A 57,671-nucleotide genomic window follows, 5' to 3' on the forward strand; every position below is an offset into this window, starting at 1 on the left:
TCGATGAAGTTGGAGTCGATGATGGAGCCGGCAATACCCATGCAGATAGAACCAATCTGCAGGTAGCTCTTGCCGCGCATCTGAGCGGCAGCAATGGCGGCGCGGCCAAAGCGCAGAATCTTTTCCTGTACATCCTCAGGAATGGAGGTGTCATCAGCGTCCTGAACTTCGTGACCGTAGATACCAAAAGCAGGCAGACCCTTCTGGGCGTGACCGGCCAGAACAGCGGCAAGGTAAACAGCACCTGGACGCTCAGTACCGTTAAAGCCCCAGACACCCTTGATGGTGTGCTTATCCATGTCCATGGTCTCGGAGCCGTAGCACCAGCATGGGGTAACAGTCAGGGTTACATCAACACCCTCACGGCGGAACTTCTCGGCGCAGGCAGCAGCCTCAGGAACACGGCCGATAGTGGTATCAGCGATAATCACCTCAACTGGAGTACCGTCAGCATACTTGAGGTTGGAACGCAGCAGGTCGGCAGCGCTCTTTGCCATGTTCATGGTCTGCTCTTCGAGAGACTCACGAACCTTCAGTGGGCCACGACGGCCATCGATAGTAGGACGAATACCAATCTTAGGATGTGACATGATGATTACCTTACATTGCATACTGCATCAGGGCAGTGTTTGAATACATTCCCGGGCAGTGACAGGCTGTGCTGTAAATGCCTGATATCAGGTCGGGCAGCCGGTATCATTGCTCTGTTGTGACAGCTCAGTGCTCTGCGCCCCAGGGCGCATTGCATCTTCAGAAGCAGTGCTCCTGCGTATTGCATCTTCAGAACCTGTGGTCCCGTTGCTTTACATCTTCAGAACCTGTGGTCCTGGCGCTTTGCGCTGTGCTGTCAGTACCGCAGCGGCTGCTGATACAGCCCTGGCCGTTGCGGTAGCAGTGCAGACCTGTGGTCTTTACTGCTATTGCTGTCTGTTATGGCAGCTCAAGGCCTCAAATCAGGCCTGTGGGTGATAAATCTTGAACTCGGAGGACTCAAGAATGACACGGCGGCCTTCCTCAAGATCCTTAAATTCGCCAAGTCCCAGCTTCTGAGCCAGGAGGTTGCCATAAGCTGTGGCTTCCATTGGACCTGCAACTACCTCAAGGCCGGTTACAGTTGCTACCAGCTGGCACAGGAATGAAGACTGGGTGCCGCCGCCAATCATGTGCAGGCGGGTGAACTTTCTGCCCATGATGGACTCAATGTCCTGCAGGGTTGAGTGGTACTTGTGAGCCAGGGAGAGGTAAATCACTCTGAAGTAGTCAAATGGGTGCTCAAAGCCGCTGCCCAGCAGTGAGTTAATGGCTTCAATTACGTCAAATTCGTTCTGGGCAAAGACAGGGGCATCAACATCAACCCAGCTGTCAACCTTGCTTGAGCTTACCCATGCGGTGATTTCATCAAATGGAATCTTGCGGTTTTCACGTTCTTCAAGCTGGGTCTTTAACATTTCAAGAATGTACAGACCTGTGATGTTCTTGAAGAACATATTTGAGCCGCCAAAGCCGGTTTCATTGGTCAGGTTGCGCTCAAAAGCAGCTTCACTGATAACAGGCTCGTCGGTAAGGCCGCCAATCAGGGACCAGGTGCCGCAGGAGAGGAAAGCGGTATTGCGATCGGTATAGGCTTCAGTAAGCAGTACGGCGCTGGCGGTGTCATGGGAGGCACAGGCTATAACCTTGATGTCTCTGTTGAGCTCACGCAGCTCAGGGATCAGGCTGTTTTTGATGGAGCCTACGGTTTCAGTAGGGTAGATGACAGGAGCAAAAATGCTCTCGTCGATATTCCAGGCATTGAGAATGGCTGGTGAGAAATTGCGGCTGCGCAGATCAAGAATCTGTGAGGTTGAAGCAATGGTCAGCTCGGCGCGCTTTTCACCTGTGAGCATGTAGTTGAGCAGATCTGGCAGGAAAAGCAGTTTGTCGATCTTCTGCCAGGTACCGGCAGCATCCTTGCCCTCATCTGCATCTTTCTTTAAGACCAGCAGCTGGAACAGGGAGTTTATGGACATGATCTGATTGCCGGTGGCCATGAAGATGTCCTTGAGGCTCATGCTCTGCTGGGCAAAATCATAGCCTTCATTATGGCGGGCATCACGGTAGGAAACAGGGTTTGCCAGCAGGCTGCCGTCCTTGCCGGTAAGACCGAAGTCAACACCCCAAGTGTTTACGGCAATGGAGGAGATTTCGTGGGCGTGAGCATTAATGGTCTCTACCACCTTGTTAACAATCTTGTCCCATTCCCAGCGGCTGCGGCCATCTTCCATAACGCGCTGATGAGACATACGCATCACCTCTTTAGTGGTGAAACGTCCGTCTTCAACAGCTCCAAGAATGGCACGGATTGAGGTTGCGCCGAAATCAAATGCTAAAGAATACTGAGCCATAATTCCAATCCTCCGGGGCTGCTGCAGTGCTGTAACAGCTTCTTGCTGCAGCATGATGCCTGGATTTAAAAGAAGTCTGTGTACCTGATCAGGGCGTTATTTTTGTGCTTACAGCTGCATTTTTTCAGATCTGAAGCTGCATCCCTGCCGGTATGAAACGGGTAACCATTGCCAGCACCTCTTCACATGGAGCCTGACTGAGCCTGCAGGGCTCAAACATGCCCCTGCAGAGCTGGTCTGCAGGAACATGGGCTTGTGTGTGTGTTTGAGTGTGTTGGAGGGTGACTTTCCTTAAGCTTTAGATGTTTAAGGCCTGTGGATGGCATCCACCTGTGCGCAGCTGGGCAGGCTGTAAGGCTTGCTCATACTGCCGGCTGGTCACTTTGCCTGGTACTCTGCAACCTCTTGAGGCTGTCATGTGGGACTGCCCGGATAAGCAGCTGCAGAGCTGGTGTTGGTTAATCGTAAAGAGTTCTGCGCACTCTCAGGAAAAAACCGCATTTGTTCCGGCTTTTTCCTGAGAGGCCTCGATTTTTATACCATCAAGGCCCCGCAGATGACCAGGACTTATTCCCGGCCTGTGATCTGTGTCTTAATTAGCTCTTTTTGGAGTTAAACAGGGCGTAAACGAAGATTACAGCCATGCAGACAAAGGCGGTGAAGTAAGAGGAGCGTACTGCTGCTTCCTCACCGGAGAAACCTGGAACCATGAAAGCCAGAGTTGAGTTGTCGATGAATGAACCCATGATTGGGGTGATGACAGCGCCACCGATGATGGCCATGATTAAGCCGGCTGCGCCTAACTTTACGTCATCACCAAGACCGCGCAGAGCGATACCGTAGATGGTTGGGAACATTAAGGACATGCAGGCTGAGATTAACATCAGGCAGATAATTGAGACGCCGGATGGAAGATATATAGTACCAAGGGTTACAGCCATACCAGCGGCGGCTACAGCAGCCATGAGGCGTGGAGCGTGGATGTACTTCATAAGCCAGGTGCATACCCAGCGGGCGCCTACGAACATGAATACAGCGTAGATGTAGAAGTCAACGGCTTCGTGCTCAACCATGTCGGTCAGGGCCATGATGTACTTGATCATCCAGGTCCAGACGGCAATCTGCATACCTACGTAGAAGAACTGGCTGATTACGCCGAATACGTAACGCTTGTTGGACATCAGGTTGGACAGTGAGCCCATGAAGTTGATGTCATTGCCGCTATCCTTGAGATCAGACTTCTGACGGAAGAAGAAGGCCCAGATAACGAGAGCAATGGCAATCAGACCAACGTATGGAACACATACCCAGAACAGCTCGCCTACGCGTATGGAGCTTAACTCTGATGCGCTCATCTCAAGACGCTCTTCATAAGTAGCAGGGTTGAGGTGGGCAAGAATTACAAACTTGGCAAGGAACAGGCCCATGATGGAGCCTACTGGATTGAAAGCCTGAGCGAAGTTAATGCGGCGGATGGCAGTCTCTTCAGAGCCAAGGGCAATGACATATGGGTTACAGGTAGTTTCCAGTACGGACAGACCGCCAGCCAGAATAAAGATGGATACGAGGAAGATGTCGTAAACCTGGAAAATGGCGGCTGGAATATAGCCCAGGGCACCGATAATGTAGAAGCCCAGACCAATTAACACACCGTGACGGAAAGAGTACTTCTTAATAATGAGTGCTGCAGGGATGGCCAGACAGGCATAGGCACCATAGAAGGCAATCTGAACAAGCGAGGAGTCAACAGCTGACATCATGAAGATTTTGCCAAAGGCAGGTACCAGGTTGTCAGTGATGTTGTTGAGCAGGCCCCACAGGACGAAGCAGGAGACCAGCATGAAGAAGATGACTTTCTTATCGGCTGGTACTACATCATCATTAGGCTTACTTGCCGGATTAAGATCCATTTTAGCGGCGCTTTCCATATCAAAACCTCTTGTGACAATTCCACTTTCTTAAGAGTTGCTGCAGGTGCTGTGACCTCTCTTAAGGCTTTACCCTTATATAAGTCATGGGCTGTGCCTATGACTTGAGGGCGGGCAGTTCGGAGGGCTCATCTGAGCGGTCCGGCAAAGTAACTGCCATATGACCAGGAAACCTTGCAGGGCGGCATTTCTTTTCTGTTATCAATGCAGCGTGGCTGCCTGCCTTTTACCTGCTGTCCGATATCTTGTATAAGACGTCTGAGCTTTATCTGCACCGGGGCTTTGTAAATCTTCGGTAAATTTATTAAATGCTCCAAGGCAGATGATAAAGTTCAAACTACTTTGAATCTTGCTTTTTGTCTGAACGATAAAGCTTAAAAATATCGGCTTCGTTCGGAGTGCTTCCATGTGAGGTCATGGTCATTATGGATTTTTCAAACCCGTGCAACTTGCACTTTTTTCATGGATATTGGTAATTTATTTAAATAATTTCACTTTTTTCTACCAATATGGCCTTTAAACCATAACTGCTTTATCCAGGGCAGAAAAAGCGTTTTCAGAACTTCCTGAGAATAGCTGACAGGGTCTGATAATCATTTACTACCAGAAATAAAAATAAAGGACCAAAAGAAAGTGCTTTATGACAAAGTGCGTGTTAATCGTATTTAGAGCTTCGATCTTTGTCCAACGTTAGCTTTGGCTTACTGAAGTTTGTCTGAACTTTTGCATGATCTGCGTCACATAAATGAGGATAGAAGAGATTCAAAAAAAGACTTTCATTTATTCCCAATACAATGTTAAAAAATTACCAAATTGCCTGATGATAATTTGAATCAATATGTATTTAATCAATTTCCAAAATAAAGACTAAATTGAGTCACAGATCACAATTTATTCTGTAAATTTCACCATGTTAAGGCAGGGAATTTCACTCAACTGTATTTTGTACATTTGGGCATGTTTTGAACGTGAACTGACACTCAGACCTGAGTTGCCATGTAAGCACTCTCCAGACCTTGTTTGTGCAGGCTATTCATACAGTGTGCACGGGCCCGCCGCAATGGTAAAAGCTGTGCTGTTGTATAAACAGGAAAAATAAGCCTGTTTACAACGTCCATTTTATGGGGCTGAAAACGACAATGTGCGTGAACACAGCACAGAGTACAGGTGGGCATATAACTGACAGAACCTGCTGAACTGGTATTTAACGCAGGTCCTTTTTCGTTTTACATTTGTTGATTGACTTTACATTGATATCATCTTGTATACAGGTAAAGCCCCATGGGCGGGCATATCCGGCATATGGCTGTTTGACCGCAAAGCACATAATTAGCAAATTAAGAGCTGACCCAAGGCAGGTTAAATTTTGTGCAAATACCAGTAAGGTAGTGACCGCCACTGCACATACTCTTAATATGGCTGCCAGTGCCCACAAACCATCCCATACACCAGGTCACACAAGGTCCCGGTACTGCTCTGCCATACAGGTGCGCTGCCCGAGCAGAAAGTCCCGCCAGCCCCGGCTGGCCGCCCCGGCATCATCCACAATAGACCTGCTCACATGCACCTGCCTCATAAGGCTTAAACCGTACTGACAGGGAGCATCTTCTTCCATCATGAGCCAGCATGACACGCAGGATCTCCGCTCTCCATGAGCCTGCCTGACACGCAGGATCTTCGCTCTCCATGAGCCTGCCTGACAGGCAGCAGCTTCGCTCTTCTTGAGCCGGCCGCACAGCCGTGAGCTCCGCCCATAACCGGACGGCTTACTCATGGGCTTAGCCAATAACATGACGACTGCCTCAGGGGCGGCGTATCCTGTTAGAGTCATGCATGAGGTTCTGCCAGTGTCTGGCTGGGGTCGGATCCATCGAGCACTGCCCTGGCGCTTGCATTAGGCTGCCATGACTTGTCCAGGCATTAATGAGTATGCTGTCAGTAATGAATTTCTACGCGTACTGGCAGCCACATTTATGTAAAGGATATGGCTTAAGAGCCTGAGGTGTTATTTGAACTCAGTAAGGCAATGCCGGCAGCATTCATATAATGGCAAATGACAATCTTTGACTGAATGTAGTCAGGGATCTCACTTTGGAGCTGTGCTCACTGGTCTGACACCGTAATCATTTGTTAGGATAAGCCGCAGACTGATTGACCTCAGAGCGCATGGTAGCCATGACACATGGTTCATTGTGCGTGGCAGCTGTCTCATATTGCATGGTGAACAGCACACGGCCATAGTGCATAGAGCCCGGTTCATTGTGAGCAGCACATAGCCATGGTGCATGGTGCCCGGTGTATTGAGAACTGCACTTGCTGTAAAGGCAGACTCGTGCTCCAATGAGGCTGGCCTGTCTGGTCATTATTAACTTGTACTTTTTCAGACGAAAGACGACGGCTGTGTATGATGCTGCGCTTTACTGATGAAGCTTATATGTCTGCAGACTTACTTGAGCGGGATCAGTCGGCCCTGTAATTTCATGATGCTATAAGCATCATGCAGGATGCATGGTATGCAGTCCATTTCTCACAGCAGCTTGCGGCAGGTGTTGGGCTGTGCCGGGCTTTGCATGGATGAGCATGGCAGGTGGCCGTTATTGAGCTGCTTTTGTTACTGTGAAAGTATGTTGTTGCCTCATAAAGTCATAACAACAGGCATCAGGCTTAACAGGGGCAGTCGAATTTGCCATAAGGTGGCCATAGTGTGGGGCACCTGAGCAGTGGCCATGGTGTTGACCACTGCTGAATCAATGGCATATGCCACTGAGGCTGTCACAATGTGTACCCAGGCAGCGGCCATGGTGTGCCCAGGCGGCCTCCATGGGGTGCCCAGGCGGCGGCTACGGACACAGTATGTGAAAGCAGGACAGTCTGGTTGTAATTTGGCGAGGCGGTTATTGAGTGTTCCGCCCTCAATGCATTGCAGGCTGCTCTGTGTTGCTTTCGGTGTGAGGTAAATTACAGACACACTCTGCAGGCATACACTGCCTGAGCAGATTAGCAACAGGGCTTAATTATCAGGAAGGTTGTGTGTTATTTGAGGAAAGGAGCTGAGGATGCAGGAGATATTTTTAAAAGAGCTCAAGGAACATGGTGACATCTCGTTCCCTTTTGCCTTTTATCATGTAAACAGTTCTCATCCGCGCTACGTGATGGAAACTCACTGGCATGATGAGTGTGAAATCTGCCGTGTCCTTGATGGCGAGCTGCATGTGACCATTGATGGCAAGAGCTACACCGGCCGTGGCAAAAACGGCAACGGTGATATTTTCATATTTAATCCGGGATCCGTACACTCAGCCGAGCCTGTCAACTGTGTCTATGAATGTATGGTATTTGATCTGAACTTCCTGCTGCGTGAGCGTTCGCTGTCCAATACCTTCCTTTATTCCATTCTTTACGATCAGCGCAAGTTCACTCCCTATATCCCATACAGCAATGATGATGCTGATGGTGAGGAGAGTATTTTCCAGTCGGTAAACAAGCTATTTGCTGTCATCAGGGAGCAGAAAAATGGCTATGAACTTAAGACCTTTGGTCTGATGTACTATCTGCTGGGCATTTTTGAGCACCGCAATCTCTTTTTCATGCCGGACAAGACTGGAGATGGCGTTTCCCGTGTGGTGAAAATGCGTCTTGCTCTTTCCTACATTCATCGCAATTACAAGAAGCACATCAGCCTTAAGGAGCTTTCTGATCTGCTGGAACTTACTCCTCCATCTGTGGTGCGCCTGTTCAGGGATATTATTAACCGCAAGCCTATGGAATACATCAATTCATACCGCATTCAGTGTGCCATGGAGCTGCTCAAGGATCCCAAGCAGAGCGTAACAGCGGTGGCTTTTGAGTGCGGATTTTCTGATGTTTCCTATTTCACCAAGGTATTTAAGAAGTTTGCCCGCCAGACTCCGCGCGATTTCATACGCGGTATTCCTGTTGATTACAGCGACCTTGCTGAGAGCCGTGCTGCCCGCACAGGCGATACAGCTGATGATGACTTTGGAGATGCTGTCACTGTTCGCTGATCTCAAATCCCTGGCTCAGCATCTTACGTCAACCTTGTGCATGACGCACCCGCATCCGCACACAGTTCGGCCTTCTCTTATACACGCCCGTTGAGCAGCCGCCCACGCATGTCGTTCTGCCATGTGCATGCATGCCCGGCCGGCTGCTCACTCGTACTGCTCAGCTGCGTGTATGCATGCCCGGCCTGCAGCTCACTCGTACTGCTCAGCTGCGTGTATGCATGCCCGGCCTGCAGCCCACGCATGCCGTTCTGCCATGTGCATGCATGCCCGGCCGGCTGCTCACTCGTACTGCTCAGCTATGTGCATGCATGCATGCATGTCAAGCTGCCCCACTCATACTTCCCATCCTTCTCTTACTCATAACCTCTGAGCAGCTTCCTTCGTATGCGGCCAAAGAATATGATGCCTGATATTTGCTTTACAAAACCTGGGTAATTACCGGTAAGGTAGCAGTCATCACTTACTGTCTCGCCTGAGTTAATTCTCAGCAGGGCATTCATAACTCAGTGCCCTGTCGCTGGCTGGGATGTAGCCTCATGTCTCCTCCATCAGATTTGAAGCGTCAGCAAATCCTGGCCTTTGAGGTCATGGTATTAATTTCTGTGCCATATCCTCATTAACCTGCCTTTACACTGCCCTTCCGTGCCCGCCTTCACTTTAGCTGGCTTTTACTGTTAATATGCATTGCCTTTACGTACTTGATTAGGAGGCATATGACAGGCAGCTTATACATTACATATTCTGAAACCTGTTATGGTGATGCTGGCTTTGAAGTTGCTATGCTTTACATAATATTATGAATAGAATAATGTTGGTTGCATTTCTGTGTATTTTGTAAAGTGCTTATTGTGAATTGTGAAAGGTGTGAGGGAAACAGGAAGTCTGGTAAAGACAGTCACTGGACTGGTACACAGTGCATGGTGATCGAGTACAGGTGTCGCCTCTGTATGGGGATTAGGATGGCGATGTGGGCAGGACTGGGGGTGTACTGGGCAGGGATGTGTAAATTGCAGGGAGGTGTACAGTGCAGGTCAGGGGCTGCTACAGCTGTAGCGGCAATATGAGATTGCGGCAGAATTTTGATGGCAGCTGTAGCAGTTGTCTGTTATGAGGGACGGAAGTCAGGGGCAGTGGCTTTACTTGAGTTTATACTCAAAGTGCTGATAGTCCTTGGCAGATCTCCAGTTGCCGCCCCAGACAAAGCCCTCTTCTGTAAAGAGCTTGTATGCCAGGTCGTGCTGGTCGATTTTATAAGGAATGTCAGTGCGGTCCTTACGGTCAAAAGCCCATTGCTGTGCCGTCTCAGGGGCAATAATCCATGAGTCTTCTTTTATCTTTTTGACATAAGGATTGTAAAGAGGGTTGATATCAATAGCCAGGCCCATACCATGCTTTGAAACTTTGTTTGGGGAATGGGTCATGAAGCGGAAGTTAAATGATGAGCTGTTGTTAGCCTGCATGGACAGCTCGTCATTGCCTCCAAAATCATCTATCAGCACCATGCGTTCAATGCGGTAGCCAGCCACATAAAGCTTTTTAAAGATGCGCAGCACCTTGTCTGCAATAGCTGCATTTACCACCATCTCTCCGCGCTGTGTTTGTCCCATGGCATTGCGGTGGATCATCTTGAGATAGCGCAGCTCACTGCGCTCAAGAGTGCAGTTTTCCTTCCATGACCTGGTCCACATGCGCACAAAGGTCTCATCTGAGACAGGCTCAGCGCGAAACCATGCATCAAGGCCAAGAAGCTCAATATCAGCATCACTGACAATGGTCTGAGCTTTCCATGGGGAAGTGGCCGGATCCATCAGAGGAGCTGCATACTGGGCTCCATTGCTCACAGCTGCGGGTGCAGCTGCAGCCTCAGCAGGCTGGCTCCACAGGGCAGCTACGCCTGCAGGCAGGGCAACCAGCGACATGCTGGCGGCATAAATAAAACCGGACAGTAAAAGTTTTGCTCTCACTTTTCTCTCATCTCCACGAAAATCTCACAGCAACATCAATATTACCTGCAACCTTGCAGGATCAGTCATTCTCTAATTGTATCAGCATATCAATTGCTGAACCTTAAATAACTCAATCTGCATGCCAATACAGACTGTCATCACATGGCAACAGCCCTTGCCATCGCTATGGCGCATGCCCTGTATGGTACTGGACCTGCCAGGAGGGTTCTGGACTTGCCCGGTCTGGCAAGTCAAGGCCAGTCAGGAACATGTTGTGTTTGACTGTTCCTTGCCAGCCTGTATTGGCCTCGTTGTCATGTTCACCGGCACGGGCTTAATGAAGTCGCGTGGTCATGACTCTTTTGTCATCGCATTATTCAAGGGGCCTGAGACTGCAGCTGCGGCATTTGCACTGAGGCTGTAGCTCAGGCAGTCATCCTGGGCCGTGGCTGCGGCATTTGCTCTGAGAATGAGGTTGTTGGCAGTCATCCTGGGGCGTCGTGGCTGCAGGCAGTAGCCCTGAGACTGCGGCTGCAGGCAGTAGCCCTGAGACTGCGGCTGCAGGCAGTAGCCCTGAGACTGCGGCTGCAGGCAGTAGCCCTGAGACTGCGGCTGCACGCTGTCGCCTTGTGATTGAGGGGGTGTGGCAGCAAGAGCAACATCTGGTGCAGCTATCTGGTAAAGCGGCAAGCGCCTGTTATGGCAATGTATCTTTACAGGATAAGGGGGAGGACTGGTTGAGGCATGTTGCAAAGACATGCAATGCAGGTGCAGGTCAGCCTTGGTGGCAGTCAATGGACTGGCACTTGTCGGAATATTATCGAGGGCAAAGAGGCAGTGCGGCAAATTAAAGTACCTCAGGTGGCGATTGCATGGGCCTTGTCTTGAGATAGGCATGGGCTGCAAAAATGAAATTTAACCTGTATTAATGCCCATGATACATGCATAATGACATGTTAATACTATCGCAGAAAATGACACTTCATCAGGTATGCCATTGGTTGGCTCTGCCTTACCATGTCTGTTTGTCTGTAAAGATGCATGGTGGCGCTGGTCCTGTGGCCCCTGTCATGATGATCTGCTATTGACTGCCCTGTACGCTGCTGCTGGTATGCATTGCCTGTACTGGGCTGCTCGATGCACGGCCTGAGTGGATAAGCTGCATGCAGTGCATGCATTGCACACAGATCAGGCCTGTCTGGATACCCCATGGATCCATGGGCGTGAACTGATTGCGATGGCCGATTGTTAATTGTAAACGTATGTCCTTAACAGACTTTCAGCAATGATCTGGTACTGTTTTCATCTGTTCTGGTCTGTTTTTATCTGATTTTTTAAGGGGTCTATTATGAGTGTCTGTCCTGGAAGTTATCCAGATGCCGGTATGCCGAAAGATGCGCTGTTCAAAAATGGCAGTGATGAAGTTCATATTCTGTATGAGCATGGTGACAGACGTACTCCTGTCTGTGTGGGCCATAAAAGTGCTAAGGGTCTGATAAGGCCTGAGCTTGCACTGCGCACACTGAGCCCATCGGTGTGGGTGAAATATTATGGCGATTATGGCGCATATTCCCGTGAGCAGGCTACTGGACCTCTGCTTTATACAGTCCGTCATGAGTTATTTGCCGATCTTTATGCTGATCTCTGTAAAAGTCTGGGGCAGGAGCAGGCTCACTGTCTTATGGATATATCACTGCGCCTGTTCGGCGATTACTTCGGTGCATCGGGCATTAATATCTTTGATGATGTCGATGCTCAGTCGCCAGCCATGTTGCTTTCGGTCATGAGACATGACAGCAGCTGGTATTTCAGGAACATGGCAGATTTTTCCATTGAGCAATTTAATGATCTGTCAGGTGCATGGTCCAGGCGTCTTTATGACTATGCCTGCTCTTTCTGCAGACAGGACATGGAGCTGGGCAAAATTGGCTGGCTTGATGTAAGTTCACCTGATAATGTCTGGTTGACGGTAAGAGCTGTACCTAATCAGGAAAGGCCAACCAGCTTTGAAGAGGAAATAATGTGCGATGAGTCTGACCTTGAGACTTACACAGTATCAGTTCAGGCTGTACATGCAGGAAGTGGTCTTGTTATCTGCTCGATGACCGATCAGGAGCAGCCAGCAAGGAGCACGATTATTGAGCGCATGGTGGAGACCCTGAAGGAACAGTCAATAACCGTACACGGAGCTGTCTGTATTAATGGTATGGCAGCCGATCTGGTGGATCATCTCATCAGTATTGACATCCCATGTATGGGCATTATGGAGAAGTACAAGGCATCATTTAATAACTTTATTGACTACATCTCCGATCTGGAGATGGCGCAGCCGGCTACTATATTTGACTATGATCATGAATGCGCTTTTGAAAAGCTCACAGGATACAGGGCTTCAAAGTACAGGGGGGCGTGCGGTGGCGCACTTGAATACCACGGTATGATTGACATGGATGTGTCAAACATCGAGCGCTCCATGAGTATGATCAAGAACAGGACCAATGTTACTGCAACTATCTACACTGAAAATCTGTCCCGTGATCCTTATGGCAAAAGGGAGTCACCTTATGATAACAATCTGACAGGTGATGAGTTCCCAATGCCTGTCCACGTAACCTGTGATCATGAGGTTATTGTCAGCTTTAAGGGCATGGAAAAGAGTTTTCTTAAGGAGGGTGCACAGGTAGCACGTAAGGTGCGTTTCCTTGATAACTCAATCTCCACCTTCATGGCCGGTCTTCATGGCAATATCACCTGCAAAAATCCCGAGTTTATCAACTCATTTGCAGGCCTGTCGCGCAGCGTGGTCAGCGCATCCCTGGCAGCAGCATGGATTTTCAATATCTTCTTTACCAGGGATTTTTCAACCAGAACCATAGCATGGAACTACGGAAGAATGGCTAATCTTATGGGCGTTCGCTGTGGACTTGATTGTGACTATGGCGACGGCTCATATGGACAATTAAAATACCGCCGCTTGTCATTGGATAAGACCCTTCCATGGTATCTGAGGATAACTGATCAGGACGGAGCAGCAATGGCTGACAGGTGCCTTATGATCAGTGCCTGCTTTGAGCCTGTGGTATCCCGTGTTCCACTCAAAGGATTATGCAATTTTGACGCACTGACTCCGGCATGGGTAGAGCTTGTCAGCATGAAAGCTGATGACCCTCAGGTGGACGACAGGGTGAGGTCATTTGTCGAGGATTTCATTGCTCTGATTTCCGGCTGCGAGGCCACAAAGCCATATGCAGGTGAAATTATTGATGAGATTCGAATCGCCTTTGCCACTTTTATGGAGCACAGGATATTTAACAGTGAGCCTGAACAGACTAAGGATATCTTTGCCCGCAAAACAGGTCAGGGTGTAGTCACAGACCCTGAAGACGTGGGAGAAATGGGCGGTCTTGATCTTATGTTCAGATCGCTTTTGGTAAAGGATGATACCAGGCAGGAGTTTATTGATGTCATTCCTGCAGGATTTAAAGCTGCAAGGACTGAGCTGTTCAGGCGTCCTGTTTTTAAAGACATGAACTTTAAGATGTCCGTGGACCCTGTTGATGAAAATATATCTGACAGAGTCGAGGTCTCGGATTTTGGAAAGGGTTTACTCAATTTGCTTAATGAGGCGTTCAAAGGTCCGGAATATTTCAAGAACATGTTTGGTGATGTCGACCCTGAGGCTTTAAAAGCCGCCAAATCAAAACAAAAGCAAATGTCAGAAATGATATCCAGATGGGGTGACGAAAAGAGCTTGCATGAGATTGAGATTCCAGCTCAGGCCTATGCAGATCCTGTATCAGGTCTGGTGTATTCAGGACAGCCTGTCACCATTACCATAGCCCCAAAGCGCGTGCCTAAGAGCAAGCGCAAAAAGCAGCAGGGACAGAAAAATGAGGCTCGTACCCAGACCCGCATGAGTGGCATTGTCATTGGCAAGGTCACAACTCAGGGCAGAATGATGCCTAATCTCGAAATGAAAAAGGCCATGCCTGAGGTATGGGATGAAATGGTTAAAAATGCTGACTCAAGCAAGGCCTGATGCGTCCTGAAATCAGTTGCAACTGCTGACAGTTTTGACCTGAGACGGCTGTCTTTATGGCCTTCATGTCTGAAGTGACCATCATATCGGACCTGCGTAATGGATGCTCGCTGTTACACAGTCAACGTGACTGAGGTTGCCGGTACCTGCAGACAGCCGTATTTGAGTATACTTACATCCCTCTTATGGACTGGCTGATACCACTGCCAGCAGCAGGGCTGATGACAGTAATGGTCGTGGCATTGTCAGTTATGGGGCCAGGCATCTGTGCTGCAGCCATTATGGCTGTCATGAAGCATGCAGCCGTGGTGCGGCCAGGATGCCCGCTGTGCAGTCATGAATCAGGGCAGAGGCTATGCAGCTGTGATGGCCTCCGTGGGCAGATATGATGCGGTTATGAGGTCAGGCATCTGTGCGGCAGTGATGCAGCTGTGATGGCCTCCGTGGGCAGATATGATGCGGTCAAGATGGCCCTCATGGTTCAGCCGGGAGGGCAACAAGGATGCAACAGTAATGACCTCCGTGAGCAGGTGGTCTTATTAAATGCCGCTGTTTTTAAAGTTTTTAATTTCAAAATGGAAGAGTTATGGGACAGAACAACCTCGTTTTTTATCCTTTTGCCAATGGGCCTGAAAGGTGTATACATGAGGCCGGCAGCACAACTATGTTTGTAATGAGCCGCACAGGAGAAAAAAACTCCTGGGGTAAGTACAAGCTCAAACGTACTGATGTGGGAAAAGTTAACAGGCATGGTGTTTTTCGGCCATTTTATGATGCCCGTATTATGTGCCCTGATATCTGGGTGCACAGCTATGGCGAGTACTCCTGTTTTGGACCGGAAAAGGCCATAGGCCCGCTGATGTTTATGACCGGGCATGAGCTTTTTGCCGATCTGCACAGTGATCTGGTAAAGGCCTTTGGTGTCTCCAGGGCTCTTGCCATGGAAAGCATGGCTCTGCGCGTTATTGGTGATATGCACGCCTGCAGGGAACTGCCACTGAAGCGTTTACATGGTACTGTTGCCGCCCCTCATGTAATGCTGATGAGCGCCTTTGTCAGCCAGCATAATATGGGCGTTGAGCATTTAAAAGCTGACGATATGGAAAGCCTTAACGCACTGTCATGCTCATGGACCTCAAAGATCTATGAGTGGGCCTGCAATCACAGTCGTGATGATAATACCGGCAAGCTGATGGACTGCCCTGATCCTGACAGTGTCTGGATCACTGTACGTCTTAAGCTCAACAGTGAATCAACAATTGACAATTCGCGTCTTAATTTCATGCCTGAGCAAATGATGCAGAGGCCAAGTCACATAGTTGAAGCTGTGCATGCCGGTACTGGTACTGTCATATGCGTTATGGGTGACAACAGTCAGCCTGCAAAGAGCCGGACTGTACACAGGATGGTCGAGCATCTTAAGGGTCTTGGTATCAGGGTTAAAGGTGCAATCCTGCTCAATGGTTCCATTGCAGGATGGATAAACAATTTCAGGGATGCCGGGCTCAGATGGGCAGGTCTTGGTGAAAGGAAGACGTCAGCATGGAGCGGCATGCTCAATGAGGCCATGTCTGTCATTAATGATCCGAAAAAGTGCCCTGATATCCCTCCTGCAGGATTGCTTGTGCGTATTGGTGAAAACCATCTGCCTGGAGGAGCCGGAACCACCGCATTACATGCCTTTTATGATGAGCACGCCTTTTCACGCGGTTTTGCTCTGGCACAGCGCAGAAACTCAATGATGGAGCGCTGCAGTTTTGTCAATGAGCATGACCTTGCTGATGATCTGAAGCGCTATGTCTGCAAATATACTGCCGTTGCAGTCAAATCTTCAGACAGTAAGGACAAAGTTCGGAAAAAGGCTATGAAAAAAGCAGGTATGAAGGAGACGTCTCAATCTGCCCCATCTGGTGATAATGTCGGATTCCCGATGGATCCATATTTGAACTTTGAACTTGCTGTCTGCAGCAAAGGAGAGGACCTGGAATTTCTCAGAGAGGCTGTTCATGTTGGTCGCAGGGTACGCTTTGATGAGGATGCTGTTTTTGAGCTTGCTGGTGCTGTTCATGGAGAGACTGCTGACAATGAGGAAGGTTTTGATCTGACTCAGCTGTTCTCTCCAGTGGAGCTGCAGTCTCTGATTCTGGTCAATCAGCTGATCAATGTCTTTTTCGCGACCTCTTTCCGTACAGAGTCACTGTCATGGAATTATGAGCGTATTGCTGCTCTCATGGGAGTAAGACTGGCAGAAAACAGGGATGAGGATGAGGGTATCTTTGAGCTGCGCTGCTTTGAGCCTGTGGACAAGTGGCCTGCATATCTTGGTTTTGACAGGGCAGATGCTGAGGCTTTACAGTCTCGCTGCAATGCTTTGCGCGCCTGCCTTGACCAGATTGTAAGTAATTGTCCTGTAAGAAGTATCAAGTGTGTTGACCAGATAGACAGATTATGGAGTGAACTTGTCTGCAAGCCTCTGAACAGCCCTGACAATGATGCTCTTACTTCGGCTTTTGTAGATGATCTTATTAAGATTGTCCAGGATGCAAAGGGCGGTATTATTGACAGGTCAAGAATCAACAGTGTTTCTGTCAAATTAATGCAGGACTTTACTGGTGAGAGCTATCAAAGGATGGCACGCAGCTCCTACAGCTGTAACCTGGTAAGGCAGAAAGAGGAGCTGACAGTTAAGCCGGCTGTAGTAGATCTTTCTCGTGGCGGCTACAGTTCAATGACTGTGGATCTGACTCCGGATGAAAATGGCAAGGACAGGCCGGGACAGGAAAATCTCGACCGCCGTGTATTTAACTGGGTACGAGATGAGTGCGCCATGCTCGATAAACATGGAAACTGGCTGCTCAACCCTGACAGGGATTACAAAGACTACAGGTTTGATGCTGTCGACGACGACGATGATGATGATGAAGACTACTGGTTCCGTGAAGTCCTGGAAGATGACGATGGAGAATTATGGTCTGACAGTGATGAAGACTATGAAGAGGATGACGGAATCTGGTCTTTTGACGATGACGATGACGATGACGACGATGATGCAGCTTTTTATAAAGAGTGTTTCGGTGAATACGGTCGTACGTTCATTGAACACAAAGTGAAGATGGCACGTCTGGCCTTAGCCTTGAGGCTGTATCGCAAAATGCTCAGACATGGCAGGATAAGTCAGGAGCAGTACGACGAGCATGTTAATTTTCTTATGTCACGGGTCGCCACAGACATAAAAGAAATCAGGGAAATCCATGATCTTTTCATGAGCCGTAAGGCGATCAGTTTTCAGAATTCTGTACGCAAGTATGGTGAAAAAGGCGACAAGGTGCCATATCTCAGGGATATTGCTGTTCCTGAGTCTGCATGGGTTAATAAAAAGACAGGTATTGTCTATGATCGCAAGCCTGACAATAATCCTGTTCAAAGCAGTCAGCGTATGCCACGCCATATGCGCAGGAATAAGGGCAGAAGCGAGGCAGCTGCAGCCGCTGCAGCCGCTGCCGCAGCAGCTGCAGTCAACGGCGCAAAGGCTGTAGCCATTGGCAGAATTACCTCTGATGGCATGATGAGGCCTTATCCTGAGCTTAAGAGCGCCATGCCTGACGTCTGGAGTGCAGCATGGGGGCCAAAGTTACCACAATGGAAATTTGATGAGCTCTACAACGTTGGTATGTTTTTGCATGCTATTGCCAACCCGGTTATAACAGATGTATTCCTGAACATGTTCAAGCGTGATTCGCCAGATGCAGCACTCAGTATTTTTGACATGGCTCTGGACATGTACACAAGAGGTATTATCTCCTCCTCGCCTGCAACTGTATCGTCTATGCAGCAGCAGATTATGTGCTTTAACATGGTTCCATGCGCTCAGGAGGACCTGGTCAGAAACCTTGGCAAGTTCGATCTTCCTTCCTGTATGTTTTTCCTGGAATGCAGTCTGCCTAATGCTCTTGCTTTAATTAATCATACAGCTGAGTTTGCTGATATTGAGGAGCCTGAGGTATGGATTACAGTGCATGCTCTTAAAATTCCTTCCTCATCAGGTAAATATGGGGCTGAACGCATCTGTCACTGCGTAATGGCATTTTATGGACCAACTGCTACTCCTTTAAACCTCATTATTCTCGATGACAGATTCACTGCTGAAGAGGCTGTTCAGCAGATGATCAGGTTTATGCATATCCACCATGTTAAGCTCAAGGGTATTATTATGGGCGCTGGAGTAAAGTTCGGCGCTGTTAAGATCGCATCCTGGTCAGCTGCAAATATACGCATGGTTCAGATGTGCAGTACTGATGATGAACTTCACTCCATGCTGTGCTTAAAGCTGGGCAAAAAGAGCTGGAAGGCATCACAGGAAAATGATGGTGACATGGGTGCTGTAAGCTGCATGAGTAACAATATCAGTAACTCCTTCAGCTTCTCGCGCGCTGCTCTGGCAGTAAGTGAGTATCAGGTAAACCGTGATCTGCCTCATCTGTCTGAAATCAGCCGCAGCTGTGCAATCAAAGGGGCTGGTCAGGAGAATATTTTTGAGGGCCATGACCTCAATGACCTCAATGATCGTATTGCGCTTTTTGGTGAAAGCTTCTTGTTTACCGGCAGGCCTGACCGCAAGATTCTCCAGGAGATCGGACGCTGTGCTGCAGTTGCTGCTGACATGCTTGGATCTACTGTCACCTTTGACCAGGGGTATGTACGCCATAAGGTGCCTGAGGTACTTAAGGGTGAGATGAGTTCTTTCAATCCTGACAACAATTTCAAGTCAGCAGCTGGTGTTCTTCTGGCTTCATACTGGAGCAGGTTAATAGCAGTTCGTGATTATCTGACAACAGACAGCTTTCCGGGAGGAAGAACCATAGAGGCTCTGAGGAATATTAATCTCAGGATAATCAGGGATGAAAATGGCAGGGTCAGTGAGATAGCTCCAGCAGGCACCCGTAGTGAGCTTGATCGTGACTATGGAGATTACTTCAGCCTTATTGCAGATGATCTTGATCTCATTTGCCATGCTCTGAGCAAGTTCTTTAGCGCTTTGGAAAGCTTCTGTGCAAACAGGCCATGCAGCAGCCTGATTGTCTCTGATGCTGTCAGCTATCTAATGCAATATCTTGGATATCATGAATTCAGCAGCTTTATCATGCCATCATGTGATTTTTTTGACAAAGACCTTGATGTGCTGGCTGAAAATGCAGTATTGGCAATGGATATGGCAAGAGCAATTGAAGAAGCCAGACTGTAAAGCCTGCTCACTGACAATGTCTTCATCAGGCTGCAGATAACAGCAGTGACAGCCTGCAGCCTGCAGGCAGTCGTCTGCTGCCACATGCAAAATGCCAGCATTTTTATCAGCAGCTGGCTCACAAGTGGCGTTGATCATCAGTTAACGCTGTTTGAAAAGATATGAGGTCCATGCCCAAAGGTATGGGCCTCTGTTTTTTTACATGCACTGCATACTGTGCCCGGCACGGATCCGAAGCGGCATATGCGCTGTTGATGTTACTGAGGCTGGAGCCAGCTGTCCCGGGCAGTGGAGTTTACCAGAGGGATACAGCTGCGCCGAAGGTGGAGCGGGACCTTTCCTGCCGCAATTGCAGGGTGAGGTATCTGAGCTGATGCCGGCGGCAGGACCTTCCCGGCAGCATTTGCAAGGTGATGTAGCTGATATGAATGTGGAGCTGACCTACCCAGCAGCCATTGCAGGGTGAGGTATCTGAGCTGATGCCATCGGCGGAAGCGTTCATTTAGGCGAGAGATGTTGCCATGGCAGGGCCGTTGATGCTGCAATGGCAGGGGCGGTGATGCTGCCATGGCATAAGCTTTAGTGGGGGCTGGTGCTATACCGGTACAGTTGCTTGATGAGCGCCGTCGCTATTAAGGCGGGCTCAGGCAGTGACTGAGCGCGCGCTGTCGTTATTACAGGGGATAAGGCCATGGCTGTGCAGTAGCGGGGGATGCAAGGGTTTGCACAAAAAACATGCTGTTCGCAAAAGTGTGAGCTTTATCGGTATGTTTTTCAGATAAACAGTTGCAGTCCTGTCATACAGGCTGGCAATATACGGACAACATGCTGGCAAACGGCCAGTGCAGCCAGCCTGAGTCTGAGCAATGACTCTAGCGGCTGGTGACATCAGCCTGATATGGCCGCAGGCGCCCTGGGTTATGCCATGGCGTTTGCTGGCTTGCGGTGAAGAGCATGTTGGTATGTTTATGCGGCTGCAGAGCTGGCGTGATCATGGCAAATCAGTTAACCAGGACATTATTATGGACCAGAGCAACGTCAATTGGCCTGAAATGGGCTTTCCACCAAATTCTTTTCAGAGCAGAGAGTCTCATAAGATTTACAGTTCTGTAAAAAGAGATAAGAATGTTGATTTTGTCATGACCGGCGAAGTCAGCAGCCTCAATACCGTTACTCCTAATCTTGCAATGCGCCAGGTACGTCCGGTTCAATGGGCTCAGTACTGCGGTGAGTACAGTGCTTATGCTCCTGAGCTTAGCATTGGCCCTCTCATGCACATTGCCCGTCATGAGCTTTTTGACCTCATTCGCTCCGAGCTTGAGGAAACATTGGGATACGAGTGCAGCTGCGCAGTTCTTGATACTGTAGTGCGCTTGTGTTCAGACTATTACTGCGGCCTGCAGGAGCCTCTCAAGGACCCTAATGAGCAGATTTCATCAGCACTGCTCTTCAGTTTATGGCGCCATTCAAACAGCTGGTATACAGACAGACTTGCTGCTGTGAATTTCAGCAAAGTAAATGAGCTTTTCAAGTCATTGACCCTCAGGCTTTATGAAAGCGCCTGCAATATGGATTTCATTACTGAGAACGCAAGGCAGTTCTACCAGATCGAAGTAGCCGAGCCTGACAGCGTCTGGCTGACTGTGCGCGTGATGGCAAATAAGGAAAGTGTCAGCAAGGAGATAGGGGCTGGCGCTTTCAGAATGAACTTCAGTAAAGCCATCAACATTATTCAGGCAGTACATGCCAGAACCGGCATGGTTATATGTTCTCTTTCAGAGCAAGTAAATCCGGAAAAGAGCTCTCTGCTCAAAGAGATGAAACAGCATATGAATGCATGTGGCATCAGGGTCAGAGGTGTGATATCCCTCAACGGCATTCTTGATCAGTGGATCCCTGAGATAGAAAAAGAAGGTTTTATCTGGGCAGGACTTTGTGAGCGCATGAGTGATATCATGCAATTAGTCAATGACTTTCTTGAAGATGAGAGCATTGATCATGGATCAGAGCCAGCGCTGACCAATCTTAAAAATTTCCCTCTCAAATGGGACCAAAGTCGTGTCATGCAGTTAAAGGCTTTTACCCATTACTCATTCATGGATGTCTTCACTGAGATTAAAGGTGAAAGCGAAACAAGTCTCTCTGATCTTACAAATAACAGGAAAGATACAATCCCGCCCGATCTGGCAGCTTTATTAATGCCAATAGACAGCTCCCTGTTTGGAGAAAGAAGTTTTACCGATTTTACCCTGGGCGCTTCTGATGGTGTAGCCTTACCGCTTAACAGTATTGACAGCACCATGCTTAAGGAAATGGTTCTGATTGCACGCATTGCAAGATATGAGCAGAACACAGCAGCTGAAATGATGTGTATGCTTGCCGGATTTAAGGACGTCTATCCTGGCGACAGGCAATCCATTTCATTGATGTTGTCTCCTGCACTGGTAATGGCCTCCCAGCTTGTTGCCGTACTGTTTAACATATTCTTCACAAGGCGCTTTTCTACCGGTTATCCTCTATGGAACCTCAGTTCCATGGCGGTACTTCATGGTTTGAGAATGGGTAACAGGGATAAAGACAGAGCGCCCCGCTTTGAACGTCGTCGCTTCAGCTGTAACAGGCCTGTACCTGAATTTCTTGGTATCAGTGACCAGATGTGTGGTGCCCTGGTAGACCGCTGTAATGCAGCCCGCGTCTGTATGGAATCATTTATCAGGTTCCAGCCGCTCATCAGGATCAGCGATGTGCCTGAACTGAGCCGAGCATGGACAGACATGATAAGTGCTCCTTACACCGGCCGGGATAATAAAGACCTGTTAGACAGCTTTATTAAAACCTTTACAGATACAGTCTGCTCAGAGAGTGGAGCTTTGCATGCAGGTTTGGACAACGTGCAGGCCATGCAGCTTCAGGACATGGTTAATCTTGCCCATAAGAGCATGAGTGCCAAAACAAGTGCCGAGTATGCCAATGCCAGGGCCGAGGTTGTTTACCATAATGAATATGGTAAAACAGCCAGGGGTGTTGAGATGCTCAATAATCTTATAAAAGGATTTGCAAGGGCACAGGGCAATGAGTACATGAGCACTGAAGATCATCTCAATAAGTTTATTGACAGCAAATTTCTCAGACTGCGCTGTACCTGTACTGATGTCTTTACCAGACTGACAGCACAGGGCGAAACCTCAATTCTTAATTTGAGTAACGTCAAGCCTGAAAGTAAGCATGCTTATGCACTCCCTGTCCTTGCTGATGGAAATCAGGGCTCTGAAGTCAGTGACAGCACCATGGCAACTGACAGTAAGGACCATATCATCAATTTTCCTGCAGATTATGATGATTATGACCGCAGCGATGACGATGAGTCGTACGATGACGATGAGTCGTACGATGACGACTACGATGAGGACGACGACTACGACGACGATGACGACTACGACGACTACGACGATGATGATGAGGACGATGACATTTACAGGGACTATGGCTTATATGGGCCAGGTAATGACCGCTATGGTGATGAAGATGATCTGATGCCTTATTTTAATGATGTTAAGATCCCTGAAAAGGCATGGGTGGATAAGAAAACAGGCAAGGTATACAGTCGCAAGCCTGTTACCAGTGTTTCAACCGGGCGCGTGTCAAGACGCATGCGTAAGAAGAGCCACACTCAGATCAATCAGGAAAGCAACACCGTTAATGGCAAGCTTATAGGACATGTCACTGATGATGGCATGATGCGCCCATACCCTGAATTCAAAACTGAGTTCCCTGAATACTGGGAAGAGTGCGTCAATGAGATTGGGACTTTTGATTTCTCTGAGCCGTCCAGTTTTGGTACCTTTATTTTTGCAGCCTGTCACCCTGTCATTCGTGAGTTCAGCGCAATGATGGACAGATATACACCTGATATCAGCGCTCTTGGAGACGTTTTACTTGATTGTGCTGTAAATTACTATGCCAGAGGTATGGAGCTTTCGCCTGAGGATATCAGCGAAAGTTCAAGGCGTGCCTTTGCTTTTATACCTGCTCCTGTCGGGGCAGATTTCATCATAATGGCTGTCAGCTGCATACGCAGCGAGATTCTTAATCCATATCGTGACATGCTGCAGCCGCTTATTACTGATTATGTAAAGGATATCTGTGTACATAATGGTGACAGACAGGCCGGGGCATGGATCTCTGTCAACAAAATCAGCGGTACTTACAACATCTTTGACGATGATGATGACGGTTACAGGTTCAAAGCTTTTTACTGTGTAATGGGTTTTGCAGAGAGTTATGCAGCGCCCCTGAACTATGTTCTGGTCGAGGGCAGTAAAACTCTCAAAGAGGCTGTGAACCTTATGAAGGTCCGTCTTGAGGCAGACAAAGTCAAGGTCAAAGGCGTAATTATTGGCAGTGACATCAATGCTGATATGCAGTCTTTTGGCGAGCTTGAGGACATGGGGCTGCGCTGGATTCATATGTGCTCTCTTAACAAGAGCACTCACCGTGAAATCTGTAATGAGCTTGGTAAGGAGCTCATCAGGGAGTCTGACAGAATTGATGGCCGGAGGGTTGCTGTTACCTGTGCCAGAGCTGTGAATGTTAACGGTGTTGCGTACACCAGAGCTGCCCTGACTGGAAGCGCTAAGTTCATCAGAAAGAGCGTTGAATTAGAGAAAGTCAGGCATGCCATGACCAGCAAGGATGCTGATAACGGGTACGACCGGAATAAAGTAGATTCTTACAGTATTACAGTTTATGGTGAGAGCATGATGTACAAGGGCAGGTTCACTAAAGCTGAACTGACCGGCATTGGCAATATTGCTTCTACCCTTGCTGACATGCTGGCCATGACCAGAACCTTTGATCTGGGATACACTCGTCACCAGGCTCCTGACTCTGTTGAAAATGCACCAGTGTTATTTAATTCTCTCAATCATCCTGATGTTGCCCGGAACCTGCTTTTCATAGCATATCTTGGAACAGTACTGTCACTGCGTGAATACAGAGTGGATCCGTTTATCAAAGAGGTGGGCCGCCATAATGCTTTATGTGGCATGCAGTTTAAAATCTCGAAGTCCAATGATGGCTATCATTTTAGACTTACCGGTTTTGAGCATGTCAGAGAGGTTCTGGAAAAGCTTGGTATCAGCAATGAAGAGCTGGATCTGTTCAAGGAAAAGTACGGTCAGTTCCTTGAGTATGTTGACCTCATGAGACTGGAGCGTCCGATTAGTGATGTTTCTATGGTGCTTTTGAAGAAATACAGGTTATCTGCCCTGGGGATCGATGGCAAAGGGCCATGTATGTTCAGCTCTGCTGAAACACTCAGTACTTCTTCTTTCCGTTTTTATGCAGCTGGGGCAGCACAGGCGATGTTGACAGGATCCGCTGCAGACTGCGATGTCACTTTACCTAATGGCGGATTTACCAGTAAGAAAATGCTCATTATTGGCCTCAAAGCAAGGCGTCAGTACCTTGATTTGAAGCCACAGGCAAATACATTTACAGGTGAAGCAGATGCTATTTGTTCATTATTTGGTTTAAGCGAGAATGTCAAAAAGTATATTGAAGTAATAAGGATGTGCAGCATGGCCATGAAAAACAGGTAATCTGCCCCTGCCTGTCTTTCCAGGCCAGGCCATAACAATGCCAGTCAATGACCAATGCCGGGCATAACAATGCCAGTCAATGCTGCGCAGGGCACAGCCCTACAGGGCAGCGCATGGCAATGCCGGGCAAAGCAATGCCAGTCAATGCTGCGCAGGGCACAGCCCGACAGGGCAGCGCGTGGCAATGCCGGGCATAACAATGTCAGTCAATGCTGCGCAGGGCACAGCCCGACAGGGCAGCGCGTGGCAATGCCGGGCATAACAATGCCAGTCAATGCTGCGCAGGGCACAGCCCGACAGGGCAGCGCGTGGTAATGCCGGGCATAGCAATGCCTGGCGGGACAGCGCAGGGCAATGCCTGGTAAGGACAAGTACTGACGTACAGGGAAATTACCCATTGAAAATGCCGTTCCTGCAGTCCTTGGACTGTCAGTAGCGGCATTTTTCTGTCCGGCCTGTGCTGCCTGCAGCTGGGCATACAGCTGCCTGCCTGTCAGACAGCCTGTCAGGGACCAGTCAGGCAGCCTGTCATGCAGTCCGTCTGTATGATGTCATGCATGCATGCGTGCATACACGAATAAGTAAGAGTCCTGATGTATCCTGCGTGCAAGGTTCATGGTGCAGTATGCACGGTGTTGAATAGTGTCCAGATATGGACAACAAAATATCTTTGATATAAATAATTTTATAAAGCGATAATAGAGTTTATAAATCTGTTTGAAGAGTGATTTCTGTAAATGATTGATAAGGCAAATTACTATGGTGAACTGTGCAGCAAAATGTATGATCTGCTGCATCCTGAGGCCCCAGAAGATGAGCTGGCTTTTTACATGTCATATGCAGGTGATGATACGAAGATCCTGGAGTGCATGTGTGGCAGCGGCCGTTTTCTGGTACCTATGCTCAAAAAGGGCTATGACATTACAGGCATGGATGCTTCAGCTGAAATGCTGTCGCGTCTGCTGATAAAGGCGCCACAGGCCTGCGTAATAGAAAGCACTATTCAGGAGTTCGAGACTGACAGTAAGTATGACTTAATCATGATTACTTCAGGTTCAGTTTCTCTGATAACCGATAAGGAGCTGTGCGTGGATGTCCTGGCAAATCTCAGGACTATGCTGACTGCTGGCGGTGTGCTGGTCTTTGCTGTGGATACAGTGGCAAGCATAGAGGAATATATTTGCCATTACGAGCCACGTGAAAAGGTTACAACTGAAGAGGGCTACGATTTAATACTTAAGACCAAGACCTGGTATGAGGAGAAGACTCAGACTCAGATGCTCCCTTCAGTCTATCTGGTTGAGAAAAACGGGCAACTCCTGCATATTGAGACCATGGACTACCGTCTGCACCTGTACAGATTCGGTGAAATGGAGCAGATGCTCAAAGAGGCAGGCTTTAAATCTGTTAAAACCTTCTCCTCATTTGACCGCACCCCTGCCTCCAGTGACAATGATCCTATGTTCATTTTCGAGTGCCGCGCATAGCCCGTCCCCGGGCTTGCGCCTCCTGCATCTGTCACCAGGACCGGCATACCTGCAGTGCATTATGCCTCCCGCAGGGGCACTGCCACTGGTCAGCCGCTGGGAATTGCGCTTACTGCAATTGTCACCAGGACCGGCGTCCTTAGCTGCATGCCTGCCATCATGCCATAAGCATCAGACATTCACTGTCTCATTGGTTGGGCTGCGCTGGGCTTTAATGAAGTCAGGCAGGGGCGGGGTTAGTAGTGCAGGAGTCAAAAACAAACAGGGCCACCCGTCTGTTAAGGACTGGTGGCCCTGTATTTTTCAGGCATATGCAGCATTCAAATGCAGCATGCATGTGAAGCATGCATGTGAAGCATGACTGAAGCTGTCATGTGCAAGATGCTTTATAAGGTGGTTTATACAATGCCAAGATCGTGCTTGAGATCCTTGATGGCGGCCTGCAGAGTAATGGACAGGGCGCGCAGATAGGCAATACGCTCAGGGTCAGAGTTCGGAGCCTCAATAATGATGGCATTTTTTAATGATGCCAGGTGAGCAAGTGAGCGCTTGTAGCAGAAGATTTTGGCGCGCATCAGACGACGTTCACGCTTCTTGCGGGCAATCTTGATACCCAGAAGACCGAGAATGGCAATAGGGGCTGCCAGCACAAAAATACCGGTTGTGGCGCCGCCGCCTACAATAGCGCCGGCAGTACTCAGAGCACTGGCAACACCGGCTGCGCTGACGCCAATAACGCTGCCGCTCAAATATAGAGCAGCAAAGCTCAGCGCACTTCCTGAGCCAATACCCAGAGCTGTTGCCAGAACCTCAGGCATGGATGAGGTATCAATGGTACGGCTCTTATTGCCCAGACCCTGGTCTATTTCAGCAATAACGTGTTCAACAGTCTTAAGTGCATTAACATTTTGAAAGAGCATGTCTTTCTTGCGGGTGATATAGGTTTTTCTGAGCATATGTACCCTCCTGACTGTGAACATGTGGTGTGCCCAAGGCACTGAAAAAGGAATATAACTGAGGTCATCATGTCTTATGCAGTTCTCTGGCTCAGGGGCAGGGTGGTTCAACCGACCTTCAACCTAACAGATGGTATTTGCTGCAGACATGGCTGTCCTTAACCCATGAACACGAAGATACACTAATCCTGGTGAACTTGAGATAGAACATCTGGACACAAAGTTATGGGGAAAAATGACCCGGAGCGGGCGTTTGAAAGGCGACAGGGCAGGAGCGGGGCATCAGATAATGCAAAAAGCTGAAATTGCCTGCAGAGGTGGCTTCAGACTGAACTACTGAGCCGGAAATAAGAGAACTGCCTTGCGCTGTATCTTATTAATCTTAACAAAGCTGATCCCCTGCAACAATAAGAAAAAGCTGCTGAGATGCAAAAAAATATATCACCTGTCAAGTGTGCCCATTAAACCTCGCAACCCCGCTGCCTGTGCAGTTGCTGATGCAGCATCAGGTGTACATGAAAGAGTCTGAAATGACAGACACTATGACATCAGCCTGAGCCAGCACCGGTACGGTGGTGCATCTTCGCTACATATTAGGATTATGGATTATGCCCAGTGGACTGTCCTGGTCAGGCACAAACAGAAAGGGGCGCAGCTGTAATTGAGCTGCGCCCCTTTCAATATGCAGTACTGCAGGAGCTGCCTGACCGTGGTTATGGTCTGAGCATTATGCAGTACTGCTGTGCAACAGATAATGACCTGCCTATACAGTGTCCTGATGCTTGCTGACAAAGTCAGGATCGGACATCAGTTTGGTAGCAAGCTTTAGGGCCTCATCGAAATTGGTAGTAAAGGCCACTTCCTTGTCACGGGACAGACCGGCGCGATAGAGCATCTCCATTGGCTGCTTGCGCATGCCGGCAAAGATGATATAGCTGTGGTGCTGATGACAGATTTTCAGAATTTCCTCAATTGAGGCCTCACCTGAGGCATCAAGGTAAGGCATGAAGCGCATACGCAGAATCAGAATACGAGGAATGGTGATGAGGTTCTGCATGCGATCGCACAGCTCGCTTGCTACACCAAAGAACAGAGGTCCGTTAATCTGGAAAGCAGCTACACCCTCAGGAACCTCGACCTCATTGCGTACGGCGCGGGCTGAGGCAGCGGCATCGTCACCATCGCCATCATCAGCATCATACTGGGTAAGACGCATATGAGGCTGAATCTCGATGGACTTGGACATGTGGCGCATGAACAGCAGGGAGGCCAGAGTAACACCAATACCAATGGCTACAGTAAGGTCTACCAGAACAGTAAGACCAAAGGTCATAAAGAGAATGGTGCGGTCAGATGGTGATATACGGGAAATCTGCAGGAAGTGCTTAATATCACTCATGCCCCAGGCAACCATGAAGAGCACGGCTGCAAGTCCGGCCATAGGGATATAGGCCAGAATATCCATAATGGTATAGAGGAATACCAGCAGGAAAAGGGCATGGAAAATACCTGACATAGGAGTTTTACCACCAGACTTGATGTTGGTTGCTGTACGGGCAATAGCACCTGTAGCTGGCAGACCGCCGAAAAAGCCTGAAGCGATATTGGCAACACCCTGACCTACCAGCTCCTGGTTTAAGGAGTGCTTAGTACCGATCATGGAGTCGGCAACCACTGCAGAGAGCAGAGCTTCAATACCGGCAAGGAAAGCAATGGTAAAGGCTGAAGGAATCAGATCACGAACTTCCTCAAGGGTAAGGGCCGGCAGTGTAGGGACAGGCAGACCTGTAGGCATGTCCGGGAAGCGTGAGCCTATAGTCTCCACTGGCATGTTCATGACCCATGAGAGCAGAGATACCAGAGCGATGGAAACAAGGTAGGCCGGGATTTTGGCGCTGATCTTCTTACAGATCAGGATAATTGCCAGAGCCAGCAGTCCAAGGCCTACAGCATAAACTGAGGTGGTATTGAGATTGGTAAAGTAGGCCATCCATTTTTCGATGAATTCGGCCGGTACGTTATCAATCTCCATACCAAGGAAGTCCTTGACCTGAGATGAGGCAATAATTACGGCAATACCGGTAGTAAAGCCTGTAATTACCGGATAAGGAATATATTTGATGAGCTTGCCCATATGAGCATAGCCGGCAATGATAAGAATAATACCGGCCATTACCGATGCCACAATCAGACCATCAAGACCATAGCGGGCAATAACGTCAAAGATTACTACAACAAAAGCGCCGGTAGGGCCACCGATCTGTACACGTGATCCGCCCAGGAAAGAGATAAAAAAGCCTGCAACCACTGAAGTTACCAGACCTTTATCAGGTGAGGCACCTGAGGCTACGGCCATGGCCATGGCAAGCGGGAGGGCCACAATTGCTACTGTGAGACCTGCAATCATGTCAGAGCGCAGGGTGCTCAGTGAGTAGCCTTCTTTAAAGCACATAAACAGTGCCGGGATCAGACGATCGGAGTTTGGCTTTTGCATGGTGTTTGTCAAAAAGGTTTAATGCCCGGGGGCTCATACACAGGAAAATGCATAGTGCAGCATAGTATGTCCGGTACCAGAATAAGACCACTTCAGGCGGACACGAAGGTGCTGTTATGCTCTTAATCCGGGATCCGCTCAGCAGCTCCCTGAAACTTGCAGCCTGAGCTGCAGCGCAGTTCCAGGTGCCTTGCTGCACGGGGCTGCAGCACAGTTCCAGATGCCTTGCTGCACGGAGCTGCAGCGCAGTTCCAAGGTGCCTTGCTGCACGGAGCTGCAGCGCAGTTCCAAGGTGCCTTGCTGCACGGAGCTGCAGCACAGTTCCAGATGCCTTGCTGCAAGGAGCTGAAGCGCAGCTCCACAAGATTTTGCTACCAGATGCTGCTGGGCAGGACCAGGTGCCTGATAAAGACTTATAAAAACCAAATGGGCAATGCACCAGCTGATTTCAGTGGTGACATAGTCATTGGCTAAAGGAAAGTCTTGAAGAGGCAGCCATACACAGTAATGGTGCCGGAGGAAATGACTGCTTAATGTGCAGGTCAGATCGGCTTTGCAGCTCAGAGGATCTTACCGTCAGGCGGGGCTGCGTTAAGTTTCAAATGGGGTTGAAAAGACGCAGGCAGCGGGTGAGGAAGTGTCAATTGCACAAAAAGATGAAACAGTCACTGCAAAGTGCAGGCAAATTATAGGGCGAACCCGACTGTGATTCAAGAAAAACCGATTGAACATCCCATAAATCAGCCACTCTCCCCAAATCGGTGATGTATCAATCACTGACAGACTGACAATGGGGTAATTTCGCTTTATAAATTATTATGTTGAAGCTGCCAAATCTGTACCCAGCACAGCTTACAGACATACAGAATGCTGGCTCCGAAGCTCTGGTTGGCGGTACTCATAGCAGGTATAGGATGCTGGTGTCTATGCAGGGACATGCTGGTATTCAGCGTCAGTCTTTCGCTGCGATTCAATTTCAGTTTTCAACAATGGTGACTTAAGGCAGACTCAACGCTGGGGGCAACTCAGGTGTTCAACGGCAGTATCTTAAGATGGGGGCAACGCTTGGGGTAATACAGGTGTTCAAATCATGTGTTCAATGGTGGGGGCAATGCTGGAGGAAACGCGTGGGGTAATACAGGTGTTCAAATCATGTGTTCAACGGTAGTGGCAATGCTGAGGGAACGCCGGGACAACGTTAGTTTTCAACATCAATACTTATTGCAGGGCTCAACGCTGATACAGGGCGCAGCTGGTCAACGCTGGGGCTGACGCTGGTACTGGGCAGTGTAGCCGGAGCGGGCCTGGATGCCCGGTCAGTTAATGCGCGCTCAGGTCGATGCGGATCTTTGCATAAAAAAGGGCCGGTCTGTGACCGGCCCCTGGTTCAAAAAAGTATGCAAGGAAAATTAGAAGTCTTTGTGCAGCCACTTGCCACGTAAGAGAACGCCTCTGAGGTTGAGTTCTCTGTCGATAACCAGTAAGGAGGCAATCTTGCCAGGCTCGATGGAGCCATAGTTGTCCAGAACCTTAATGGAGCGGGCAGGGTTGTAGGAAGCGCAGCGTACTGCATCCTCAAGCGGGATACCCATCTTCAGGTGGGCAATCTTCATGCAGTCAAAGAGGTTGGTGGCAGAGCCTGCGATGGTGCCGGAAGCCAGGGTAGCACGACGATCCTTTACAAATACCTTCTGACCACCCAGCTCATAGGTGCCGTCAGCAAGGCCTACAGCCATCATGGAGTCAGAAATAAAAATCATGCGCTCAGCGCCAAGCAGACGGAAAGCGTTACGTACGGCAGCTGGGTGAATGTGGATGCCGTCACAGATAATTTCGGCCTCACACCACAGGGCATCAGCTGCAGCAGCGATTGGGCCCGGATCACGGTGGTGGAGAGGTGGCATGGCGTTGTAAAGGTGAGTCAGGTGAGTTGCACCGCTGTTAATAGCCTCCTTGGCCAGATTGTAGTTGGCGGTGGTGTGAGCAATGGAGCACAGAACCTCATCCTTAACAGCCTTGATGGTATCCATGGCGTTCTCAACCTCTGGGGAGATTGCCATAAGCTTAATCTTGTTGCCGGATGCCTTGTTGCAGCGACGGAAGAACTCGGCATCAGGTAAGTGCAGATACTCAGGGTTCTGAGCGCCTACCTTGTCAGGAGAAAGGAAAGGACCTTCCATGTTTATGCCTACAACATCAGCAGCATCGTCCTTTAATGGATAGTCACGAACGTTTTCACAGGCCTTGACTATGTCAGCCTCTGGCATGGTCATGGTGGCTGGACAGATAGCGGTTACACCAACAGAAGCCTGGTACCTGGCAATGGCGTCCAGAGCCTCTTCTGTACCCTCCATAAGGTCATGACCCATGGAGCCGTGGAAGTGCGTGTCAAGCAGACCTGGAATAACCATCAGGCCCTTGAGATCGACCCAGTCATCAGTTGGGCAGGCGTTCTGGCAGCACTCTGGCAGCGGCTGGCCACCCTCGAGAATGCGTTGAATACGATCACCTTCGATCTTGATCTTGCTGTCAGGAGCAAAACGAAAATCTTTGGTATACATGGTGACATTATTAAGGATCATAGCAATCTCCATAGACAGAGTTTGGGGCTGGCCCATATGACCTGCCGCATCAGCTGCTTAACGTGCTCAGACAGCCTGATGATTTCTTGGCTGGCAGGGTCAAAATAAACTGGTTTTTTTTCAGCTGCAGGTATCAATTATGGTCAGCTTATTTACTGCAGCTGTACTGAACAGCTGGAATGGTTAACAGCTGCAGTGCTCAGTGCAGCTCCTGTCAGCCGGTTACACGGCACAGGGCGAAGTATTCGGGAAGATGGAAGTTGGGAGCAGGGACATCGACTCTGTTATAGGCAATGTAGTGCTCTGTTTCACTGCTTTCAGAAATCTTGTACAGATTGAAGGCCCATACATGGTCAGGACTGAAAGCATCATAGTGAGCAAGTTCCCTGATCAGGTTACGTGGCACGGTAAGTTCAACTGACCAGCGGTCACTTTCGCGTTCGGCCCTGATCTTCAGGGAGGCTATCTGCTCAGGGGTAAAAGCCGTACGGTTTTTGCGGCTGTGGCCATGCTTTGCATAACAAATACCCTGAGAGTTGATTTCTATATTCAGATACAGACAGTGCTCAAGCTCAGGTTTGAAGTTCTGATCATGCTCATCATCAGGAAAAGCAAGGAACAGTTCTACTGCGCTGTCCTGACATACCATGAGCATTGGCTCCTGCTGGGTCAGGGCTGTGGTCAGAGGATTTGACTCCAGGACCTCAAAACGGACTTTGAGTCCTTCGTCATCAAGGTACATATCCGCATGGGTCTGTGGTTTTACCGTACAGTTCCAGAGGTAATTTTCCAGAGCCAGTCTGTGACCAGGACCACCTGAAGGTAAGCAAAGCATGGGGTTACTCCATTTGCCGTCCGGACAGTGAGCAGCAGGGATAAACATCTGCTCCGTACAGTCGGTATTCCGGCTTGAGTGTGTGGATATTATAGCGCTTTTTGTGGCGATTTAGAAAAATTCTCCAAATTTTCTCAATAATTTTGTAAAAATGTGAAATAAAATTCCAAATCGCATAAATAAGCGGTAAAACAGAAGAATGTTCACGAACACAGCCCGCCCTGGATAAAAGAAAGAAAAAGGTGACAGGGGGAGATACTGTCAGGTGAAAAGTATTGAAACAGTGATGAAATAAGAGCGCAAAATGAGGAGGGCAGCCGGTGCAAAAGAGCGCCATTAACAGCATCAGGCAGCTCAAGGCGAGCCTGATTACTGTTTATTATGAGACCGCATTGCATATCACTGTCGGGCTGTGCATGTGATTTTACTGATGGGGCTGATTAAGACAGCTTATACACCACTGCGTAGAAAATGGTGTGTGCCATCAGCACCATGGACCATGGTGCGCAGCATACAGGTAATACTCATGCCGCCAGACAACTGCCGTGAGCCGGTCAGGCATGACCAGTGCTGTAATGAGCGGGCGCTGACAACAGACAAGGGCATGAATATCTGATGAGGCTCAACATGCAGGATACAGGTCCATTGAGGTCTCAAAGCGCTTATGCGCTGACTGCTCGAAGTACAAATAAACTGCAGCTGGAAGCTGCAGTCGGGATACCTTTCATTGAAAGCTATCACTTTCCTGACGGAGGGCAAACACTGGTTCTCAGGTAGGGCACATTGGCCTTTGGATCGGGCACAGTGGATTTTGTGTCGGCCAGGATGCATGCATTCATGCGTGCATTGCCATCGTGGCCGGTATGCCGGTCAGGCATGCATTCATGCGTGCATTGCCATCGTGGCCGGTATGCCGGTCAGGCATGCATTACTGCATTGCCGTCGTGGCCAGTATGCCGGTCAGGCATGCATTACTGCATGGCCGCCATGGGCTGTATGAGTGCCTGTCAGGTTGTGGGGAAGCAAAGGTAAACTTTGCATCACCTTATGGCCACTTCAACTGCCGGCGCGGGCTAACCATAATGTCAGGGCAACGTGTCTGCCCTGGCATGCAATGCGCCAGGTGGACGTGCGGCAGGGCTGGCAGCCATGCTGGTCGTGAGTGCCGCTGAAGCTGTGGTTTTCAGGGGCCATATATGAAAAACGGTACCCTGAGGTACCGTTTTAAAAGACCGGCTCCGGCATAGCCGGAGCGGCCTGAATCGGGGATTCAGCAAGAGGCTTACTTGAGAAGCTTCTTTAACTCGTCTACTACGAACTGAACCTGTGTACCTACAATTACCTGTACGGTGGTGTCAGATGGGTGGAGAACGCCCTTGGCACCGGCTGACTTCAGGATTTCATCATTAACCTTGGAGCGGTCAACAATGTCACAGCGGATACGGGTAATGCAGTTATCAACAGAAGCGATGTTTTCCTTGCCGCCCAGACCCTCAAGAACCTTCTCAGCGTAGGCAACGAAAGCAGAGTCACCCTTTAGGTCGGTGGTAACTGGAGTGTCGTCATCTTCACGACCTGGGGTCTTGAAGTTAAACTTGACGATGGCAATACGGAATACCAGGTAGTAAACAACAGCGGTAACCAGACCTACTATAATGATCAGCCATGGGTTCTGAGCCAGTGGAGTCTGAGAGGAGAAGAACAGGTCAAGGAAACCGGCGGAGAAAGAGAAGCCTGCACGGATTGGCAGCATTACGGTAATGGCGGCGGTAATACCGGTCATTACAGCGTAAAGCACGTAGAGGCCTGGGGCCAGGAACATGAAGGCGAACTCTAAAGGCTCGGTAACGCCAGTAAAGAAGGAACAGAAAGCAGCGGATGCCAGTAAGCCTAAAACGGCCTTCTTGCGCTCTGGACGGGCGCACTGGTACATGGCAAAAGCGGCAGCTGGCAGACCGAACATCATGACTGGGAAGAAGCCGGTCATGTACATACCGGTTACACCATACTCACCGGTACCGGACCAGAACTTGGTCAGGTCGGAGATGCCTGCTACGTCGAACCAGAATACTGCGTTCAGAGCGTGGTGCATGCCGATAGGGATTAATAAACGGTTTAAGAAAGCGTAGATACCGGCACCTACAGCACCAAGGGAAATGATGGACTCGCCAAGCAGAACCAGTGCATTGTAGATGAGAGGCCATACGAAGAAGAGGATGGCGGCCAGTACGATGGATACCAGAGCGGTAACGATAGCTACGGAACGCTTGCCAGAGAAGAAGGCAAGGAAGTCAGGCAGCTTGGTGCCGCTGAAGCGGTTATAACAGGTAGCACCCACAATACCGGACATAATACCGATAAACTGGTTATTTACCTTGTTAAAGGCAGCATCAACTTCACCACCTGTCAGTACACCTACGAAGCCAGGGCTTAACAGGGTCTGAATAACGAACCAGGCAACGATACCGGCAAGAGCTGGGGTACCGTCCTGCTCCTTGGCCATGCCTACAGCAACACCGATGGCAAAGAGCACTGACATATTGTCGATAATGGCAGCGCCGGCCTTAACGAAGAAAGTACCGAGAATTAAGACAGCTGAGGACTCGGCATCACCACCTTGCATGGTGGTAGGAGCCAGCAGATAACCTAAACCCATGAGAATGCCTGCTACAGGCAAACATGCGACAGGCAGCATCAGGGATTTGCCGAGTCGCTGAAGATATTTCATCATAGCGCGTTCATCCAACCAAAAGTGACATCCGAAAGCAGGGAGCTGTATTAGCTTTACTGCAGTACGGGTCCGGCCTTTTCCGGGAGGTCAGAAAATCAGAGCTGTCCTGAAGGGCAGGATTGATGTGTTCTGGCATCGGAAGTGCGCAGACGGGCATAATTTCAGCGGGTATCAGAGTAAGGCTGATATGCTCCGGCTGCACGAACAGCCCTGACCATACACGGCCTGCTCTTCTTTTGATGTCATTACCCTTTCTGAAAACCTGGAAGCATGTGAGATCTGATCTTTTAACCCGTGCCACTGGCAGACAGAACACGGCCTGATGACAGGTCTTGCTTGCTGGCAGACCACGTGTCAGGCAAAAAGAGCAGGTCTCAAATTGAGACTCTCTTTATAAGCATGTGACAACTGACAACTATCTGCAGGCTATCTCAGGCCCATGACTTCGTAATGAAAATCAAGGTATTTAAATGGGACAAAGCCGATGTCTGTGCCTGTGTTTACGTTTTCACGAACCCTGCAAATAAAAGGCAGCCCTGCTCAAAGCCAGGTGTGCCCCTGTACTGGAAATCTGAGAGCTTTCAGCTTCAGAGCTTTTCCTGTGAGTGTTTTGGGCGCATTGACAGCACCCTATCCACGTAAGTTGATTATCTAATAGCTGTGACCATGGGGCAAAACTTATGCTTTGAAAGTGTGCTCTACAGCACAAATTGAAATAAGTTTTCACAGCGGTAATATGCAGATCACAAAAAAGAATTTTTTTCATATTGATGCTACGCATGTAGCTCAGATCAAAAGGTTCCAAAAATCCCATAATAATGCGGAAATATTTATAAAACAGCCATAATACGGTCAAAAACGACCGACAGGAAATACCATAACAGTATGCCAGGACGGCATCGCACCAGTCACTCCATGAAATAAAGTTTCATCACTAGAATCGTCTCAAAAACGGCTGTTTTATACGCTTTTTCGGCTGCTAATCAGCGTAAATGCAGCTTGCTTCAGCCATGCCATGTAAAGATTTGCTCTTAACACGCTCTACATGAGTAATATCTATCATATGGCTGCCTTAAAGCACGCATTGAATTAACTTACAAAGCGAAATGTATAAATGATATGGCCTGGCAGCTGCCAGCCCTCATGTCCAGAAGCGGTTCAGACATGGCCTGTGCGACGTGCCCGAAATAACGCTATGGACACAGTCCACATCATTTGTCAGCTCTGTTGATGCAGCTGACTGCTACTTGCTCCTGAGCATGGGGCCTTGCTCAGCCCAAATCCATCCTCTTTGCCTTCCATAGTCCTGCCCAGCAGGCATTCCGCAGTTCTGGCCTCCACAAGGGCAGATGCTGAGCTGTATGTCTTCGCCAAGGATAGCCAGCAGCTAAAAGCTCTGGTGATTGCAAACGACATTCGGCTTTTCATTTCAATGGCATAAGAGCTTTAGCTGCATGACATGAAGCTCATGGATAGCAGAGACAGAAAGGGCGGATGGGACAGAAAGGGCCGACGGGACAGATGGGACAGAAAGGATGGACGGGACAGCTGGGACAGAAAACACAGGGGATGTGCTGAGGGATGGACTATTAGTAGCGTAAAGTAGTGGAGCTCAGTCTGAGGATAAGAATGGCGTATCTGTAAGTGAGATGGTCAGTGCTCCCGCCAGTATATAATGCAATGCTGATGGGGGCGAGAATCTGACAGGCAGTAGTGGGTGAGGGCGGTTATGTGGATGTACATAATTTACAGATTATTTTATAAAGTATCGGTGCGGGAAAACTGTAATTCTATATGGTCATAAAATACAGAAGCGGGCTGCCCGCAGGGCAGTCCGCTTCCGTATAATCTTTTCTCAGGTAACTGAGAGCCCACAGGGCGTAAAAGATGAAGAACTAGAGGTTCTCCTTTAAGAACTGCTCGGTAGCAGATGCAGCCTGCTCTTCATCTTCACCTTCAAACTGCAGCACCATGGTATCACCCTGCTGCATGGCCAGCTTCATAACAGCCAGAAGACGCTTGCCGTCAATGAGCTCGCCTTCCTTGCCAAGCTGACAGGCAGACTTGAAGCCTGAAACCAGCTTAACCAGCTGACCGGCTGGACGGGCGTGAATACCACGTGGATCGGTGATTACATACTCAATTTTCTTCATAGAACTTAGTCATCCTGAAGCATGATGCGGCCCATCATAATGTCATGAAGCCTGTCAGTGCTTAACAGCAGTAGTGCTGTTTTTCCTGGCGGCTGCTTTACAGCATGATGCAGCAATTTGAATCAGGACGCTCCTCCTGAAAAGTAAATAAGAAATGCCTTAGCATCCCAGGCAGATACTGTCCTGGCTATGGAGTTTGCAGTACAGCTCCTGTCTGAGCTGGTTTTGGACGTATGTTTTCCAAATGCAGCTGTTTGCCTATAGCTCATGGTGCTTTGGATCATGGCGGCATACTGCAACGGATGTGTCCGGCTGCAAATTAACCTGACTGCAGATCAGATGCGGCTGACCTTGTCAAAGCTGGTACGGCTGTTCTTAAGTTCGTTCTTGCAGACAGCCTTTGAGTTGCGTACACGCTCACGAAGAGCAAGTACGGCACCTGGGGACACTGATAGCTCATCATAACCCATTTCAATGAACAGATCGGTAAGCTCAGGGTCGGCAGCCAGCTCGCCACAGATACCGGCTGGAATGCCGGCCTTATGAGCGTTAACAGCAATGATACGCAATAACTCCAGTACAGCTTCATGATGAGGATCATAAAAGTCACCCAGATCCTGATTCTGACGGTCACAGGCTGTGGTGTACTGGTTGAGATCATTGGTTCCTACGGAGAAAAAGTCGACATGCTGAGCCAGGGATTCAGAGAGAATGGCTGCAGCAGGAGTCTCGATCATGACGCCCATCTTAGGTACTGAATATTCAGTTCCGGCGGCCTTAAGCTCATTTTCCACTTCTGTGCACAGAGCACGTGTCTGCTCTACTTCCTTTAGTCTGGTAACCATTGGAAGCATCATGGCAATGTTGCCACGGGCAGCAGCGCGGTAAATTGCACGCAGCTGAGTCTTGAACAGCTCAGGACGGGTAAGACAGATGCGCAGTGCTCTCATGCCCAGAGCAGGATTCTCCTCCTCCGGCAGATTGAAGTAGCCTACTTTCTTGTCAGCGCCAATATCCATGGTGCGGATAATGACCAGACGACCGTTCATGGTAGAGGCTACCTTGGCATAGGCACGGTACTGCTCTTCCTCATCAGGCGGGGTGTTGCGGCCCAGATAGAGGAACTCGGAGCGGAACAGGCCAATGCCCTCACCGTCATTTTCCAGTACCTGCTCAACATCATCAGGCTGACCGATGTTGGCAAAGGTGTGGACACGGTGACCATCAGGAGTTACACCAGGCAGACCGCGCAGAGCCAGCTGACGCATGCGCTGCTGCTCAAATACATCTTTGTCCTGCTTGAGCTTTTCAAGGGTGGCTTCATCAGGATCAATATAGAACACGCCCTTAACAGCATTGAGAGCAATGTTGTGGCCATTAAGATCCATGGCCGGCTCACCATTACCGGCAGCACGTCCTTCGCCCTCAAGAGCTGCAGGCAGAGTGCTGTGAATGATGAGAGGGATGTTCATGGTGCGGGCCAGGATTGAGGCATGAGAGTTCTGGGTGCCCTTGCGCAGGACAAAGCCCAGAATCCTGGAGCGATCCATGGCCACGGTCTGAGATGGCTGGAGATCATCGGCGATGATAACGCAGCTTTCAGTCAGAGTAACTGACTGACCGCCTCGCAGAATGCGGGCCAGACGGCCGGTTACATCTCTGATGTCAGCTGAGCGCTCTTTCATGTAGTCATCATCAAGAGCCTCGAATGCCTGAGCCTGCTCTTCGCCTACATCAATACATGCCTGAGCTGCAGAAATTCCGCCTTTGCCAATGGCATCACGGATATTGTCCACAATATCCGGGTCTTCAAGCATCATGCGGTGAATTTCAAAAATTTCTGCCTGCTCATCACCAATTTCCTGGCGGGCCTTTTCAATAAGGCCGTCAAGCTCAATCTGAGCCTTATTTAGAGCAAGATCAAAACGGGCCAGCTCTTTGTCAGCCGGCTGGATGGTGTCCTGAGCGGCAGCAGCCTGCTCAGACTTGATGTGCAGAATTTTGCCGAAAGTTATACCGGCGCAGGCGCAACGGCCGCTTCCCTGATACATGAACTACTGCTCCAGTGGCTGTACAGTGCAGATCTGGTCGCCAACAGCAACCTTGCCTGGCTGTGCGAAAGTTACATCTTTGAAATCAGAGGCATTACAGATAACTACAGGAATAAGGTTGGACAGGCCTGCATTGGCGATGATCTGCTGATCAAACTTGATTAATGGCTGACCGGCCTTGACCTCGTCGTCATCCTTTACAAAAGCCTGGAAGCCCTCACCCTTGAGGTCAACAGTGTTGATGCCGATATGAATAAGCAGCTCAACCTTGTCTTTAGAGGTAATGGTTACGGCATGAGCAGTTTTGAAAATCTGAGTAATGACGCCATCACATGGAGCGTAGACGGTGCCGTCCTCACCTGGGCGGAAAGCTGCGGTAGGGCCAAGAACACACTCGGCAAAGGTAGGGTCCGGAACTTCACTGAGCTCGATAATGTCGCCATTAACAGGGGACTTGATTACGATCTCCTCGGCCTTCTTGCCGCCGAATAACTTATCAAATAAACCCATTCGTAACTCCTGAAATCCTTCTTGTGCTGCACAGAGCCTGAACCATGGAATAGTTGCGCTGTTGTCATGTCTCTGTCAGGACGGCCATGTACAGAAGAGCTTCTGCACATGAATAAATGGTTCAGCATTCTGAACCGGTGTGAATACACAGACTGTCCAGTCCATAAGACATAACCAGACGCAAGTTTAATGAGAAGAGAACCGATCTGTTAAGACCGATCCTTTCCCAGCCGAAGAACACTGAGGGGCTTTGCCATCAGCACAGGCGGCAGCTGCACCAAAAAACAATGTGTCATAACCCGTTACGCGGTTTTAACAAACCGTGCCGGGTGCCGGCACTGCAATTACCAACGCAAAATCCATAAAACAGCCCGGTAAAACGCTTACATGACTGTTTGCTCTATCGGCATGTCTGGCATGCCTGAAATTTAATTAATTAATTAGACAGAGATGAATAAGGAAAGTTGCGTAAAGCTGTCTGCAGGGGCATAAAAGTGGAGAGAAAACTGTACGATGCTGCCTGCTGGAATATGGTCTGACCCGTCAGTAATGACCGGAGAATCTACAGAGAATTAATGCATACCAGTGAAAAGCTGCGTCATACCGAAGCTTCTGTTGCTGCCAGGGGCATGTATCCGAGAGCAGGCACAATACAGAAGCTATCATTGATATATTGCGCCTAATGCAAAGAAAAATCACCAGCCAAAACAAAATAGCGTTAGCTGTATCACCAAAATAACCGCAAAAAGGTGAATGCACGGAAATACATTTCAGCCTGACAGCAGCTGTCGATGAGCCTTGCTCTCATCATTAACCATGCATCATGAACCATGAACAACGAACCATGCATCATGCATCATGAACCACGCTGGGGGCAGTTTGCCATGGAATCTGGCCCTCGGCCTTTGGCACATGAACTATGCCCATGGTCCCGGCTCATAGCCAATGGCCCGTGAAACATGCCAGTGTCAGCAGTGGCATTCAACATATCCTTGAGCCCATAGCACATGGCACACGTGCGTCAGCAGTGCATGCTCAGCACTTCAGTGTTGCTCTGCCTGCCTTTATGTCTGCCTTTCTGTCTGATAGCTTCTTACTGTTCCAGAGCATTTACTCCCTGCAGCTATGGTGTCTGGTGCATGTTTTGTCCAAGCATTAGTCTGTGATCGCAAAAGTGCACGTGAACAGCTCTGTCTGCTCATTCTGCTGTGACGTGTTTTAGTGCACTGGTTTAGGGCAGAATGCCAGCTTAAACATTTATAACGATTATGAATATAAATCTGTTCCAGTCACTTTGTATGTTTTATTGGGCAGCCATTAAATGACAATCTATGAACTGTATTATTTACGGTAAAAGGCTCGATGCATGTGCAGGCAGAGAAATATCTGACAAAATTATCCTTACGCTTTGGTGGGTTATGTATGTAAGTTGAACCAAAAATGAGCAAAATGTATCAGTTGCAAGGGGCTAACCAAAAAATAATACAGAGCTCATGAGGGCAAAACTGATGGCAAAGAACGTAGTATTACAAGCGTTTACGGAGGTGCCAATAAAGCACTAAAAGCTGAAATAAATCAGAAAAACAACAACACTTGTATGTTAGAGATGATGTTGTTTGCGAATTTGCCACAAACCGTTATCACTTTTGGGGATTTGGTCATATAATATGCGAACGTTTTTCGTTTGTGTTGCCACGTCTCTATAGCAGTGGCAACGGTTTTAAACGAAAACACCAGATTGTAGTTTCCTCCTGCCTCCTATTCATAGGGGCAGATAGAGCAGGCAGATAACATTTGCGCCATCTCAGCTGAAAATCACACACCACTGATTTGTGAGCAGATCAGTGTCTAAGGAGTAGCGGTATCAGTCCGCATATTTATCAGCAGAGCTTTTGGGCACTTTTCACCTTACTTAAGGTGGCTTCAACGAAAAACAAAGTAATCATCAATGTAAGGCATACAATGAAGTGATATACCTCGTCACTTCATTACCTTGAGCAGCATTGTTTTGAGGATAAAGTCCTTTATCTGCAGCCTGCTCATTACCTTATCTGTATGCAGGTGCTTCAGTGTTCTGCCGCTGAACGTGCCACCTCAAGGCAATATCATGGATCCTTCCGGCCTGTAAATTCATGTTGCAGGTCTGCTTCCCACAGCAAGTCTGTATTTCCATTCTTCCCTCGTGCTTAAAAAACAGCCTGTTTATGCCGTCAGATAACACCGTCCCCTGTTAAATTTAACAAATAGTTTTATTTTACAATACGGTAAAACCAGTATTATTAACTCTGTCCAGGCATTGTGTCTTATTCTTTTATATAGACTTGTAAATCTATAAGCTTCCTGTGGCTGAGCCCGTCATAATATTGCAGATGCATCAATCCTGTACAAAGCTGTATTCAGTGCTGAATCTGGCTGTGTTACGCGATGCTGCAACAGGACAGGTTCAGGCAGGTCCAGGTCAGCTCTGGTCGTGTATTGTTTCAGCTGCTTTTGGCGGCATAAGACTCTTTTCGGGAATGATTCATAGTACTTCCCGGATGAGCCTCTGGATGAACAGGTGGTTTTGGCTGACATAGTTGCTGGAACCTGCAGCGTCTTTTACACAACTTTTGTGGCAATGAGCCCATTGCTGCAATCTTTCAGGTGCGCAGCATGGCGGGTGCTGGTATTATTGCGTTGCTCTTAACTGTCTCCTGAAAGCAGGGCAAAGATAATTGCACTGTCAGTTAATGCCATACCCTTTACCTGTGCATTTGATGTAATTCTGGCTGAAAATTTGCATCATATGACAAGGGTCAAGGGAGTCAAAATCCTAACTGTCTCCGGTACAAACAGCCGGGATTAAGATGCTATAAGCACCGTAATTTATGGTGATCTGACGGCCTGACAAGATTAAGAATTACTATTTGCTCCGTTTAGGCTCACTGTTCTTGAAGTCAGTCACAGCCATACGGATCCGGTCTGCAGCTGGTGCTGCAGGGCGCTATAATATACGTGCTTTACCGGGCACATTTCCGGTAGCAGCCTGAGATGTCAGCTGAATAAAAGCAGCTGGCGCCGCCTATATAAAGCATTCAGTCTGCCTGTTTCATGTCGTTTACATGCAGGCCGGAACGGCCATGGTAAAACAACCATGCCGTTATCAGGAAAAATGGAGAGATATCAGATATGCGTAAAGCTGGTTTATTGGGCATGGGCCTGGCTGCGGTTGCAGCAGCTGCACTTTTTGCCATGCCTGTGCAGGCCCAGGTGCGCTATGAGGCAAGTCTGAGCGATACCACAGCCAAGGACTGGTCATCAAAGTCCTCCAGGATTGCCTGCATTCTCTCTTCTCACATTAAGGGATATGGACGTGCCGACTTTACTTTGCTGTCTGGTGCACAGCGCCGTCTGAGCCTTGAGATTTTCCCTTCAGTTGATGTCAACTCCAAGAGCCTGATGCGTATCATCTCAGCTCCACCAGAGTGGCGTCCACAGGGTATTGAGACTGATATCGGTCAGATTCAGCTCTATCGCGGCTTCGATCCTTTCATTGGTGACTCCGTATCATGGGCTGTATTACGTGCATTGCATAACGGTAATCGTGTGCTCTTCCCATATGTAAGTGAGCACCCTAACTATGCTGAAAGTATTGTTCCTGTATTAAGCCCTATGGGCTTCTCCGCTCCATACAAGGAGTTCGTTGACTGCTCAGCACAGCTGCTGCCATTTGGCTTTAGCGATGTAGGCCTGGTTGCTCTGATGTTCTACGAGACAGAAAACCGTATGACTCCATCATCTGATGCCCGCTTAAGACAGCAGATCGAGTACGCCAAGATCGATAACTCCATTAATAAGATCATCATTTCATCCTTCGGTTCTGGTCATGTTGACAATCTGGACAATATCGAGCTGGCCAAGCGTCGTGCTGAGACTATTTCCAAGGTATTCACCGATGCCGGTATCAAGAAGGATATTATTGAAATTCGTACCTACGGTGATGAGCAGCTGGCCACAACAGGTTATACCATGACAGACCGTCAGCAGTCATCCAAGGCCATTGTTGAGCTCCAGCGCGATCCATTCAAGGTTGACCGCCGTCAGGAGGTGGACATGCCTGATGTAGGTGTACCAGATTCATGGGAGCAGCAGTAATCTGACTCCCCAAGAGGCCGCAGGTGTATTACTGCAGGCTCCTTTAAGCCGGTCATAAACATACATACTCAATCTCAGGTATGTGGCCGGTCACCGGGTGCAAAGCATAAGTCCGGTACGGTGGTGCCTGCAATGCAGGCCTCTAGGACAGCAGTGATCCTGGCCCTTAGCGTGAGCCTGGGCGCTGCTGTTTTGTTTTTCAGCCTCTGCATCTCTACGCTGGCAGAGTCGCAGCTGCCGCAGACCTGCTCAGGTCTGCTCATTTATAAAGTGCCTTTATAAAAAGTGCCTTTCGCAGGCTTTCGGGTGTGCATCAGTGCATGCCGATCGTATGCAGTATGCTGTCTGCATCGTAGATGCCTGCTGCAAACAACTTGTTGTCAAATATGAGCGCTTGCTGACTTCAGTCCCAATGTTGTCTGCCAGCGTTTTACCAGCCAGAAAGTAGAGATGTATGAGCTCAGGAGAGCTTTCACAGCACAGCCATGTAAGCTGTGCAGTTACACGGCATAAGGTGTCCTGCAGCAGCCGGACCTGTGTCAGCTGTGTTGTCAGTAAAGCTGTATATGGCCAGACCTGATAAGCAGTGCGTGTGCAAGAGGTGCGGCTTTCCTGTCTGAGCAGATCAGGATTTTTTTGCAGAAGAAAGAGTAGTTGCTTATGGCTAACATGTTAAAAAAGATTAAGGAAATGGAGAGGCGCGAGCAAAACCGCAATCGTCAGCGTCTGACGATGGTTGCTATGGGCTTCCTGTTTTTCAGTGCTATCTTTTTCGGCGCAATATGGGCTTACATCATGACGGCAGAAAATGCCCGTCAGGAGTTATGTGAGCAGGGCATCAAGTCCATGTCTTACTCGGACTTTGCCAGGGCCCGTGCTTACTTTGAAGAGGCTGATGCCTCTGATGAGCCTTATGCCGCAGAATTTTTAGCATGGCTTAATATCAGCTCAGGCGACTATAAGGCAGCAGCAGCTGCTGCTGAGCGTGCAGTACAGTTCAGACGTCATTCTGCGTATGAGGTTCTGGGCAACCTGGCTCTGATTGGTTTTGGTAAGGCTCAGGGCACTGCAGCAGCCATTTCCTACTTTGAGCAGGGTGCTATCCGCATTGCCAATGATGAGGCAGCTCAGATTAAGGCTGGCACCATGGTTACCGACAACTGGTACGATGGTGATCCTATGAACATGCAGCCTGCCGACATTCGCAAGCGTGCCTCTCAGCTTTTCTCCGCCATGATTCATCGCGCTCTGCCTGTTATTGAAAACAATGAAGAGTTTGTTGATTTCGTACTGAGAGCAAATCAGAAAGGCGCAGATAATCTTGAGCTCATCCTTGGTGACATGTTCTTTGTCGGTAACAAACGTCTGGCATCCAATGCAGAATCGGCTGTAAAGAACTGGCAGGCTGCCATGGACAAGGGTGATGAGAATGCCCTGACCCGTCTTGCCGGTGCCAACTGGCATGGTTATGCCCTCAAGCGTGATCCTCAGACCGCCTTTGATCTGTACTCCAATGCCGCCGGAAAGAACAATCCTGTGGCTCTTTATGCTCTTGGCCTTATTGCCCTGCGCAGCAACTCAACCAATAACAGCAACGTAGCGGTAAAGTTCTTCAGCAGCGCAGCTGCTAACGGTTATGGACCAGCCAGTACTGCTTTAGGTGTTTTTGCCTTTACTGAGACCAGAGCAGCCGGTTCTCTGGGCACTGCAGCTCAGTGGCTGCGAATCGCCGCCCAGGAACAGCAGGATCTGGCAGGCCGCGTAATGTATGACCTGATGCTTATGTCCGGTAAGGGTGTAGGCAAGAACTTCTCTCGAGGCTTTGATGATATGCTTCAGGTAGCTGAGGTATACCGCCCGGCACAGGACATTATCGATTTGCTGCAGAAGAGAATTCCAGCCGAGCAGATTCTGAGTCAGGTTATGATCCTTGCAAACCAGGTCCTGCGTGGACGTGTAGCCTACATGGAAGGTGATCCTGTTTTCGAACTTGAGATTCTGGATCCTACTACCAAGGAGCCAATGTACCGTCCATTTACTTACTACAAGTCCGTAACCACTCTGAGCAAGTCATTTACCGATCATTTCGGTCCTCTGAACTTCACCCGTGTTACCGACTTTAACAAGGTAGACATCGACGGCAAGCATCTGCTCCATCCTTCTCTGGCCCGAGTAATTATTCAGTGCGCTCCGTCAACTGGTGTAACCGGCGGTTTCGGTGGTGACCCACGTATGCCACGACCAGAGCCACCTAAGGTTCCTTCTGTTTATAACATTGGCGACTTTGTACCACCTGTAGCTCTGGTTGAGTCACGTCCTTTACGTGACGACCATGGTCTGTTTACCCGAGTCATGTAATTTAAAAGCACAGCCTCATAACAAGGCTCAAATACAGACTCAATAAAACTTTGAGGCCCGCCAGCGACCTGTTTAAATCAGGAAGCTGACGGGCCTCTTTTTTTCTCAGCTATCCAGATCAGGAAAGCAGCTCTCAGGTAATATACTCTATAAAACGTTTTACAGATAAACCTCAGTTCTGGCACAGTATCCATTGCAACTAAGTAAGATAAAATACTTTATAAAGTATAATCCGTTGTCATGTACTTATGTTGTTCAGGCAGCAGTGTCAGCTGTTATGGATCTTAAATGGATCTAAGCAGGGGCATAACGATCAGCTATGAGTAACAGGCATAGTGCCGTGTCAGCTGGAGCTGGAGCTGGAGCTGGGGCAGGTCAGCAGCGGCCTGGGTGCCAGGAGTTAGCGCTCATAAACAAAAAGCCAGCTCTGTTTTGCAGAGCTGGCTTTATTGAACTGGCAGGGCCTCGTAGTGCGGCGCCATGGCTGTGCCCTATGGGACGTGCATAGTCATGGCTGTGCCCTATAGGCTGTTCAGGACTGAGGTCAGTCGTCAGTGTCGGCCTGAGTAATAACGTGAGTTCCGCTGACAATCGCCTGATCAAAGCGCTGAGAACCACGGATAAAGTCGGCAAGTTCTTTAAGGGCAGGCTTGTCGTTCATCTCAGAAAACTCAAGGAAGCGGGCCTTGTCCTGATCGCTCATTTTGTGCAGTCCAGTACGGGTCAGCAGGTTGAAGTTGTCATACTTGAGAATCATGGCAAAGGCTGAGCCAAAGAGCTCGCGGGCCTGATTGAGGTGGGCTGTATTGATCTCCTCGGTGCTCTTGCCCTGGTAGATAAGAGGCAGAGTAATCTCAGCAAGGGTGGACAGCATAGGCTGAACCATAGGGTTTACGGCATGTCCGGTTACATGAGGGGCAAGTCCGGTACGGCCGTGGAACTTGTTGAGATAGAGGTAATGGCAGATACGTTTGCCATCGTTAACCGGGTAGTTGTCCCAGATAAATGGCTTTCTGCCGAGTAAGCGGGTTACCTTTTCAAGATGCTCAGGGGTAATGTCTTCAGAAAGCACCATAGGTCCGGTCCAGAAGACCTCAACGCGTTGTGGCAGATCTTTCATTAGCTCATCGAAGTAATGCTCAGGGCGGGCACCGAAAATCTTGTCGAGCACAGGATCGTCAGTATAGTAGGAAGGGCAGATGATAAAGTGCTTTACATGCTCAGGCAGGTGCTTTTCCACCTCAGCGATAATGGCATTCTGAACGGCGCCTACATGTTCAGAGTCCTTGAACATGTCATCAAAGAGCAGACAGAAGATTTCACACTGGGAAATTCGGCACAGAGAGCTTACGCGCTCAAGCAGCTTTGCCTTGTCTTCACCCCATGTTGATGTCAGATTCAGCGGTGACAGAGCTACGCCAAAGTCCAGTCCTGCCTTGTGGGCGTCAGCTGCAAAGGAGGAGAGACTGGTTTCGTATTCTCCTGTGATTTCATTGCGCCAGTCATCTCGCAGCTGCAGATCAGCCTTGGGAGCATATATGTAGAATGAGTAACCACTCTTCTTTGCAAAATCATAAAGGTATCTACGCTCATCATCACTGTATGGGCGGCCGTAGAAGCCCTCGATAATTCCCAGATATGTACTGTCCATCACAGATTAAACTCCATCCTAAAAGCTAACCCTCGAGCCCTTTGAGGCCCACCTCTGATACATATTTCCAGCAAAGATCATTGCAGGAAAACTCATCTTATGACTGCAGACGCAGCAGGAAATCATTGTGTCGACATATGCACAGTTACAGGTGCTGCAGTGTTCTGCCATGGCGTTACCGTCGATATGACAGAGTGCTGTTAAGGCGTTACCGCCGGTATGGCAGTGTGCTGTTAAGGCATTACCGCCGGTAGGGCAGTGCGCTGTTAAGGCGTAACAACCGGTATGGCAGTGCGCTGCTGAGGCGTTACCACCGGTAGGGCAGTGCGCTGTTAAGGCGTTACCGCCGGTATTGCAGTGCGCGGTTAAGGCATTACCGCCGGTATGGCAGTGCGCTGCTGAGGCACATTTTGCCAGTCTGGCAGATCTGCCTTGACAGCCGTGCTGGGCACCGTCTGCTGCCGGGCATTGGTTGCATTATTACTGGTTGTTATCTTGACCCGTTGTTCCGGACCTGTGGTAATAATGCTCCGGTATGAGGTGTTGTTGCCAGTGAGTGCTCTGCTCTGGCATGTCTGAGCAAAGGCAGACATGTTAAGGCGGCCCACTGAAACAGGGTTTTGCGCGGTTTCAATGTCCAGGCAGGCGTATCAGATGCTAATTTTTTTCATGGTCATTTTGTTATGGCACCGTGCAATTGTCAATCGCTAACAGGTACAAGCATGAGCCACTGCACAATGTCTTCTGGCTGTGCCCGCATGTAAGGCACTGATCCTCAGCATGTTATGGAATATCACTTGTGGGTCCGACACGCAAAACATTAAAGGCACGCTCTACCCTCATGTGGGCCCGTCATGGATCCTTATAACTGCTATGCCATGGCACCGCCCCTGGCCTCAGCATTCCCTCCCTTTTTATCCGCGTGCAAGATACTGGCGTATCTGCACATCAGGATCCTTTTTTCGGCATTTAATCCATGAGCATTGTTATGGCTTTGTATGCCGCGAGCATAGTGCTGGCGTTCGAACAGTAAGTGTTGCTCTGGCTAATGGTCAGGAGGATGTGCCTTATCACGCATATCCATATGCAGCTCCATATGCATGGGGATGGGGCCATTACGACCTTTCAGGCCTGCTTTGTGGCCCTCAGGACCATTCTGGCCGGTCATGACATTCAAGGCGTGTTGTGGCCTCATATGGGCATCTGGCATGGGGACAGAGCGCGCTCATAAAGTGCTTATGAGGGCTGTATGTGCCATTATTGACCGGGCCGGGGCGCAGATTGCGGTGCTGTATTTTGATGGGCGGGCTAAGGCACTGTTGTCCGGGGGGTGTCATGGCTGGGCAGATTATGGCAGGACTGTTCGATTGTGGCAGGGCTGGGCAGGGCGGGGCACGTGAAATCTGACGGCATATGCTGCCGGGAAACGGCGCGCAAGGGAGGTATGGGGCTGCTTTATGAGGTGCAGGTCAGCTGCTGACAAATAAGGGGGTGATGCTGTGCAGTATGGGATTCAGGCATCAGGTGTCAGGGGCCTTTTGTATGTTATATGTGGCTTTTGGCTGGCTATACTATTATAATCTGTTGGTTTTATGGCCTGGCAATGCCAGCTTAAAAATAAGACGTTCACTCAGCATTGTGCTGGGAACTTGGTGCACCAAGTGGCAGTTTTTTGGGCAAAACAGCATTTTTTCAGTTAAACACTTTAAATATGCCTGGTCCAGCCCCATATAAACTATGGTTAGCCCAGTCTGACAGTACTCTTTTCAGGGAGTGGCTGTGTCAGAAGTACTTAATCTGTTTGACTGTATGGCACTTTTAGGCCTTATGGCGTGACAGTGATGTCAAATCTTACAGATAAGGGCAAGAACTGCGACTTGGTGCGGCAAGTGGTCTTATGACCAGTTTGCAATTGCATAAAACCGGCTCACACCATAACCACGAGGCAGTGAGTCTGTCACCAGGACCATACGGAATTAGCTGCATGATGCCTCATGCTTTTTAAGCTTAAATCCGTACAATAAGTCCCCGTCAGCTATGACCGGGTAATGAACATAATTCTGCACTCTTAATTTTGAGGTTTAACAATGCAGGTTACAATCGAGAATTTATCCTCTATTGAAGTTAAGGCTTCTGTTGTAGTCCCAGGTGAGAAGACCAAGGCAGCTTTTGATAAGGCCTTCAAGGAAGTTTCCTCCAAGGCCCGCTTCGACGGTTTCCGTAAGGGCAAGGTACCAAGAGATACCATTCTGTCCATGTACGGTCAGACAATCGTTTCAAAGACCGTTGACCAGCTGATCAATGATGGTATTTATTCTGTCTATAACCAGTTAGGCCGTCGTGTTGTCTCTGATCAGACCCCACGCCTGAGCTTTACAAACAAGGCCTTCAAGCAGGGCGAAGATTTTACTTTCGAGGTTTGCCTTGATGTTATCCCTGCTTTCGATGACTATGATTACAAGAGTGTAAATGTCGATTTCTACAATGTTAACGTTGAAGAGTCAGATATTGATACCGTAGTTGAGCAGCTGCGCAAGCAGCAGTCCAGACTGGAAGTTGTTGATGGTGCCGAGATTGCTGAAGGTACTGTTGCCAACATTGACTTCCTGGGCAAGAAGGACGGTGTTCCATTTGCCGGTGGCGATGCAAAGGGCTTCAACCTCGACATCGACAATGCTCAGATGATCCCTGGCTTTGTTGAGCAGATTAAGGGTCACAAGGCTGGTGAGGAGTTTGTTATCAACTGCAAGTTCCCTGAGGACTATCATGCAGCTGAGCTGGCTGGTGCTGATGCCACCTTTGATATCAAGGTCAACACTGTTTCTGCCCGCAAGCTTCCAGAAATCAATGATGACTTCCTTAAGGCCTACGGCTTTGAGGGCAAGAGCGTAGAAGAGTTCCGCAAGAACCTGCGCCAGAACCTCGAGCACCAGGCTGAAGGCCGTACTGTTCACTTCAATGTAAAGAACGCCCTGAAAGCCATTATTGACGTGCACGGTGAGTTTGAAATTCCTGAGTCCATGATCACTGAGCTTGCTAACCGTCTTGTCAAGTCTCAGTTTGGCAATCAGTTTGACTCCAAGCCTGATGTCAAGGAGAAGTTTGTAGAGTCCTACAAGATCTTGGCTGTTGATGAGGCTCGTGAGCAGTGCGTATTGCGCGACCTTATGGAGAAGGGCAAGCTCGATATCAATGTGACCGATGACGATGTTCAGGCTGTAATCAACAAGATGGCCAGCGACTACGAGGATCCTGAGGAGTTCAAGAAGGAAGCCCGCAAGAACGAGAAGATGCACTCCAATATGGCAAGCATTGCCGGTGAGAAGAAGCTTGAGACCAAGCTGAGCGAGCTGTTAAACGTTAACAACGTAACCAGGAACTTCAGCGACTTCCAGAAGATGCTTATCGAGTCTGAGCAGGCTGAGCAGGAAAAGATGAATGAGCGCATGCTTAAGTTTGTCCAAAATAACAAGAAGGAAGACTAATTCAGGCCCATGCAGTATCACTCTGCTTTAATCCTGATACCTGAATGAACAGACCCGGCATTGCCGTAAGGCTAAATCAGCTGGTAATTTCACAGGCACAGTCTTGCGTAACAGGTCCGTTACGCCACGGGTTAATATCCCGTCCATAATACTTTCAAAGGCTGTCACGCTTTCCGGCGCGACGGCCTTTATGTTTTGTGACCACTCAATTTGCAACCCTGGCCTGCCTCCACTCATCTCCCGGCCGTAATGGCAGCAGGCAGCAGCCTGGCATGCCATCGGCCGCAAACTGGTTGCCGCTGCATGCATGCCGTTGCCGTGCGTTCGCGCCTTGGAGATTGATGTGCAGAATGCGTCCCGATATGCTCTGTTGCGTTGCCTGGTAACAGTGGCTTACCGGGCTCAGGCAGGCTGTGGGCACGTGACGATCGGGGTGCTTTGCCATCCAGGGCTTGTGGAGACAGGGGCTTGCATGGCATGCCTGGTGCCAATGGGGACACTTTATTGCCGGTGCGGGTACGCCTGTTTGCTATGCCGCTACTGTTTCCTGCAAACCTTGCCTTAAATAAGCTATAATCTCTATCTTGCAGTCCATGTGACTGCACCGGCATCGTCATTAAGTGCCGGTGGTATATTGGAGTATCAGCAGTAAGCTGTGTGCTCCTGCAAGGCACAGACGGCAGGACCGTCTTTGTAAAATGCACATGATGACGGAGATCTCCTTTGTTATGTGCCAGTATCCACAGTCTGCAAGCTGTGGGCGTGCATGCAGGAGTTGCGCTGTGTTCTGCGCTGCCGGTTCAGACCGTCAGTTTATTTTTCGGGTAATTTTGGGAGTTGAGCGCTTCATGTCCGGTATAGACCTGCAAACAAGAATGTCCAGTCTCGTTCCGATGGTAATTGAGCAAACGGGACGCGGCGAGCGTTCTTTTGATATCTACTCGCGCATGCTGAAGGATCGCGTGATCTTTTTAACCGGCGAAGTACAGGATCACATGGCTGATCTCATCATTGCTCAGCTGCTCTTCCTCGAATCCGATGATCCAAACAAGGATATCTACCTTTATATCAACAGCCCGGGCGGCGTAGTAACCGCCGGTATGGCCATTTACGACACCATGCAGTACATCAAGCCTGATGTCTGCACTCTGTGTATCGGTCAGGCCTGCTCAATGGGTTCTTTCCTGCTGGCCGGTGGCGCCAAAGGCAAGCGTATTGCTCTGCCCCACTCACGCATCATGATTCACCAGCCGCTGGGCGGCTTTAAGGGTCAGGCCACTGACATCATGATTCATGCCCGTGAGACCGAGCGTATCAAGCAGACTCTTACTTCCATTCTGGCCGAGAACACCGGTCAGCCACTGGACAAGGTCATGGCTGACTGTGAGCGTGACAACTTCATGTCCGCAGAGGAGGCTCTGGCCTACGGTCTTATTGACCGCGTTATTACCCGTCGTGGCGAAGAGGGTACTGAGCGTAAGGATCCTCCTCCATCAGGTCCATCAGGCCGTTCCGGCAAGAAGTCCGGTGGCGATCCTGAGGGCGACGGCCCAGGCCCTGCAGGTCCTGGCGGTGGTGGCAGTGGCAGCGGCCGCAAGGGTCGTTCCCGCTCCTCAACAAAGATGTCAGCTCCAATGGCCCAGATTTTCAACTCTCTGGTCAATGCCGCACCAGCTGCAGGTCAGAGCGGTGCTGAGGCATCATCAGACAGCACTGTTAACAGTGCCGCACCAGAGAGCGTTGTAAACAGCGCTGAGGGTCCACTGACCATTGAGCCTGCTGCAGGTGTACAGATGCAGGATAACCCATCTGCCAATATGAGTGCCGCTGCTGCAATTCTGGCAGGCAGCATGGGTAATGCTGCTGCACTTATGCCAACAACTCCAGGCGGTGCCATGGGCGTGCAGGGTGCCATTGCATCTGGCATGTCATCCGTTCCTTTTGCCGCTGCCATGAGCAGTGGTTCTGGCGCAGAGAATGCGCTGATGTCAGCATCCGGATCTCTGACCAGTGTCATGCAGGCTTTCCTGCAAAATGCAGCACTGCAGCAGGGTATTGCCGGAACTGCCTCCCTTGATGCTCAGAGCGCTGCCGCCTCAGGTGCAGCCGCCGCAGCCGGTGCTGCCGCAAATAAAGGCGTAACTGGCGGTCAGGGACAGAAATAAGGATAGAGCAGTTTATGTCAACCAAGAAAAAGAATTTCTGTGCTTTCTGCGGTGAGTCTGCTACAGATACACGCTCACTGATTCAGTCCTCTTCCGGCTACTGCATCTGTACTGAATGTATCACCCGCTGCTACGAGATTATCAAGCGCAAGAACAAGACCAGCGCCAATCCTGTCCCTGGCGATCCTGGCTATATCGATCTGGACAATATTCCAACTCCACACGATATTGCCGCTCACCTTGACCAGTATGTTATCGGTCAGGAAGATGCCAAGAAGGTTCTGGCTGTAGCCGTTTACAATCACTACAAGCGTCTGCTGCAGACTGAAAGTGAGACCGATGTTGAGCTGGGCAAATCAAACATTCTGATGATTGGTCCTACCGGCTCAGGCAAGACTCTGCTGGTACAGTCTCTGGCCCGCTATCTCAACGTTCCTTTTGCCATGTCTGATGCCACTACTCTGACCGAAGCCGGCTATGTAGGTGAAGACGTGGAGAACGTTATCGTACGTCTGCTCAACTCATGCGACGGCAACGTTCAGAAGGCTCAGAAGGGCATTATCTACATCGACGAAATAGACAAGATTGCCCGCAAGAGTGAAAACCCATCAATTACCCGTGACGTATCAGGTGAGGGCGTACAGCAGGCTCTGCTCAAGCTTATCGAAGGTACCGTAGCTTCCGTTCCTCCAACTGGTGGCCGTAAGCACCCTAATCAGGCCATGATTGAAGTTGATACCTCTCAGATTCTCTTTATCTGTGGCGGTGCTTTTGACGGCCTTGAGAAGATTGTGGACAAGCGTCTGTCCAGCAACAGCGGCATTGGTTTTGGTGCTGACGTCAAGACCAAAGATGAGCAGATGAGCCTTACTGAAAAGTATCGCAAGGTCGAGCCTGATGATCTGGTCAAGTTCGGTATCATCCCTGAGTTCGTCGGCCGTCTGCCTGTTATTACCGCTCTTGAGGAGCTCAACCGTGAGCAGCTGGTACGTGTGCTTACCGAGCCAAAGAATGCCGTAATCAAGCAGTATCAGGCTATCTTCCGCTATGAGGGCGTTGAGCTTGAGTTTACTGACGAGGCTCTGGGTGCCATTGCCGACACCTCCATCGAGCGTCACACCGGTGCCCGTGGTCTGCGCTCAGTAGTAGAAAATCTCCTGCTCAATACCATGTATGACATTCCATCCGTGGACAATGTCAAAAAGGTTATTGTTGAGGAAGACACTGTCCGCAACGGTACCGAACCTGTTATTGTCAAAGACACTCCGACAACAGGACGTCGCTCCCGCTCCAGCAGCCAGTCCTGATGCAGGTCATTCATAAGACAGGCCTGGCCCCTCAGCCCTGCCGGGCATGAGGGTTACAGGACCTGTCAAAATGAATTTGCAGCTGATTAATCTTATCCCTGTGCCCCGTATGGCGCTAAAACAGTTAAGATATGTTCTGGCCACCTTTCAGTGGTGAGGCCAGGCGGAAAACATGGGGGTTGCAGCGCCTGGTTTGCCCGACAATCCAGGCTTTTTTGTTCCTGGACACTCAGGTGCTTTTCAGCCAGTGCCTGTCGCATTGATCCAGCGCCTGTCGCGCCGGCCTGGCCTGGCGATCCAGTTTTGGACCGTCATGGCAGGTGTCTGGCGCACAGGCTGCAGCCCTGTGCAGGCCACGGCCATGCCCCGGGCATGACCTGGGCATGCTCATGGATCTGCCCCCAAACCTGGGATTTACGCTGCGGCCTTACAGCCGGCCCGGGGACAGCTGCATAATCAGAGAATACTCAATTAATCACAGTAACGGCATCTTAATGCCGGTATAAGAAGAGAAAATGGTAAAAGCTAAGACTGCCTCACAGGAAAAAAACTCCAGGGATACAGAGAAGGAGGTCAACAAGGCCTCTGAATCTGCTGTCAGTAAGACCAGCCGCTCCAGGAGCACTGCTTCTACCAGGAGTCAGGCCGCTTCCGGTAAGGAAGACACTTCCACACGCAGAGCTTCGACCTCAGGTTCCGGCTCAAAGGGCGGTGATGGTGCCTCTTCAGGCAAGCCAGTTGACGCTGTTGTAGTTGATGAAAGCGGTAACACCTATCCTCTGGTAATTCTGCGTTCCATCATCAGCCCTGGCGCCAATGTCTCTTTAATTGCCGGCCGTGACTCTACTGTAATGGCCATGTATGAGGCTCTGGACAAAAACAGCCGAGTGGCCGTATTTACCCAGACTACTGATACTGAACTGCGTCCTGAAAAGGAAGATTTAAGCCGTATTGGCGTACTGGCCACAGTGCTTGACGGTGACTTCAACGAAAAGGATCAGTTCCGTGCCACCATTCGCGGTGAAAAGCGTATCACCATCAAGCGCATCATTGATGATCCTACCGACAACGTCCGTCATGTTGAGGTTGAGATTCTCAAGATTCCTGAGATCGACGAGTTTGTCGAGAAGCGCTATATCAACGCTCTGCATGCAGCACTGGATTCAGCTCTGGAGCAGCAGACCAGTGGCGGCCGCTCCATTCTGGACAAGGGCACTCCAGCTGAGATGCTTAACAAGGCCCGTCGTCTGTCTTCACTGAGCGCCATGTGTGATGCTCTGGCTCAGATTCTCACCCTGTCTTATTTTGACAAGCGCTTTGTGCTCGATACCTTAAATCCGGTAGCCCGTGCCAAGTCCATCATCGCCTTCCTGAACAATTACAGCTACAAGGCTGAAACTGACAAGAAGATTGCCGAAGAAGCCCGTGCTGCCATGGACAAGACCCAGCGTGACTTCTATCTGCACGAGCAGCTCAAGGCCATCAAGCGTGAGCTCAACCTCAATGTTGATGACAGCTCCGATATTGACGAGTACCGCAACAAGGTAGAGGCTCTGGACGCTCCTTACGAGGTTATTGCCCGTCTTAAGAAGGAAATCAACCGTC

General features: G+C 49.4%; 23 protein-coding genes and 2 pseudogenes (1 of these 25 running past the window's edge). 12 read left to right on the top strand and 13 right to left on the bottom strand.

The features are described 5' to 3' along the window. The 3 genes and pseudogenes from fucI to fucP all read right to left on the bottom strand — a co-directional run. Positions 1-611 (bottom strand): annotated as a pseudogene (fucI, locus tag MXE41_RS00005) (L-fucose isomerase); the annotation flags it as partial. Positions 612-953: 342 nt separating this feature from the next. Further along, positions 954-2,384 (bottom strand): FGGY family carbohydrate kinase, encoded by a 1,431-nt coding sequence (locus MXE41_RS00010; protein ID WP_247098917.1) that lies wholly within the window; start codon positions 2,382-2,384, stop codon positions 954-956. A 596-nt stretch (positions 2,385-2,980) separates the two neighbouring features. Next, entirely contained in the window at positions 2,981-4,312 is a 1,332-nt protein-coding gene (gene fucP / locus MXE41_RS00015; RefSeq protein WP_246979055.1) for an L-fucose:H+ symporter permease, read from the bottom strand. Between the two features lie 3,056 nt (positions 4,313-7,368). On the opposite strand from fucP, the gene MXE41_RS00020 reads away from it, so the two are divergent. Then, complete coding sequence (locus MXE41_RS00020) at positions 7,369-8,337, top strand: AraC family transcriptional regulator (protein WP_247098918.1); 969 nt, start codon at positions 7,369-7,371, stop codon at positions 8,335-8,337. A gap of 1,139 nt (positions 8,338-9,476) precedes the next feature. On the opposite strand, the gene MXE41_RS13165 is transcribed toward MXE41_RS00020, so the two are convergent. Further along, complete coding sequence (locus MXE41_RS13165; RefSeq protein ID WP_246978936.1) at positions 9,477-10,304, bottom strand: M15 family metallopeptidase; 828 nt, start codon at positions 10,302-10,304, stop codon at positions 9,477-9,479. A 1,366-nt stretch (positions 10,305-11,670) separates the two neighbouring features. On the opposite strand from MXE41_RS13165, the gene MXE41_RS00030 reads away from it, so the two are divergent. The 5 genes from MXE41_RS00030 (at position 11,671) to MXE41_RS00050 (ending at position 26,654) form a co-directional block, all read left to right on the top strand. Then, on the top strand, positions 11,671-14,325 hold the full coding sequence (locus MXE41_RS00030) for a hypothetical protein (RefSeq protein ID WP_247098919.1): 2,655 nt from the start codon (positions 11,671-11,673) through the stop codon (positions 14,323-14,325). A gap of 443 nt (positions 14,326-14,768) precedes the next feature. Then, the gene (locus tag MXE41_RS00035) at positions 14,769-14,999 is read left to right on the top strand and encodes a hypothetical protein (protein ID WP_247098920.1); all 231 of its coding nucleotides are present in this window, start codon (positions 14,769-14,771) and stop codon (positions 14,997-14,999) included. Further along, positions 14,990-19,567, top strand: a complete 4,578-nt coding sequence (locus tag MXE41_RS00040; RefSeq protein WP_247098921.1) for a hypothetical protein — start codon at positions 14,990-14,992, stop codon at positions 19,565-19,567. Before MXE41_RS00035 ends, MXE41_RS00040 begins: the two co-directional genes overlap by 10 nt. A gap of 1,022 nt (positions 19,568-20,589) precedes the next feature. After that, positions 20,590-25,167: a hypothetical protein gene (locus MXE41_RS00045; protein WP_247098922.1), complete on the top strand. Its 4,578-nt coding sequence runs from the start codon at positions 20,590-20,592 to the stop codon at positions 25,165-25,167. A gap of 737 nt (positions 25,168-25,904) precedes the next feature. Beyond that, on the top strand, positions 25,905-26,654 hold the full coding sequence (locus MXE41_RS00050) for a class I SAM-dependent methyltransferase (protein ID WP_246978932.1): 750 nt from the start codon (positions 25,905-25,907) through the stop codon (positions 26,652-26,654). Between the two features lie 398 nt (positions 26,655-27,052). Here the strand turns inward: MXE41_RS00050 and MXE41_RS00055 are convergent, their stop codons facing one another. The 8 genes from MXE41_RS00055 to MXE41_RS00090 all read right to left on the bottom strand — a co-directional run bounded on the left by MXE41_RS00055 (position 27,053) and on the right by MXE41_RS00090 (position 40,966). Then, positions 27,053-27,610 (bottom strand): hypothetical protein, encoded by a 558-nt coding sequence (locus MXE41_RS00055; protein WP_246979013.1) that lies wholly within the window; start codon positions 27,608-27,610, stop codon positions 27,053-27,055. Positions 27,611-28,373: 763 nt separating this feature from the next. Further along, positions 28,374-30,104 (bottom strand): SulP family inorganic anion transporter, encoded by a 1,731-nt coding sequence (locus MXE41_RS00060; protein ID WP_247098923.1) that lies wholly within the window; start codon positions 30,102-30,104, stop codon positions 28,374-28,376. 1,409 nt (positions 30,105-31,513) lie between these two features. Next, the gene (gene nagA / locus MXE41_RS00065; RefSeq protein WP_247098924.1) at positions 31,514-32,686 is read right to left on the bottom strand and encodes an N-acetylglucosamine-6-phosphate deacetylase; all 1,173 of its coding nucleotides are present in this window, start codon (positions 32,684-32,686) and stop codon (positions 31,514-31,516) included. 214 nt (positions 32,687-32,900) lie between these two features. Beyond that, positions 32,901-33,521, bottom strand: a complete 621-nt coding sequence (locus MXE41_RS00070) for a carbohydrate-binding family 9-like protein (protein ID WP_247098925.1) — start codon at positions 33,519-33,521, stop codon at positions 32,901-32,903. A 1,282-nt stretch (positions 33,522-34,803) separates the two neighbouring features. Next, positions 34,804-36,252, bottom strand: coding sequence for an N-acetylglucosamine-specific PTS transporter subunit IIBC (gene nagE, locus MXE41_RS00075; RefSeq protein WP_247098926.1), 1,449 nt, complete (start codon positions 36,250-36,252; stop codon positions 34,804-34,806). 1,895 nt (positions 36,253-38,147) lie between these two features. Next, a complete protein-coding gene (locus MXE41_RS00080) occupies positions 38,148-38,405 on the bottom strand; it encodes an HPr family phosphocarrier protein (RefSeq protein ID WP_246978268.1) in 258 nt (85 codons plus the stop codon). 335 nt (positions 38,406-38,740) lie between these two features. Next, positions 38,741-40,456, bottom strand: a complete 1,716-nt coding sequence (gene ptsP / locus MXE41_RS00085; protein WP_247098927.1) for a phosphoenolpyruvate--protein phosphotransferase — start codon at positions 40,454-40,456, stop codon at positions 38,741-38,743. A gap of 3 nt (positions 40,457-40,459) precedes the next feature. Further along, complete coding sequence (locus MXE41_RS00090; protein WP_246978270.1) at positions 40,460-40,966, bottom strand: PTS glucose transporter subunit IIA; 507 nt, start codon at positions 40,964-40,966, stop codon at positions 40,460-40,462. 3,168 nt (positions 40,967-44,134) lie between these two features. On the opposite strand from MXE41_RS00090, the gene MXE41_RS00095 reads away from it, so the two are divergent. Beyond that, positions 44,135-45,100 carry an OmpA family protein gene (locus MXE41_RS00095; protein WP_246978271.1) on the top strand — a complete coding sequence of 322 codons (966 nt, stop codon included), beginning with the start codon at positions 44,135-44,137 and terminating at the stop codon, positions 45,098-45,100. A 660-nt stretch (positions 45,101-45,760) separates the two neighbouring features. Then, complete coding sequence (locus MXE41_RS00100) at positions 45,761-47,458, top strand: tetratricopeptide repeat protein (RefSeq protein WP_246978272.1); 1,698 nt, start codon at positions 45,761-45,763, stop codon at positions 47,456-47,458. Between the two features lie 544 nt (positions 47,459-48,002). Here MXE41_RS00100 and MXE41_RS00105 read toward each other — a convergent pair. Further along, on the bottom strand, positions 48,003-49,109 hold the full coding sequence (locus MXE41_RS00105; RefSeq protein WP_246978301.1) for a beta-N-acetylglucosaminidase domain-containing protein: 1,107 nt from the start codon (positions 49,107-49,109) through the stop codon (positions 48,003-48,005). A 2,087-nt stretch (positions 49,110-51,196) separates the two neighbouring features. On the opposite strand from MXE41_RS00105, the gene tig reads away from it, so the two are divergent. From tig to lon, 4 genes and pseudogenes are all read left to right on the top strand, one after another. Then, entirely contained in the window at positions 51,197-52,594 is a 1,398-nt protein-coding gene (gene tig / locus MXE41_RS00110) for a trigger factor (protein ID WP_246978274.1), read from the top strand. Positions 52,595-53,442: 848 nt separating this feature from the next. After that, positions 53,443-54,054, top strand: a pseudogene (gene clpP / locus MXE41_RS00115) (ATP-dependent Clp endopeptidase proteolytic subunit ClpP); the annotation flags it as partial. A gap of 719 nt (positions 54,055-54,773) precedes the next feature. Continuing rightward, a complete protein-coding gene (clpX, locus tag MXE41_RS00120; protein WP_247098928.1) occupies positions 54,774-56,066 on the top strand; it encodes an ATP-dependent Clp protease ATP-binding subunit ClpX in 1,293 nt (430 codons plus the stop codon). Between the two features lie 515 nt (positions 56,067-56,581). Continuing rightward, positions 56,582-57,671, top strand: partial view of an endopeptidase La gene (lon, locus tag MXE41_RS00125; RefSeq protein WP_247098929.1) — the 5' portion only. It continues 1,859 nt past the right edge of the window; the window shows 1,090 of its 2,949 coding nt (coding positions 1-1,090); the start codon lies at positions 56,582-56,584; the stop codon falls past the right edge of the window.

Source organism: Anaerobiospirillum sp. NML120449 (assembly GCF_023051105.1).
GTDB lineage: Bacteria > Pseudomonadota > Gammaproteobacteria > Enterobacterales > Succinivibrionaceae > Anaerobiospirillum.

Coding starts and splice junctions, on each gene's coding strand:
- MXE41_RS00040 (WP_247098921.1), top strand. CDS start 14,990: ATGTTTGTAATGAGCCGCACAGGAGAAAAAAACTCCTGGGGTAAGTAC.
- MXE41_RS00095 (WP_246978271.1), top strand. CDS start 44,135: ATGCGTAAAGCTGGTTTATTGGGCATGGGCCTGGCTGCGGTTGCAGCA.
- ptsP (WP_247098927.1), bottom strand. CDS start 40,456: ATGTATCAGGGAAGCGGCCGTTGCGCCTGCGCCGGTATAACTTTCGGC.
- MXE41_RS00070 (WP_247098925.1), bottom strand. CDS start 33,521: ATGCTTTGCTTACCTTCAGGTGGTCCTGGTCACAGACTGGCTCTGGAA.
- MXE41_RS00080 (WP_246978268.1), bottom strand. CDS start 38,405: ATGAAGAAAATTGAGTATGTAATCACCGATCCACGTGGTATTCACGCC.
- MXE41_RS00060 (WP_247098923.1), bottom strand. CDS start 30,104: ATGCAAAAGCCAAACTCCGATCGTCTGATCCCGGCACTGTTTATGTGC.
- MXE41_RS00050 (WP_246978932.1), top strand. CDS start 25,905: ATGATTGATAAGGCAAATTACTATGGTGAACTGTGCAGCAAAATGTAT.
- tig (WP_246978274.1), top strand. CDS start 51,197: ATGCAGGTTACAATCGAGAATTTATCCTCTATTGAAGTTAAGGCTTCT.
- nagE (WP_247098926.1), bottom strand. CDS start 36,252: ATGATGAAATATCTTCAGCGACTCGGCAAATCCCTGATGCTGCCTGTC.
- MXE41_RS00010 (WP_247098917.1), bottom strand. CDS start 2,384: ATGGCTCAGTATTCTTTAGCATTTGATTTCGGCGCAACCTCAATCCGT.
- MXE41_RS00100 (WP_246978272.1), top strand. CDS start 45,761: ATGGCTAACATGTTAAAAAAGATTAAGGAAATGGAGAGGCGCGAGCAA.
- clpX (WP_247098928.1), top strand. CDS start 54,774: ATGTCAACCAAGAAAAAGAATTTCTGTGCTTTCTGCGGTGAGTCTGCT.
- MXE41_RS00045 (WP_247098922.1), top strand. CDS start 20,590: ATGGACCAGAGCAACGTCAATTGGCCTGAAATGGGCTTTCCACCAAAT.
- MXE41_RS00030 (WP_247098919.1), top strand. CDS start 11,671: ATGCCGAAAGATGCGCTGTTCAAAAATGGCAGTGATGAAGTTCATATT.
- MXE41_RS00090 (WP_246978270.1), bottom strand. CDS start 40,966: ATGGGTTTATTTGATAAGTTATTCGGCGGCAAGAAGGCCGAGGAGATC.
- fucP (WP_246979055.1), bottom strand. CDS start 4,312: ATGGAAAGCGCCGCTAAAATGGATCTTAATCCGGCAAGTAAGCCTAAT.
- MXE41_RS00105 (WP_246978301.1), bottom strand. CDS start 49,109: ATGGACAGTACATATCTGGGAATTATCGAGGGCTTCTACGGCCGCCCA.
- MXE41_RS00020 (WP_247098918.1), top strand. CDS start 7,369: ATGCAGGAGATATTTTTAAAAGAGCTCAAGGAACATGGTGACATCTCG.
- nagA (WP_247098924.1), bottom strand. CDS start 32,686: ATGATCCTTAATAATGTCACCATGTATACCAAAGATTTTCGTTTTGCT.
- MXE41_RS00055 (WP_246979013.1), bottom strand. CDS start 27,610: ATGCTCAGAAAAACCTATATCACCCGCAAGAAAGACATGCTCTTTCAA.